A 57671-nucleotide genomic window follows, 5' to 3' on the forward strand; every position below is an offset into this window, starting at 1 on the left:
GCTCACAGCCATCGTTGCAGGCCACAAACAAAGCCAGATCAACGATCTGCTACCGTGGAATTACGTCAAATAGGTGGGATCGACGCACCGCTTACGATCTTCTAGCAGATGCAAATGACTATCAGAGACTCTGATAGATATGCTTCCGCTGGTTTGGGAGGCAGCAAGGGCAACCAGCTGTTCAATGATTTGGGCGCGCATTGATACGTTGACTGTCTGTGGCAGCAAGGTTGTCATCATTTGCCCAAACAACGAATTCAAGCTGCGCGTAATGCGACTTAGCGCCTCTTGATAAGTGAATGAAAGATCACGCAAACTGTGCAAAAATTCACCGTCGATACTTTTTTGTTCAATAGCGTGGTTTTTGTCTGCATCAGCCCACCCTGCTTGATAGCCTTCTTCGAAGGCATGCACTTTTTGATCCTCTGCTTTTTCCAGCGGAATCAGGTCTTCTGGCGCGCCATCTGGACCTAAGGAACTGAAATCAGCGTAGCGGTGAGAAATCGAAATCATGCTTTTTCCTCCTTGTCTTCCAGCCAGCCACGCAAGATTTCGACAGTCTCCTCCTGCCGTTCGCCAATCATGTTGCGCAAACGGTCAACAGGATCTTGAGGGGAGCCATCGAATTGTTCACTTTTCTCCAGCGCGCCGGCCGCTGCGAACCCACTGCGAGGCAAGTTGTCTCCCATATCTTCAGCTTCCAACAACGCCATTCGGCTATTCTCATCTGCATCAGAAAAGCGGGTCATCGTTGCGTCTTGACCATCTTCCGGAGCGGCCAACGCGGGGATAGTGGCAGGCTGGCGGGTCAACACTGGGCGAATAACGAAGAGGCCAAGGATCAAAGTAACGATGGCGAGAACTAGCATTTGCAGTGCTGAAAGCAGGTCAAAGTCAAACTGATCCATTAATGATACACTCGCGGCAGTACCGGCCGGAGCAACACTTTGCAGGGCCATGGACTTCAACGTTATGATATCGCCACGCTCCGCATCGAAACCCACTGCCGACGAAACCAGTTCACGCAAAGCTTCTATCTCAACTGGATCGCGCGGCTGTGAGATAGTCTCCCCAGTCTCATCTAGTGAACTTGTCTCATTTACAAGAACAGCTACAGAAAGACGTTTAATAGCCCCCGGCGCGCGAATGATCTCTCTTTCGGTTTCAGAAACTTCATAGTTAATTCTTTCCCGTGTTTCACTATTCTGAGACGAAGATTTCCCGCCGCCCTCTGCATCCCCCTCGTCGGGCAGATTGCTCGCTACGGTGACGTCACCACCCTCATTTCCTTCTGCCGTATTGGTACGTTCTTCTGTGTCGCTGCTGATAGCAACGCGACCTTCTGGATCAAAACTACGTTCCCGAATCGCCTCACTCTCGGTGATTGTATCCACGCTGACTTCGACAACCGCATTCCCAAAACCAACCCGTGCTTCCAGCAGCCGCTGAACACGGTCGCGAAGGACTTGCGCCTTGTCGTCCCCTCCAGCGGTGGGAATCGTCTCTTCAGCTGGCCCGATTAGAGCCCCATTAGCGTCAATAACAGCCACATCTTCAGGAGAAAGCCCTGCCACCGCCGAAGCCACAAGATAGCGGACAGCTTTAGCTTGCGGCACCGATATTGCGCTTCCGTTCGGTGTTAACGAAACCGACGCTTTAGGCGTTACGCCACGCTGGAAAGGGTTTGAACCCGTGCTCGCGATGTGAACGCGGGCCATTGCAATCGCAGGGTTAGCGACGATTGTCCGCGCCAATTCACCTTCTTTGGCACGCCAGTATGCGGCATCAAACATCTGACTGGTGGTCCCAAACCCCGTCAATTGATCTAATAATTCATACCCGCGGTTCCCGTTGGCAGGCAATCCTTCGCTCGCCAAAGTAAGACGCAATTGATCCCGCTCTTTACTGTCCACAAAAATGGACCCGCCTCTCACTTCAAAAACGACGCCTCGCTGCTCCAACCCCCGAACGACATCGCCTGCTGCGCTGCTTTCCAGGCCCGCGTACAGTAATGTCATACTCGGCGCTGCAGTCATCCTTGCCATCGCAAGAATCGCAAAAAACATCACACCAGTCGCCACGACAACAATGAGTTGTCTCTTGAGCCCCAGTTTCATCCAAACATTCAGATATTGCTGCACAGTCGCCTCCGTCGCGCCAGACGTTCTGCCCAGCCTCAACAACAAAAATGACCGATCCAGCTTAACAACCCGTTAGTGCAATCGAGTCTATATCAATGGAAACAACAAAGGATGGAGACATTATGGCAACCGAAGCAGACATCACGGATGTTTTGCCCACAAAGTCAAAAATCCCCTTAACTGTCGGGTTGGTACTGGCCTTGGTCGGCGCTGGAGGCGGATTTTATGCGACATGGTCGGGCATGATTCTGGGCGACACAGATGCAACACACACCGAAAATACAAATGAAGACGTCAACAATTTCGCTGCGAACTTCGCCTTCGTCGAGGTCGACGCGATGGTCATCTCGATCGATAGTAAGCCTGTACGTCGCCTGCTCCGTTTCCGTGCCCAACTAGAAGTACCGAAGATGTATCAGGATGAGGTAACTACGCTCATGCCGCGTGTTGTTGACGTGCTCAACAGCTATTTACGCGCGTTGGAAGTGTCAGATCTGGAAGATCAGGCGGCCCTGGCAAGGTTGAGGGCACAAATGTTGCGCCGCGTTCAGATTGTGACGGGAACAGGCCGCGTCAACGACTTTTTAATCATGGAATTTGTATTAACATAAGGGGACATGCGATGGATATTATTGCAGATATCTTACTAATCTCAGGAGCGATCGGAGCAGGAGTTTACTGTCTCGTGCTTGGACGAAGGCTTAACAAGTTTAATGACTTAGAGAAGGGCGTCGGCGGGGCAGTGGCCGTTTTGTCAGCTCAAGTTGACGACCTGAATCGGACTTTAGCCGCCGCACAGAACACTGCCGCAGGCGCAGCGCAAACCTTAACTGACCTTTCAAAACGAGGCGAGGAGATTTCCCGCAAGTTGGAATTTCAAATGGCATCATTACACGATCTCCCCGAAGTGCCCAACACCTCGACACCTCAAAGGCCAGTAACCCCAACAACAGAATGCCCAACTACACCGATGTTCGCCCGACGCCTACACTCAGTCAATTCGGAAGAAGTTGTATGATGTTTCGTAGAATCAAAAAAATGGTTTCGCCTTCTGGCCGAGGCTCTGTGCTTACAATTTCCGCTCTACTAGTATGCTCAGCGGCCGCGCGATTGGTAGCGAGTGCCAGCGGTGCTCTTGCTCAGGACGGTTCGCTTCCAACCGAAGCCGTTCAGAACAAACAAGTACAGGTACCGACTGAGGAAGGAAACTCGCTACCAACATCTGAAGTAAAGGTTACGGCCAGAGATAATGTATCAAACCTTATTAAATCTCTACAACAGAGAGAAGCCCATGTTTCAGAACGTGAACAAAAGTTAGAAATGCGTTTACAAGCACTTAATGTAGCGGACGAGGAAATTGAAAAGCGGCTCGTGACTCTCACAGAGACTGAAGAAGCCCTCCGTGCGACATTGTCGCTCGCGGACGAAGCATCAGAAAAAGATCTACTTCAATTGATTTCCGTCTATGAAAGCATGAAGCCCAAGGATGCAGCTCTATTGTTCGAACAAATGGAGCCAAATTTTTCATCTGGCTTTTTAGGTCGGATGCGGCCCGATATTGCAGCTGAAATCATGGCCAATCTTACACCCCAGACAGCTTATTCTATCAGTGTTATTTTAGCGGGTCGCAATGCAAATGTCCCCAAGTCCTGAATTCTAAAGATGTTTCATTAATAACCCTCTGCGACAATAGCACAAACTGAAATTAGGAACTGAAATGATCGGCATAATTGGTATCGTGACCATCTTCGTTATGGTTTTTGGCGGCTACCTGCTCGCCGGGGGCAAAATGGGAATCATCCTGAAAACCCTTCCATTCGAAATCGTCATTATTTGTGGGGCAGCCCTGGGTGCTTTCATGATTAGCAACGATGGCCCCGCAATAAAGCACACACTAAAAGACATAAGCAAAGTGTTTAAAGGCCCAAAATGGAAACATGAAGACTATCGTGACTTACTCTGTCTGTTGTTTGAATTGATACGCTTGGCACGTCAAAACCCTGTAGCCGTAGAAGAGCATATCGAATCCCCAGAGGATTCTGACATATTCAAAAAATACACAAAAATTTTGGCCGATAGTGAAGCCGTTGCGCTGATATGTGACACCATGCGATCCGCATCCATGAACTACGACGACCCGCATCAAGTAGAGGAGGTGTTAGATAAAAGAATGGAGGCAAACCTAGAACATGCTATGCATTCCAGCCATGCACTTCAGGTGGTTGCAGATGGTCTTCCAGCGCTTGGAATCGTAGCGGCGGTGCTGGGTGTCATAAAAACAATGGCATCCATCGACCAACCTCCGGAAGTGTTAGGTAAGTTGATCGGTGGCGCGCTCGTTGGAACATTTTTAGGTGTTTTTCTAGCTTACGGATTAGTCGGGCCTTTTGCCGCGAGGGTAAGCGATACCATTAAAGATGATGCACATTTTTACCAATTAATCAGAGAGGTTCTAGTAGCCAACCTTCATAATCACGCTACGAATATCTGCATCGAAGTTGGCCGGCAAAACACTCCTTCGCATTGCCGCCCCAGCTATGGAGAACTCGAAGAAGCGCTCAAAGCACTGAAGCAGAGTGCAGCATGAAGTTATTTCTAATGGTGATTTCAATTATCCTTGTCACGGCATTTGCGGCTTCTGCGCAGCAGCTTTCCGTTCGGTCGGGTGACCACCCATCATTCAGTCGATTAACTATACCGATAAATGGAACCGAAAACTGGGCAGCTCGCCGAACCCATGAAGGTATAGTTGTTACCTTGCCGGAGCATAAGGGTGGCTTTGACATCAGCGACGTTTTTACTCGCATGCGTCGTGACCGAATTACCGCGCTGGATGTTTCTGAAAATTCGCTTACTATTCGCGTCGATTGCGCTTGCGATGCCGCAACTTTTCGCAGCGGCCAGTTGTTGGTGATCGACGTCGCAGATGCAGGTATTAAACTGCTTGGGCGGCCCTTAAATGTGCCACAGCCAGCACTACATAATCAGTTGAAAACTCAAGCGACAGCTATCCGTGTAGGAGAGGCTGTATTGCCCTGGGTCGGCAGTAATGCTCCAATTTTTAAAGCCCCATCTTTCAAAAGAACACTGGAAAAGAACCGAACTTCACCCAAACAAAAAACATCAGTCCTCGATCAAAACGCCCGCCTAAACGAAGCTCGGAAAAGCATTTTAGGAGAAGTTGCAAACGCAGCAAGTACCGGGCTACTAACGCATAGCACAGCTAGGTCCGCTCCCGCATTGACCCCGAGCGCCAAACAGGCACAGCGCCCATCTCTCGAACCAAGAGAGCTACCTAAATTACCCACCAGCAAATCACCTAATTTACGCATAAGTAATAGTAAGGATCGACCATTTGACACTTTACCCCCCATTTTCAATACAGGTGCAGTAATTGAGGCCTGCCCCAGTTCAACATTATTCGATGTTGCCAGCTGGGGGAATGAAACCTCTTTTTCCTCGCAAATTGGGCCTGCGCGAAACGCCCTTATGAACGCACGCGACCAGCTTGAACTCGACGCAGCTAAAAATTTGGCACAACTATATCTGTACTTTGGCTTTGGGGCAGAGGCTCTCAATACATTGCACCTAGATCCGCAACTTAGCTCAAATTCTCCACACCTTACAGATATGGCCAACATTTTCGAACACGGCACCCTAACACGTCCAAATTCACTCGTCGCGCATACGAACTGCGCTACAGATGTAGCTCTCTGGGCCAGCATCGGACTAAACAATATTACTACCGATGTATTGATAGATGCTAAGGCGGCACTCCGAGCCTTAAACAGACTACCAACACATCTTAGGCTTACACTGGCGCCCGCACTTAGCGAAGTTTTATTACAATACGGCAACAAAGACGCTGCTGCTGCTGCATTGCGCAGCATAGAAAGGCTACCGAACGGTCTCGCTCCAAATGCTCAACTAGCTCAAGCGGCTCTTTCCGAAGAAATAGGAAATCCCACGGACACTTTACTTCAGGATATAGCAAGCACGAATAGTGCTGAATCCCCAGCCGCGCTTATCCAACTGGTACGAAATAAGGTAAAGGCAGATGAGCCACTTTCTTATCAAACTGTCACGCTAGTTGAAGCATATGCTCATGAGTTTCGTGGGACGCAATTGGGCAATCAACTGCGCCAGACACAAATCTTGGCCCTCAATCAATCTGGTCAATTCGAAAGGGCCTTAACTGCGCTTGATGCCCTCACCCCATCGTTATCACCAGCTACTATCACCAGATTGCGCCAATCAGTATACGAATACCTGACAAAGAATGCGCCTGATCAAGTATTTCTCGAGAGAACATTCGAGCTTGATCCAAACTCAATGCACGCGTTCACAAATGAGACCAAACTTCTTTTAGCCTCGCGGTTGATGGATTTAGGGTTTGCAGCCGAGGTTCAAAAGGTTTTAGCGACAATTCCAGACACTCCTCGCCAGAAAAATCGCCAGATCCTAGCGGCTCGAGCTGCAATTACGCTACATCAACCTTTTCAAGCACAAGCCTCCCTTATTGGACTTGATGGAGCTGACGTCGCACTGCTATCGGCCCAAGCAAAAGAAATGTCTGGCGCGCACGGTGACGCTGCAAAAATTTATGCAGACAATGATGCAACTATACAAGCAAGTCGCGCAGCGTGGCTATCTGATGAGTGGCGGGAACTCACTCCTTCAGACGAAGAGGGCTTTGGTGCAGTTTCCAACCTAGTTCAACAACAACCTATAATCGATGACGCAAATATCGGCCCAATAGCCCGTGCAAATAGAATACTTCAGGAAAGCGGCACAGCCCGAGCAACACTACAAGAATTTTTACTAAACCCTCTCGTCAACATTGAATAAAAATAATCAACTCCGATTTAAAAATTGACCGAAAATAAACCTGAAACTTATACGCTGTCTTTCATCCGAAGAACGCGGCGAAGTCGAGGTCCCGAATGCATATTTACATATATATAAATTCAACAAAAAAGATTATGATTAAAAGAGCGTCGATCAAAATACAATATAGGCTTCACTCGTTCACCCGACTTTATAATAAAATTTCTAACCTCTCAGATAAAAATTCTTTGGTCGATCACATTTCGAAAAAACTTAGTTCACTCTCCTTCTCCACTTGCAAAGTAAGCATCACTGAATTGATGCGTATACCTCACATCAAATCGAGAATTGTCACTCTCTATCAAAGCCATTCGACTTCTGCTCTTTCCGAAGGGGCTGACGTATGACGTTTTCCCTTCGCGCCATGTATCAACCAACAGTTCTTTTAGCCGTCGCTTTAATGATGATCATTGTAATGATGATCTTGCCCATGCCTGCATGGATTCTCGATGCAGGCCTAGCCGCATCCTTTGCTCTGGCTATCCTGATTTTCACAGTGACCCTCTTTATAGAACGTCCTCTCGACTTTTCTGCCTTCCCCACCATCTTACTAGCATCCCTCATGCTCCGGCTTTCACTTAACGTATCCTCAACGAAACTGATCATTGGAGAAGGGCATACGGGGACAGATGCGGCCGGAAATGTCATTCAGGGCTTCGCACAATTTGTCATGGGTGGGTCTGTTTTCCTCGGCTTGGTTGTTTTTTGCGTTTTGTTAATTGTAAACTTTATGGTCATCAACAAAGGCGCTACCCGTATGGCCGAGGTCGGTGCGCGCTTCGCTCTTGACGGTATGCCCGGAAAGCAAATGGCAATTGATAGCGATATGTCGGCTGGTGCAATTACCCATGAAGAAGCCAAAGAGCGCCGCTGGCTAGAACAGCAAGAAACTACTTTTTTCGGTTCTCTCGACGGCGCTTCCAAATTTGTGAAGGGTGACGCAATTGCTGGCTTATTAATCACTTTACTTAATCTAGTTGCTGGATTGGTCATGGGCACGCTGGTTCACGGAATGCCACTAAGCAATGCGTTTGAAACCTATGCAATTTTGACCGTGGGCGACGGACTTGTATCCCAGATCCCCGCCGTGATCATCTCGATCGCTTCTGCACTGCTACTCGCTCGAGGGGGCGCACAAGGCTCAACTGACCTAGCCGTTTTTTCTCAACTCAGTAAACATCCTGCGGCACTGGCGACTGTCGCGTGCCTGATGATGCTTTTCGCTCTAGTCCCCGGCATGCCCTTTGTTCCATTTATGGTTGGCGCGGTAGCGCTGGGGTATCTCTCTTTCCACACCTATAGAAAGGCCCAAAACGCCGTCACCGCTCAGCCGGAAGATGTGCAACAATCGGCACCTCGTGAAAAGCCAATGGGAGACATCCTTGAGATTGACGACATCCATGTCGAATTTGCACCAGATCTTGTAAATATGATTCTGGATTCGGGGACCGGATTGGATGCAAGAATAGTAAACATGCGAAATCATGTCGCATCAGTCTTCGGCATAATTTTACCAGAAATCCGTCTGACAGATAACCCCGGCCTTCCCTTGGGAACCTATCTACTCCGCATCCAAGGCGTCGAGCATGCGCGAGCCGTATTAAACCCGCATCAAGTGTTGGCACTCACTCCCCCGAACCCAGAAGTGTTACCCTCGGGCGTCGATACGATTGAACCCGTTTATGGCGCTCCAGCTCGGTGGATCAACCAAAATGATCAAGAAGACGCTGCTGTTAGCGGCATCACACTTGTCACACCGGCAGAAATCCTTGCGACCCATCTTCTTGAAATTGTGAAACGTAACCTTCCTCGTATTTTGACACTCAAATCTCTCAGAAGACTTTTGGAAGAGATGGTCAACATCTCATCACCCGCTCGCGCGGAAGCCAACCGCAAGCTTTTAGACGAGTTGATCCCGGACAAAGTTCCTGTTGATGTTCTCCATTCTGTTTTACGCCTATTGCTTGCCGAACAGGTATCAATCCGCAACCTCCCGCTGATCTTGGAAGCAATTGCAGAAGCTCGTGGGCAAAATGCACAACCAGAGGCGATATGTGAGCTGGTGCGCCAAAAGTTGGGTTTTCAACTGGTCGCTGAATTGCGCCGCGAGGACGGCACCTTGCCCCTAGTGCAACTTGCACCAGAATGGGAAGAAACCTTTAATGCCTATCAGGTTGATGCGGACCGGGGATTGGATATCGCTTTGCCGCCAAATCTATTCAATAAACTTGCGGACGGGGTGTCACACAAACTGAACGAGGCGAACAGCAACGGAATTTTCCCCGCAGTCGTAACCAATACACGCCGTCGTCGTTTTTTACATACTGTAATGCGCGCCAAAGGCATCACCTCGCCCGTCCTCTCTTTCGAAGAAATAGGGTTGGATGCGCGCCCCTCGCTTGTCGGGGTAGTTCCTGCATGATTCAGGAACTCGCTGAGTTAACGGAAGTCACAAATACACTATTGTGGAAGGGATTCGCTGTATTCTTGCGCGTAAGCGCCCTTGTCAGTTTGCTTCCCGCATTTGGTGAACAATCGATCCCCGCCAAAATCAAACTGAGCATCGCACTCGCGTTCACCTTGATCATAGCTCCGGCTGTTGTAGTTCCCGCCTTACCCATTCAACTTGATACAACTCTGTGGCTCACTTTGACTGAGATCACCGCTGGTCTTATTTTGGGGATTGGCCTTCGCATGTTTGTCCTCGTGCTCCAAACAGCAGGCTCAATCGCGGCGCAATCCACGTCACTGTCCCAAGTATTGGGCGGTGCCATAGCAGAACCTGTACCGGCCATGGCGCACACCCTTGTAGTAAGCGGGCTGGCGCTTGCAGTTATGACGGGTTTGCATGTTCGGTTTGCCCAGATGGTTATCTTTTCATATGAAATGTTACCGATGGGCCGCCTCCCAAATGGCGCCGACGTGTCCGAGTGGGGACTGGATCAAGTTCGCCGCGCCTTTACCCTTGGGTTCACGCTGGCAGCGCCCTTTGTGATCTTGTCGATCCTATACAACGTCGCGCTTGGCGTTATAAACAAGGCAATGCCTCAATTGATGGTGGCCTTTGTCGGTGCGCCTGTAATTACCGCAGGTGGCTTGATGTTACTTTGCCTGTCCGCTCCCTCTCTCCTCTCGACATGGCTGGAAGCGCTCAACAGTTTCACAGCAAACCCGTTAGAGGCAGTGCCATGAGTGAAGGTGAAGATCCCGCTGACAAGAGTTACGACGCATCGCCGGAAAAGTTGCTTGAGGCACGCAAGAAAGGTGATGTTGCCAAATCCAACGACTTATTAACAGCCTCCGCCTATTTCGGTCTTTTGATAGCTCTGCTTACAACCGGAGCCAGCAGCTTCAACCATCTGGGTACTGCAATGATGGCCCTCATCGATCAAGCTGACACATTGGCGGGCCTATTTTTTCAAGGCAGCTCTACCGCTCTATCAGCTGGGCTTTTGCAGGCAGTAATTTGGGCAATGGCTCCGATTTTCTTGTTTCCTGCTGTCGGTGTGATCGTCGCCCTCTTTGCGCAAAAAGCATGGGTATTTGCCCCAAGCAAGATCGAACCGAAACTCAGCCGCATATCCATAATTTCCAATGCGAAAAACAAGTTTGGTCAAGACGGGCTATTCGAATTTTTCAAAAGCTTTGTAAAACTGATTATCTACGCCGCTTGCCTCGCCTTTTTCATTCGCACGTGGCTTCCTGAAATGATTGGCGTTTTACAAACCACTCCCCAAATAGCCATCATGCTGTTGGTCAAAATTTGCACGTCGTTTTTAACGGTCGTTGTTGTGGTCTCTGGCCTGATCGGTGGCATTGACGCCTTATGGCAACACGCCTCTCATATGCGCAAAAACAGAATGTCTCGCAAAGAAGTGACTGACGAAGCCAAAAACAGCGAAGGTGATCCGCACCTCAAGCAAGAGCGCCGCCAACGCGCCCTGACAGCGTCACAAAACCAGATGATGAAGGACGTGCCATCAGCAGATGTGATAATTGTAAACCCGACTCACTATGCCGTTGCTTTGAAGTGGAGCCGCTTACCATCTGAAGCCCCAGTTTGCATTGCAAAAGGTGTCGATGAATTGGCAGCAACAATCCGGCGCCTTGCAGCCGAAGCAGGGGTTCCTATCCACTCAGACCCTCCTGCGGCACGTGCGTTATATGCTTCCGTCGAAATTGGGTCACAAATCCGCCAAGAGGACTACGCCCCTGTAGCCGCTGCAATTCGCTTTGCTGAAGATATGCGCCAGCGCGCAAAAGGGGGAATATGAGTGTAATTAGCGACCTAAAAGAAATGCAAAAACTGGTGGACGTTAAATACCGACAGCAACAAGAGAGTTTTGCGCGGTTACTTATCCAAGAAGACAGCTTACGCAAATCCCTCCTCAGAGTGGACGAACATTTGGCAGACAGTCGATGCAACGCAGATGCAGATCAAAAAGAGATTGGTGCCGATATCCTATGGCAGGCATGGCTGGGTCGTAAAAAAAAGGAGCTGAACATGCATTTGGCGAAGGTGCTTGCAACAAAAGAACAGCACATCGAACAAGTCCGGAAGGCATATGGAAAGGTGCGAATTACCAATGCGCTACTGAGTGATGAGAGCAAGAAAGCCAAACAAAAACGAGAGAAAATCCAATTGGATCGTACTCTCGATTCCGCAGCGGCACAGCATTTCAAGGGCGCTTTTCGGCCTTGTTAGGGTGCATCCAGTTTACTGGCCCGCCTTCACATGCAGCCGTCTGGCACCAATCTAATGACACGAGTTATGATCCTCCAGCAGACCACTGTGCCCAAGCAAAACAATGGCTCCAATTTGACCGAATCTGTCAGGCTTTTGTACCTCGTTGAAATTGAAAAGTGACCAGATACACAATGACGCATTCAACGAACTGCGGTTGAATGGGCCAAGTGCCTAGGTGGAGATTTCGTGCCAATGTTTACCCGTAAGCTTTCCAACCTAGCTGATACAAATTTGAATATTTTCCTAATGCGGGAATACTTGCAATCGAAGGGCCCCCGTTGACAACAGCTAGACCTTCGCGGAGAAAGAGTTCGAAATGAGGGCCGTTAGCTCATCTGGATAGAGCGCCAAATTCCTAATTTGGAGGCAGCAGGTTCGAGTCCCGCACGGCCCACCACTTTCAAAATGACATCTAGCGCCACACAACGCTATATCGCGTCACCCTCACACCATAGTCTACTTTTTCATTTAAAATTTCCAAAATCACCAAAGCCCCCACAGGGCCACTTTACCAAACCATCCCTAAACAATCCCCATTTCCCGTTGCGTGGTGCAATTACTAAGGTAAGTTTTTGACAGTTTGCGGATCGCCGATTGCCTGTTCAAGTCTCTACCTCTACGCTACGATTAACGAAATTGCCCAGCAGGATGTACGCTTTGTCACATGCCCCCAAACGCCCGTTAACCTTGCGCGATGTCTCGGAGGCCTGTGGTGTCTCGGAAATGACAGTCAGCCGCGTTTTGCGTAAAAGCGGCGATGTGTCCGCCGCCACCCGTGAGCGGGTTCTGGCGACGGCCAAAGAGTTGGGCTATGTGCCCAACCAGATCGCAGGGTCCTTGGCCTCGCAACGCGTCAACCTTGTGGCGGTCATCATTCCCTCGCTCAGCAACATGGTTTTCCCCGAAGTCCTCAACGGCATCAACGCCGCCTTTGATGACACGCCGTTGCAGCCGGTTGTCGGCGTAACGGATTATCGGCCCGAAAAAGAAGAGCAGGTTCTTTATGAGATGCTTTCTTGGCGGCCCTCTGGTGTGATCATTGCAGGGCTGGAGCATTCAGAGGCAACCCGCGCCATGCTGTTAAACTCCGGCATTCCTGTGGTTGAGATCATGGATGTCGATGGCAATCCCATAGACTCTGTTGTGGGGATTTCCCACCGGCAAGCAGGCCGCGATATGGCCAAAGCTATCTTGCGCGAAGGGTATGAACGCATTGGTTTTGTGGGTACTAAGATGCCTTTGGATCACCGTGCCCGTAAACGGTTTGAGGGCTTCACCGAAGCGCTTGCCAAAGAGGGGATCGAGATCGAAGACCGCGCATTTTACTCTGGCGGCTCAGCCTTATTAAAGGGCCGCGAGATGACAAAAGAGATGCTGGATCGCTCACCTGATCTGGATTTTCTGTACTATTCCAATGATATGATTGGCGCAGGCGGTTTGCTGCATCTGCTGGATCAGGGCATCGATGTGCCGGGCCAGATCGGGCTGGCGGGGTTCAACGGCGTTGAGTTATTGGCAGGTTTGCCACGGCAACTGGCCACAACAGACGCCTGCCGCCGCGAAATCGGCATTGAAGCGGCAAAGATCATTCTGAACGCCTCCAGCACCGAGCCTGACCCAGACATGCCCAAGTCCATCACAATGAAGCCAACGCTGTCGCTGGGAGATACGTTGCGCCGCCGCAAGCGCGGATGACGCTACCCCGACTGAGCAATACCGCTGCAAGGCGCATTTTTCTGGACCGTCACGCGCTGCTGGACACCCCGCAAGGGCCTGCGGATAGCGAGGCGCTGCTGGCGGTGATCAAGCAGTTGGGGTTTGTGCAACTCGACAGTATCAATACCGTCGCACGTGCCCATGATCTGATCCTCTTTGCACGCAAACCGCGTTATCGCACCGAGGATTTGAAGCGTCTGTATGAACGTGAACAAGGGCTATTTGAGCATTGGACCCATGATGCGGCAATGATTCCGCTGGAGTACTACCCGCAATGGCACATGCGCCGCACGCGGGACGCGGCCAAGCTTAAACGCCAATGGCGCAACTGGCGCAGGGACGGGTTTGAAGAACAGCTTCAAGGCGTGCTGGACCATATCCGCGATCACGGGGCGTCTGGGTCCTCAGATGTAGGGCGCGATGAAAAACGCGGATCTGGCGGGTGGTGGGATTGGCACCCGTCCAAAACTGCTTTGGAATACCTGTGGCGCAGCGGCGCCTTGCATGTTGTCGGGCGCGAAGGCTTTCAAAAACGGTATGACCTGACAGAACGGGCATTGGGCGCAATGGCCCACAACGATCCCCCACTGACCGACGCAGAAACCATCGACTGGTGCTGCGCAGGCGCGTTAGACCGTCTCGGCTTTGCGACCTCGGGCGAGATCGCTGCATTTTGGGCACATGTGACCTCTGCCGAGGCAAAAACATGGTGCACCCAAGCGCTATCTGACGGGCGCATCGAAGAGATCGAGATAACCGGAGATGATGGCACGGTTAAACGCGCCTTCGCCCGTGCGGGTCTGGCCGATGATACCGCAGTACAGACCCCCGCCAGCCAACGTCTACGCGTGCTCAGCCCTTTTGATCCAGCATTGCGCGACCGCAAGCGGGCCAAATTCCTGTTCGGTTTTGACTATCGGATCGAAGTATTTGTGCCCGAGGCAAAACGCGTCTTTGGCTATTACGTCTTTCCATTGCTGCAAGGGGAACAGTTGGTCGGGAGGGTGGATATGAAAGCCTTTCGTGCCGAAGACACCCTGCGCGTTAAAGCGCTCTGGCCAGAAACAGGTGTCACATGGGGCAAGGGGCGACAGGCCGCTTTTGATGCGGAACTAGAGCGAATCAAACGCTTGGCGGGAGTCAGCAAAATTGAATTCACGTCAGAGTGGCTCAAACCTCCCAGCGAACACCAGTTTTAGAAGACCTGTTCCTTGCTGAACCGCTTGGCAGCCAACCGCCTACAATGTGGTCATACGTGGTGCCTGCCCTTCCATTTCGGCGCAAACATCCACCTGCACAATCAACTTTGACATCGCGCTCTTTCTTGTCCCTCGGCCAACGGATACGATGGCCGCGAACCTAAACTTTATCCGCTACTGGCACCTCCCTCACTTCTGACGCCGGTATTACCGCCACTTTTATCGCGAAAGGCCCGTGAACATGGCTGATTACCCCCGCATCCGCCGCGTTGGCCTGTCTGGCCTGCTGGTTCAGTTCGGAGACGGGATGAGCGAGCCCGCCAACCGCGCCGCTATCGCGCTGCGTGCTGCCGTTGACGCCCAAGACTGGCCCGAAGTACGTGAGACCTCGACATCGCTTGTCTCCACCTTTGTCAGTGCTGATCTGGTTTCAACAGCGCCCGAGGCATTGACCGAAAAGCTGCAAGAGCTGCTGCACGCCCAAGACTGGTACAACGCCCCCCTCCCCGCGGGCCGCACCTTGTGGGAAATCCCGACGCTTTATGGCACCGATGAAGCCCCGCAACTGGAAGAGGCCGCCGAGGCAGCAGGCGTGTCCACGCAAACCGCGATTGAGGAGTTATCAAGCGCCCGTGTACGTGTGTTGACCATCGGTTTTGCCCCCGGTCAGCCTTATACAGGTGAACTGCCTCCGCATTGGAACATCCCCCGCCAACAGGCGCTGACCAAATCCGTGCCAGCAGGCGCGCTGGTGGTGGCGATCCGACAGTTGATTGTTTTCACCAACGCCTCGCCCACAGGGTGGCGACATGTGGGGCAAACCGCCTTTCGGACCTTCCGACCAAACAACCAAACGCCTATCGCCCTCACGCCAGGGGATGAGATATGCTTTCCTTCCATTACGGCCGCCGAATTCGCGCGGATCAAAACGGCAGATAGCAGCGGTGATGGCGGCGCACAGCGGAGGGTGCTGACATGAGCGCATTGTTAGAGGTCCTCTCTTGCGGTCCTGCCGTAACCGTACAGGACATGGGCCGGGAGGGGTTTTTAGCCCAAGGCCTGACACGTGGCGGCGCAGCGGATATTACCGCGTTGCACGAAGGTGCGGCCCTGTTGGGGCAATCAACGCAACTGGCCGCGCTAGAGATGGTGGGGATGGGCGGCAGTTTTCGCGCCACCGCAGATATCCGCATCGCGCTGACAGGCGCGCCGATGGCCGCAACATTGGACGACGAACCGCTGACATGGAACGCCAGCCACCTGATGCCAGCGGGCGCAACGCTCAAGATCGGCGGGGCGCGAAATGGCACTTATGGCTATCTGCACATCGGTGGCGGCGTTGATATCCCACTGATGATGGGTGCCCGCAGTGCGCACCTGAGCGCCGGATTGGGTGAAGCGCTCAGCGCAGGTAGCAGCCTCCCCCTTGGCAAGGACAAAGGCAACGGCACGGGCATGACCCTGCCCGTCGAAAACCGTTTTGAAGGCGGATGCATCCGCGTCACCACTTCGATGCAAACCGATCTCTTCGACGCCGAAACCCAAGCCCGTTTCAGCAGCACCGCCTTTCGCCGCGATGCACGCGGCAACCGCATGGGTGTGCGTATGGATCACGATGGCGCCCCCTTCACTGCCGCAGGTCAGCTCACCATTTTGTCAGACGTTATTGTGACGGGCGATATCCAGATTACAGGTGACGGCGCACCGTTTGTATTGATGTGCGAAAGCCAGACCACAGGCGGTTATCCCCGCATCGGCACGGTGCTCCCTTCTGATCTGGCCCGTGTAGCACAAGCCCCTACGGGTGCGGCGCTGTCCTTTGCTTTCGTTGATTTGGAAGAGGCCCGCAAGATTGAACAACGTGCCATGACGGCCCGTGCCGCGCTTGGCGGCTCTGTCACACCGCTGGTGCGTGACCCGCATGACATCCGTGATCTTCTATCTTACCAGTTGATCAGCGGTGCGGTATCGGCCACATCCAACCCTATCACATCAGAGGAATAATCATGCGTGTAGACCTGAATGCCGATATGGGCGAAAGCTTTGGCCCGTGGAAAATGGGCGATGATGCGGCGTTGTTGCGCACCGTGACTTCGGCAAACATCGCTTGTGGCGGTCACGCAGGCGATGCCGATGTGATGGCTGCGACAATGACGCTGGCCCATGACAACAACGTCGGCATTGGTACGCACCCGGGCTTCATGGATTTGGCGGGTTTCGGGCGCAATCGCATGTCCGTTCCACGCGGCACGTTGCAAAACCAAATCCGCTATCAGGTCGCTGCCAGCATCGGCATGGCGCGCAGCGTTGGCGCCAAAGTCCGCCACCTCAAGCTGCACGGCGCCTTGGCCAACATGGCATCAGAAGACCCCATTTTGGCACGTGATCTATATGAGGCTGCCCTATCGGTCGACCCTGATCTGATCGTAATGATCCTCGCGGAAACAGCCCAACAACAAGCGGTAAAAGAGCTGGGCTGTGCTTGGGCAGGTGAGATTTTCGCGGACCGTGCCTATAATGACAACGCGACATTGGTAGACCGCAGCCTTGCTGGAGCGGTGATCCACGATCCCGCCATCGCAGGGGCGCGAATGGTTGAAATGGTCAAGGCAGGCGCAATCATTACTGAGAGCGGCAAACACATCCCCGCTGCCATCGACACGATCTGTCTGCATGGCGACACGCCCACGGCTGTGCAAATCGCACAATCCGTACGCGCAGCGTTGGAAGCGGCAGGCATCACCGTGCAAACATTTGAAGGCCGCCGCTAGTCTGCTTTCGACGGCATCGTCTCTAACGTATTGAGAATCGGGCAATCGGGGCGGTGATCGCCCGCGCAGGCATGCACCAGATTAGACAATGTATCGCGGATCGCTTGCAGGTCTGCGATTTTGCTCTCGATCTGGGCCAGATGCTCTTGCGCAATCGCGCGCACATCTGCGCTGGCGCGGTCCTGATCATCCCAAAGCGCCAACAGGTTACGGCAATCCTCAATCGTGAATCCCAAGGCACGTGAACGGGCCAAAAAGGCCAGTTTGTGCATGTCACTGTCGCGAAAGCTTCGGTAACCGTTTGCGTCCCGTAGGGGCGTGATCAGCCCGATGTCCTCGTAATAGCGGATGGTTTTTGGCGGTAGCCCTGCCTGTTTTGCGACTTCTCCGATGTTCATTTACGCCTCCTGTGCCGCTGTCACGGGCTTCACCCACCGCAGACGTAAAGCATTGGAAAGAACAAATACACTCGACAGCGCCATGGCGCCCGCCGCCAGTGCGGGCGATAACATCAGCCCGAACAGCGGATAAAACACACCCGCGGCAACAGGGATCAGCAATGCGTTATAGCCAAAGGCCCAGAACAGGTTCTGCCGGATATTCTGCATCGTGTGACGGCTGATGTGCAGCGCGTTCACAACACCGTTCAAATCGCCCGACATCAACACGACATCTGCCGCCTCGATTGCCACGTCGGTGCCTGTACCAATCGCAATCCCTACATCCGCCGTGGCCAATGCGGGTGCATCGTTGATGCCATCCCCGACAAAGGCCACCTTGCGTCCGCCGATCTCCAGTCTGCCTATTGCCTCAACTTTGCCTTCGGGCAAAACCTCTGCCACCACCGTATCAATACCCAACTGTGTGGCGATGGCATCGGCTGTGCCACGGCTGTCTCCCGTGATCATGGCGACCTCTAGCCCCATGTCATGCAGCTGAGCTATAGCGGCGGCGGTGGTGGATTTAATCGGGTCTGACACCGCGATCACTGCTGCCAGCCTGCCATCAATCGCGGCATAAAGCGGGGTTTTACCCACCTGCCCCAATTCATCGCCAAAGTTTTTTGCGTCTCCCAACTCGACACCGTCGCGCAACATCAGACGCTCTGCCCCGATGAGAATTTTGCGGCCCTCGACCTCGGCACTGACCCCGTATCCTGTGAGGGATGCGAAATCATCCACTGGCGCAAGCGACTGACCCGATTGCGCCGCACGACGCACTATCGCCGCTGCAATTGGATGTTCGGACATGGCTTCTACCGACGCCACAAGGCGCAGCACATCTGACTCCTCGAAACCCTCTGTGATCCGGAGGTCCGTCAACTCTGGCCGCCCTTCGGTCAGCGTGCCTGTCTTATCCAGCGCGATCACTTGCACATCACTCAGCGTTTGCAGCGCCGCCCCTTGCCGGAACAAAACGCCCATCTCTGCCGCACGGCCCGTGCCCACCATGATAGAGGTCGGCGTGGCCAACCCCATCGCACAGGGGCAAGCGATGATCAAAACGGCCACCGTCGCCACCAAGGCAAAGCTAAGCGCAGGATCAGGGCCAAACACCATCCAAAGTACAAACGTGACCAAAGCCACCGCCATAACCGCAGGCACAAACCACAAGGTGATTTTATTCACCAGATCTTGGATTGGCAGCTTGGCCCCTTGCGCTTCTTCGACCATGCGAATGATCTGGGCCAGCATCGTATCGCCCCCCACCGCAGTCGCCTGAAAGGTTAACGCACCCGTACCGTTTACCGTGCCACCGATCACAGTAGCGTCCGCAGCTTTCTCAACAGGGACAGGTTCACCGCTAATCATGCTTTCATCTACGTAAGACGCGCCGGTGATCACCTTGCCGTCCACCGCAATTTTTTCGCCCGGACGCACAAGAATCAGATCGCCGATCACTATGTCCTCCACCGCGATCTCCGAGATTTCGCCATTTCGGTCTACGGAAGCCGTTTTAGGTCTCAGCCCAACCAATTTGCGGATCGCCTGCCCTGTACGGCCTTTGGCACGGGCCTCTAGATAGCGGCCTAGCAGAATCAGCGTCACAATCACCGCTGCCGCCTCAAAGTACACCACGCGCGTGCCTTCAGGCAGCAATGTAGGCGCAAACAATGCAACGGTAGAGAACCCCCAAGCCGCCAGCGACCCCAGCGCGACCAAGGAATTCATGTCAGGCGCTGCTTTGAGCAGTGCGGGAAACCCGATGCGGTAAAACTGCCGACCGGGCCATGCCATGACCAGTGTGGTTAACACAAACTGAACCGACCAACTGACCGACATGCCCAGCGTCCCCATGACCCAGCGATGGATAAACGGAAAGGCATGGCTTCCCATCTCTAAAACAAACACAGGAAGTGTTAGCACGGCGGCCACAATCGTCATCTTTCTAAGATGCGCTGCCTCTTCGGCCTTTTTATCATCCCTCGATGCGCTATCACGTCGATCTACAATCTGCCGTGCAGGATAGCCCGCACTGGTTGCTGCTTGGGCCACCTCCTCTGCGGTAGCGCCCAAAGCTTGCACAACGGCCTCCTCCTGCGCAAGGTTCACCGTAGCCGAGACCACGCCACGGGTCGCAGCCAAGGCACGCTCCACGCGCCCCACACAAGAGGCGCAGGACATCTTCTCGATGGAAAAGCGGTAGGTCTGCAATTCTGCCGGATAGCCAGCCTGTTCCAGCGCGGCGGCCAGTGTGGCAGGCTCAAACCCAGCATCAACTGTAACTGTCGCCGTTTCGGCGGCAAGGTTCACCTGCGCGGCCTGCACCCCGTCTATGCCCGCCAAAACCTTCTCGACACGCCCCACACAGGACCCACAGTTCATTTGGCCAATGCCAAAAGTAAGATTATTCTGATCAGACATTGCGGAACCTTTTACGTTGCTTCCCCCTTTAGATAGGAGTTCCAGTCACTGGAAGGTCAAGCGGTATTCTCGAAATAATTTGATATCAGGAATATGGGCCAAGCCCTTGGAAACACTAAAGGGCCAGCAGTTTCCTGCTGACCCTTTGAATGAGTGGTGAGCCCGTCGGGATCCGAACCCGAGACCTACTGATTAAAAGTCAGTTGCTCTACCAGCTGAGCTACAGGCCCACTGTCGCGCTGTCTAGAAAGGTCTGGGCATCGGGTCAACCCCATAACGTACGATTTTCTCGCTGACTGCTGGAATAAACTGCGCGCTACCGCTATATCCGCCGAATGACCCATAAAAAACGCCCCCTATTACCCTTTATGAAAATGCACGGCCTTGGAAACGATTTTGTCGTGTTCGATGCTCGTGCTGATGAATTAGAGCTGACTGAAAATATTGTCCGTGCCATTGCCCATCGACAGAAGGGAATCGGATTCGATCAACTGACCGTCATCACCAAAGGTGCAGGCGATGCCCATCTGACGTTTTACAACGCCGATGGTTCAACATCTGCCGCCTGTGGCAATGCCACCCGCTGCATTGCGCGCTACCTGATGGACACCACAGGCGCGCAGTCATTGCACCTGACGACGGATCGTGGCGATCTGTTTGCGGTGGATGCTGGCGACGGCATGACCTCAGTTAACATGGGCCACCCGCAGCTTGAGTGGGATCAGGTACCTTTGGCCGAGCCGATCGACACGTTGGCCCTTCCCATCGAAGGTACACCTGTTGCGACGGGCATGGGAAATCCCCATTGCACATTTTTCGTGGATGACGTCGCTACCATTGATCTTGCCGCTTTCGGCGCCATGCATGAACATCACCCCCTCTATCCGCAGCGCACCAACGTGCAAGTCGCCCAAATCATCGGCGAGGATCACATCCGCATGCGCGTCTGGGAGCGCGGTGTGGGCGTGACACTGGCCTCAGGCTCATCCTCATGCGCCACAGCCGTTGCAGCAGCACGGTTGGGCCTCACAGGGCGCGCTGTGCGCATTGATCTGGACGGTGGCACCTTGCACATTGACTGGCGCGAAGATGGCGTCTGGATGACAGGTGAGACAATGCATGTCGCCGATGGTACATTCACTGCTGAATTTATCGCGAGCTGCTCATGACTGCGCCTGTTTTCTCAAACCATGGCTGCCGTTTGAACCAGTACGAACTGGAAGCCATGAAAGAACTGGCTGACGAAGCTGGCCTACGTGATGCGATTGTGGTCAACACCTGCGCCGTCACCGCCGAGGCCGTGCGCAAAGCCCGCCAAGACATTCGCAAACTTCGCAAAGCCAATCCAAACGCCCGCCTGATCGTCACAGGCTGCGCCGCACAGACCGAACCCGCAACCTTCACCGCCATGGACGAAGTGGATGTGGTGATCGGTAATACCGAAAAGATGTTGGGTGAGACGTGGCATGGGCTGGCCGCTGACTTCATCGGCGAAACAGAAGCACTTCAGGTTGATGACATCATGTCTGTCACCGAAACAGCGGGCCATCTGATCGACGGATTCGGCACCCGCAGCCGCGCTTATGTTCAGGTCCAGAATGGCTGCGACCATCGCTGTACTTTCTGCATCATCCCTTATGGCCGTGGCAATTCCCGTTCGGTTCCTGCCGGCGTTGTGGTGGATCAGATCAAACGGCTGGTCGACAAAGGCTATAACGAAGTTGTGCTGACAGGCGTTGACCTGACCTCTTGGGGCGCTGACCTACCTGCGGCACCGCGTTTGGGTGATCTGGTGATGCGAATCTTGCGATTGATTCCCGATTTACCCCGCCTGCGGATCAGTTCAATTGATTCCATTGAGGTGGATGAGAACCTGATGCAGGCCATCGCAACCGAGCCGCGATTGATGCCGCATTTGCACCTGTCCCTACAACACGGCGACGATATGATTCTCAAGCGCATGAAACGCCGCCACCTGCGCGACGATGCCATTGCGTTCTGCACCGAAGCGCGCAAACTGCGCCCAGATATGACCTTTGGTGCAGATATCATTGCGGGTTTCCCCACAGAAACCGACGCGATGTTTGCCAACTCGCTCAAGTTGGTTGAGGACTGTGACCTGACTTGGCTGCATGTCTTTCCCTACTCAGCCCGTATCGGCACCCCTGCTGCCCGCATGCCAGCCGTGAATGGCGCGGCGATCAAAGCGCGCGCCGCACAACTTCGTGCAGCGGGTGATGCGCAGGTTCAGCGCCACCTGGGCGCGCAAGTGGGTCAATTGCATGACGTTCTGATGGAGAACCCGACGATGGGTCGTACGGCCCAATTTGCGGAAGTAGATTTCACATCCCCGCAACAAGAAGGGTCAATTGTGCGGACACAGATCACTGGGCTGCAAGGCACACGGCTCACAGCCTAACCCCAGCCCGTTTAGAAATGAAAACGCCCGCCAAGCAGGACTTGGCGGGCGTTTTGTTTTCGGTATCTGGTCAGATCAGTCTTTGTATTTAACTGGTGCCCAGATGCGTTTGTTTGTCAGATACAGCAGAACCGACAGCAGCGTCAGGAACAGCACACCCGCAAAACCGGCTTGCTTGCGCGCGCCCATTTTAGGTTCAGCCGTCCACATCAGGAACGCAGCAACGTCTTCCGACATGGCTTCGATATTGTTTTCGCTGCCATCCTGAAACTCAACCGCTTCGTCATAAAGCGGCGGTGCCATCGCGATCCAACCACCCGGGAAATACGGGTTTTCATAGAGCGTCGTACCCGCCTGTGTCTTTTCCTCGCCAGTATAGCCATGCAAAAGCGTAGCAATATATTCGGCACCGCCGGTGCCTTTCATCAGCTGGTTAATACCCAGCCCATATGGGCCATGGAAGGCCGCACGTGCCTTTGCCATCAATGACAGGTCAGGCGCATTTGAGATGGATGACTTTGGGAAGTGATCCACCGGAAGCGCAGGACGGAAGTCGTCAAGCTCGGCGTCGAATACTTCAAAATTCTTAGCATATTGGATCACTTGATCTTCTGGCAGGCTTGGGCCACCCGCATCGCCAAGCGTCCGAATTGGGACCTGCTTCAACCCGTGACAAGCAGAACAAACCTCAGTGTAGATTTGCAAGCCGCGTTGAAGTTGGTTCACATCATAGCTGCCAAAAGGACCGTCAAAGGAAAAGTCGATGTCATCGATCTTTTTGCCGCCGCCACCCGCTGCAAATGCAGCAGGTGCGGTCAGAGCCAATACGGCGGAGAGAAGAGTTGCTTTGATCATATTCATATCGATTTACTCCGCAGATTTCACGCTGGTGGTCGTGTTGCCAGCTTTTGGCGCATAATGCGCGTCAAAGTCGGCTTCGATCGTCTCAGGCTGCGCCAACGGTTTTTCGATCACGCCGAGCAGCGGCAGAATCACAAGAAAGTAACCGAACCAATAGGCAGAAGCGATCAGTGAGAAGCTTGCATAAGGTTCTTCTGCAGGCATGGCACCCAGCCACATCAGCGCAAAGAAATCGACAACCAGCAGACCAAACCACCACTTGAACATCGGACGGTAACGGCCCGAGCGCACGCGGCTGGTGTCCAGCCAAGGTACAACAGCCATGACGGCAATCGCACCGAACATCGCAAGTACACCAAAGAACTTGGCGTCAACGATACCACCAGTCACAAAGGAAGCGATTTGAACCACCCAGACTTCGGCTGTGAAGGCACGCAAGATCGCGTAGAAAGGCAGGAAGTACCATTCTGGGACAATATTCGCAGGTGTCGAAAGCGGGTTTGCTTCGATGTAGTTGTCCGGGTGGCCAAGATAGTTTGGCATAAAGCCGACAACAGCAAAGAACACCACAAGGATCACGGCCAGCGCAAACAGGTCTTTGATCACAAAGTAGGGCCAGAATGGCAGCGTGTCTTTTTCGGCTTCTTCTTTAGATGTGCGGCGTACTTCAACACCTGTCGGGTTGTTGTTGCCCGTAGTGTGGAAGGCCCAAATATGCAGGATAACCAGACCGGCAATCACAAACGGCAGCAGATAGTGCAGCGAGAAGAAACGGTTCAGCGTGGCATTATCCACAGCAGGTCCGCCCAGCAGCAGCGTCTGGATCGGTTCACCCACAAGCGGGATCGCACCAAACAGGCCGGTGATCACAGTCGCACCCCAGAAGGACATCTGCCCCCAAGGAAGAACGTAGCCCATAAAGCCGGTTGCCATCATCAGAAGATAAATCAGCATGCCGATGATCCACGTGATTTCACGTGGGGCTTTGTATGAACCATAGTACAGGCCACGGAAGATATGCGCATAAACCGCAATAAAGAACAGCGATGCGCCGTTTGCGTGCATATAACGTATCATATAGCCACCGTTTACGTTGCGCATGATGTGCTCAACGCTGGCGAAAGCCAAATCAACATGTGGCGTATAGTGCATCGCAAGAACGACACCCGTCACAATTTGCAGGGCCAGACAGAAGGTCAGAACGATGCCCCAGATCCACATCCAGTTCAGGTTCTTCGGCGTGGGGATCATCAGCGTGTCATACATCAGGCCAACGATGGGCAGGCGCGTGTGAATCCACTTTTCGCCTTTGGTCTTTGGCTCGTAATGGTCGTGAGGAATTCCAGACATGTGTTGTTTCCTTTAACCGAGTTTCAATGTGGTTTCGTCGATAAATTCTGCCACCGGAACGGGCAGATTTTTCGGCGCGGGACCTTTGCGGATACGGCCAGCCGTATCATAGTGCGAACCGTGGCAAGGGCAGAACCAGCCGCCAAAGTCGCCAGCACCGTCACCGATTGGAACGCAACCAAGGTGCGTACATACACCCATCATCACCAGCCACTCGCCAGCTTCGTCCATTGTGCGGTTCTCATCCGTTGCGGGTGCGTCACCTGCAATGTTTTCGTTTTCCGCGTTCGGGTCAGGAAGCTCGGACATCTCAACGGCGCGGCCTGTCGCAATATCTTCGGCAGTGCGGCGACGGATAAATACAGGTTTGCCCAGCCATTTGACTGTCAATTGTGTACCCGGCTCAATGCCACCCACATCAACGCGAATAGAAGACAGGGCACGCACATCAGCCGATGGGTTCATCTGATTGACCAATGGCCAAACAGCTGCACCCACGGCCACGGCGCCTGTACCTGCGGTGGCGTAATAGAGGAAATCCCTCCGGCTGCCTTCGATATCATCTGCTTGTGACACGTCGGTTTCTCCGTAATTGGGCCCGATATGGGCCAACAGGTATAAAGACGCACTTGTCCCAGAGCGCCCGATATTGAAGCGGTATCTAACTTGCAGTGTCGGTGTCGTCCAGATGGTTTAGACGCGTAAAGCCGCGCACTTGCCGAAAATCCACACTGTTTTGCTACTCCGCCACTTGAATTATGCCGCAGGAGGCACGGTAGATTTCATAAAAGGCCGCGATTCGAAGGCGGCAAACCATGTCGCCAGCCCGTCATTCCCTTTGCGCCAATCACGTGTGTCATGGCGGAAATCAAGGTAAGCCAAGGCGCAAGCGACAGAAATCTGCCCCATATCCAACGGCCCGTTCAGGTGGCTCATCCAGCGGGTGTTCAAGGCGGCGACAGCGCGCGAAACCTTATCCCATTGGCCATCCACCCATTCTGGCATTCTTTTGTCTTCCGGACGGATGCGTGTCTCATAGACCATCAAAATGGCCGCATCGAGGATTCCGTCTGCTGTGGCTTCCAACGTCAAAGTATCCCAGCGCCGCGATCCTTGCGGATACAGCTTGTCGCCACCACGTGCATCCAGATAGGCCGTGATCACGCGGCTATCATAAAGTGTCGGGCCATCTGGCCGCTCCAGCGCAGGAACTTTGGCCAAAGGATTTTTCGCCAAAAGCGCAGCATCAGCCGCCAGAGGGGTTGTCGCGGTATTGATCAGCTCAACAGCATCAAGCTGGCCCGTCTCTTCGAGCAGAATCATCACCTTGCGCACATAGGGAGAGGTGGCGGCGTAAAAAAGTTTCATGCGGGCATTCCTTTGCTGGGCAAGTTTGCCTGCCACTCTTTACCTGAAAACGGAGCAAAGCAACTGCGGATTACATCTGATCCAGATCACGCATCATTGCGGCCATCACCGCCGTTTCGCTACCAATCCCATGCGTTGCCATCTGTTCCGCGGCCGCAAGGCGCACTTCTTCCGGCTTGTTCTGGCCCCGTTTCCACGTGCCATCCACACCTGTCACAGTAAAGCGCAACGGCACAATCATCCGCATCATTTTTTCCAAAGCCTCTGGCATCATTTTGTCTGTTGTCCACGGCGTCTTGGGCAGCAGTTGCGTTTCAAAATCGGCGGATTGACGGTCCAGCACGTCGCGTATCATGTCTTGCGGTAACCGTTGCAATGTACCCGTCAAATGCACAGCGATGTAATTCCATGTGGGCACCTGATCCGCCACACCATACCAATCAGGCGACACATAGCTGTCAGGCCCCGACACGATAATTTTGGCGGCGTGCGGCCCATCACCCATTCGGGCGATAGGGTTAGAGCGTACCAAATGCAGGTCTGCGCTGCTGGCATCTTCATTTAATGAAAATGGGATATGGCTGAGGAAAGGGCCATCATCCGCGTTCACCGCCAGAATACCGAAACCCCGCGCCCGCGCAAAAGCAATGTTACGATCTGGCCCTGCGTCATGAAAAATCTGATTGGGGTGCATCGCGCCCTCCTGAAAATATCCTGTGATCAGCTATTGCAGAGGTCGGGCATAGTTGGCAATCTGTGCTTATTCTCAGGGCGGGGTGAAATTCCCCACCGGCGGTATGGGGGGAACCCCCCGAGCCCGCGAGCGCCTGTGTTTCTCCCGCGAGCGGCACAGGGTCAGCAGATCCGGTGAAATGCCGGAGCCGACGGTTAGAGTCCGGATGGAAGAGAATACAGACCTGTGACGCGCCACGTGGTGCGGCTGTGGGGCTGTAATCGCCTTGGGTGGACGTGTTTGAACCTAAAGGAGATACCCATGACAGACACCCCCGCCCGCTTCGCCTTTGTCAAAGCACAATGGCATGCAGACATTGTAGACCGCGCCTATGACGGCTTTGCCGAACTGACGCAGGACGCACAAACCGATGTGTTTGACGTTCCCGGCGCGTTTGAAATGCCACTAAAAGCACAACAGCTTGCCAAAACAGGTAAATATGATGCCGTAATTTGCGCCGCCTTTGTGGTCGATGGCGGGATTTACCGTCATGATTTTGTGGCCGCTGCTGTGGTTGACGGGCTGATGCGTGTTGGTCTTGATACGGGCGTGCCTGTGCTGTCCGTTTCACTTACGCCGCACCATTATCAAGAAACAGACCACCACAATGAAATCTACCGCGCGCATTTTGTCGAAAAAGGCCGCGAAGCAGCACGTGCCGCTTTGACGATTATCGCATCCTAAAAGCGCAAGTGCTTCACCCAAGATAAGCGCGCAATTCTGGCGGGGGATCATCCATTAATGCCCCCGCCGGACGTGGCGCCAGCGCCTGACCGCCTTCCACAAAAATCACCTCATCCGCAATCCGCCGCACGTCTTCGGGCGCGTGTGTCACCATCACCATGGCTGCACCCGTCTGGGCAATTGTAGCTTTCAAAAGGTCCAGCATTTCATTGCGCAGCGCAGGCCCCAACGCTGCAAACGGTTCATCCAGCAGCACCAATGGCCGCGCCTGCACCAACACCCGCGCCAGCGCAACACGGCTTTGTTGACCACCTGACAGTTTACCCGGTTTAACTTGCGCATAATCGGCCAAAGCCACCTGTGTCAGCGCCGCCATAATTTGTTCTTTATCTTTGGCCACGATCCGAAAATCAGGCCGCAGCCCCAGCGCCACATTTTGCAAAACGCTCAGATGCGGAAACAGGTTATTATCTTGAAACAGCATCGTCATAGGGCGCGCACCCGGTGCAGCATCGGTAATGTCACGCCCTTCCCACAGCAGTTTACCTGCCGCTAGCGGTACAAACCCGCACAGCGCAGCCAGCAGCGTGGATTTACCAGCACCAGACGGACCAATCACCGCATAGTTCCGCCCCGCTTCCAGCGTGAAATCTGCCCGCAGTTGGAAATCACCCTGCGCTATCAAACCCTGATCAAGTTTCAGCACACCCGCGTCCTCCTTTGTCACAAATCCAGAAAACCCCGAGGCTCAGCACCAGCAACACCAAAGCCGCCCCCGCCGCCGCATCCATCTGATAGGCCCCCATCAGGCGCACCATCTGTAAGGGGAGCGTCACACGCTCTGGATCAGCAAACAAGGCGATCACACCCAAATCCCCCATCGACAAGGCCCCTGTCAGACCCGCAGCAAAACCGATCTGACGGCGCAGGCGCGGCAACAACAGCACCTGCCAGAGTTTCCAGCCTGTAACCCCCAACATCACACTCAGCCGTCCATATGCCTGCACCGCATCGCGCATCGGCGGCACCAGAATACGCAACGCAAAGGGCAGCGCCATCATCGCATTGACCAACACCGTCACAGGCAAGGCAAAATCAAACGGGTCCGCATAAGGGTTGATGACAATAAACCACCCCGTCCCAATCATCAGTGGCGAAGCAGACAGGCCCAACAGCCCAATCGCCTCCATACCGCCTCCTTTGCGGCTCACGATCCAGCCCGCCATGGGCAAGGCAAGCGCCAAGAGCACGATAATGCTCCCCAGCGCCACGGCCACAGAAACGCCCGCTGCGTGATAGACCGAAACAGGCATCACAGGCAGACCCAACAGCCCGCGCATAACAACGGCGGCCAAAGGTACCAGCAAGAACAACGCCGCCAGCGTAATAACGCCAGCATCTACAACACGCTGCATACCACCCTGCGCATCCCAACGGGGCATCAAGCGATCCAACCCGCCGCCCACAGAGACCATCGGCACAAACCGCAACGCCAGCAACGCAATCCCGCCCGCCAGCACCAGTTGCACCAGCGACAAAAGCGCCGCACGGCCCAGATCAAAATCAAAACGGAACGCCTGATAAATCGCCAATTCAATCGTGGTCGCACGGGGGCCACCGCCCAACGTTAACGCCACGGCAAAACTGGTCAGGCAAATCACAAACACCAGTGCCAACGCCCCCGGCACCACTTGTCCCAGCATCGGCAATTCCACCGCTCGAAACATTGCACGTGGGGTCAGGCGCAATTGCGCAGACAGGCGGAACCGCTCGGCGGGGATAGTTTGCCACCCTTGCAGCAGCAACCGTGTGGCCAGTGGCATATTAAAGAACACATGCGCCAAAACCACGCCGTGAAATCCATATATAGAGACTGTTGGCAGGCCCAAAGCCTCCAACGCCCCATTGATCCACCCACTGCGTCCAAACACCGTCAGCAGGCCCAGCACAGCAACAATCACAGGCAAAATAAACGGCGCACCCAGCAGCGTCACCAAGGCACCGCGCCCAATAAACCGCCGCCGCGCCAAGGCACGTGCAACAGGCACAGCAAGCAGAACCGACAAGACCGAGGAGCACGCCGCTTGTGCCACGGTGAAACGAATTGCCGCCCAGTCACCTGCGCCCAAACCTGTACTTGCGTCAGCACGGCTCAGCACCGCAACCAGCGCCAAAAGGATCAGCGCCAGCACCAATAGCGCAGCACTGATCCCCGTTTTTGGACTGATCGAAACGCGACTTATTGCGACAGCGCCTTGAGCCATTCGGCCAAAGCCTCTTCGCGGATCGCGGGCACATCTTGCACGGCGATGTCCAGTGCTTTTTCCGGCACAGTGAGTGTCTCAAACCCTGCTGGCAGGCCAGCAGATGGGGTTACCGCAGGGTACATCCAGTTGGTGGTCGGCAAGATCGTCTGCGCTGCATCCGAAACCATGAAGTTCAAAAATTCTTTTGCCAACTCTGGCTGATCTGACCCCGCCAAAGCACCCACAACTTCGATCTGCATAAAGTGGCCTTCATCAAACGCAGCAGCAGCTTTGCTGTCATCTTCCTCGGCAATCAAATGATAGGCGGGCGATGTGGTATAGCTCAGCACCATATCAGCCTCGCCTTCCAAAAACAGGCCATAAGCTTCGGACCAGCCTTTGGTGACTGTGACCACATTATCGGCCAATGCCTCCCAAATCGCAGGAGCTTCATCGCCGTAGGCCGCTTTGACCCACAACAGCAGGCCCAAACCGGGCGTAGACGAACGTGGGTCTTGGATCACAATCTTCAGATCGCTTTCGGCCAGTTCCTTAAAGTTCGCAGGTACAGTGTCCAGACTCTTGTTATGCACAAAGGCGAAATAGCCCCAGTCGTAAGGTGCAAAAACCGGATCGGTCCACTCAACAGGCAAGGTATATTCCGCGCTCACGGAGGTTTCAGTGAACAGGCCCGTTTCTTTGGCCGCAGCGATCAGCGCGGTATCCAGCCCCATCACGACATCCGCATCGGTGCGCGCGCCTTCCAGCTTGAGCCGCGCCAACAGCGCAGCCCCATCGCCCAAGCCGACCATTTTCAGATCGCAGGCGCAGGTTTCTTCAAACGCCTTTTCAATCGCAGGGCCCGGGCCCCATTCACTGACAAAACTGTCATAGGTATAGACGGTTAGTTCAGGTGTGTCAGACATGGCCGCCGTAGCCGCCAGTGTTGCAGTCGCAAACGTGAGATACTTCATAGCATCCTCCAAATTGCGGCGTCAGAAAGTTGTGGAAACCTATCCAGACCTTCCCTCCGCCGGTGTTAACCGGTTCAGGTTCTACGGGTCAGCTTTCGCACTCTCAGCCCAACATTTACGGGAATTCAAAAACAGTCGCTTTCAAAGTCCCGACGCGCAAGGCCCCCCGAGGTATGCACACAGCTAGGAGAGCCACGGCACATTGGCAAGTCAAAACCCCTTGAGACACCGCCCCACCCCAGCTAAGTCAGGGGACAAAGGAGCACCGCCCATGTCGATGAACAGCTTTGGCCATCTTTTCCGCGTCACTACTTGGGGCGAAAGCCACGGTCCTGCATTGGGCGCAACAGTTGATGGGTGCCCTCCGGGCGTGGAAATCACGCCAGAGATGATCCAGCAGTGGCTAGACAAGCGCAAACCGGGACAAAACAAATACACCACCCAGCGCCGTGAGGCGGATGAGGTAAAGATTTTGTCTGGCACGTTTGAGGGTGTCACCACGGGCACGCCCATCCAATTGATGATTGAAAACACCGATCAACGCTCAAAAGATTACGGTGATATCAAAGATAAATTCCGGCCGGGCCATGCGGATATCACCTATTTCCAGAAATACGGCATCCGCGATTACCGTGGCGGCGGGCGATCCTCTGCGCGTGAAACTGCGTCGCGCGTTGCGGCAGGCGGTTTGGCCCGTGAAGCAATCAAAGCGATTGCGCCGAATGTGCAGATCACTGGCTATATGGTGCAGATGGGTCCACATAAAATCAACCGCGATGCGTTTGACTGGGACCAGATTGAACAGAACCCCTTTTGGGTTCCAGATGCACAGGCCGCAACCGATTGGGCCACATATCTGGACGGCTTGCGCAAATCGGGATCGTCTGTCGGGGCGATCATCGAAATCACCGCACGCAATGTGCCCGCAGGCATTGGCGCGCCCGTTTATGGCAAGTTAGACACTGATCTTGCCGCCGCCATGATGAGCATCAATGCCGTCAAAGGAGTCGAGATCGGCGAAGGCATGTCCGCCGCGATGCTCACAGGCGAGTTGAACGCAGACGAGATTTTCATGGGTAACGATGGGCAGCCTGCCTATACCTCCAACCACTCAGGCGGCATCCTTGGCGGGATCAGCACGGGGCAAGACATTGTCGTGCGGTTTGCCGTCAAACCCACCTCGTCCATCCTGACCACCCGCAAGACGATCACCAAGTCAGGTGAAGAAACCGAGATCATCACCAAAGGCCGCCACGACCCATGCGTCGGTATCCGTGCGGTGCCTGTGGGCGAAGCAATGATGGCCTGCGTGATCCTTGACCATCTGTTGCTGCACCGTGGTCAGATCGGCCAAAACCGCGGCGTCATCGGGCCGCAATCATGAACCATAATCCACAATGAAGGTAGAGGATTCATCAGCTAAACCCGCACTAGGGATCGCCCTAAAACTCAGCGCGATTTTCCTGTTCACCTGCATGTCCGCAATCATCAAGGCGACAGCAGATGATGTCCCCGCAGGCGAAGCTGTCTTTTTCCGCTCTCTCTTTGCCATTCCTGTCATTCTCATCTGGTTGGCCCAGCGTGGGCAACTGAGTGTCGGCCTCAAGACAAAGAACCCAATGGGCCATGTCTGGCGCGGCGTTTTTGGGACCAGCGCCATGGCACTGACATTCTCGGGGCTTGGGCTGCTGCCGCTGCCCGAAGTCACCGCCATCGGATTTGCCACCCCGATCTTTACCGTCATTCTTGCCGCAATCATGCTGGGCGAACGTATCCGGCTGTTCCGTGTTAGTGCCGTTCTGGTAGGGCTGATCGGGGTAATCATCATTTTGTGGCCGCGTTTTGGCGGTACAGAAATGGACAAGATGGCGACCTTGGGCGCTATGCTCATCCTTGCGGCCACGATGCTGCGCAGCTTGGTACAAATCCATTTGCGCCAACTGGCCCAGACAGAACATACAGCCGCGATTGTGTTCTATTTCTCTGTCACTGCAACCATGCTCTCGTTGCTGACAGCGCCGTTCGGCTGGACTGTGCCTGATGCAAACACAACAGGTTTGCTCATTTCGGCTGGTGTCATCGGCGGTATTGCGCAGATATTCATCACCTCTTCCTATCGCTTTGGTACGGTATCGATGTTAGCCCCTTTCGAATACACCTCCATGCTCTTTGCGATCATTCTGGGCTATTTCGTCTTCGACGAGCTGCCCACCGCGCTGATGCTGACGGGGTCTAGCCTTGTCATCATAGCAGGCGCGATTGTGATCTGGCGGGAACGCCAGCTTGGCATGGAACGGGCCAAAGTACGTGCCGTAAGCGAACCTAAATCCTAACCCTAACTTAACGGAGCCACCGATGACCGACAGCACCGATCACAAACAAAAGATGCAAGAAGTTCAGGCGGACAAACGCGCGCGCGTGTCTGAATTGGTAGACCCTGAAAAGGGCCTCGTATTAGTGCATACGGGCAAGGGCAAAGGTAAATCTTCCTCCGCTATTGGCGTAGTTGTACGGGCTTTGGGCTGGAAGCAGAAAGTGGGCGTGATCCAATTTATCAAAGGTAAATGGAAAACCGGCGAACGGCTGTTCTTTGACCAGCTGGGGGACGTGACATGGCATACCATGGGCGAAGGATTTACCTGGGACACCCAAGATAAAGACCGCGACATCGCCGCAGCGCAGGCAGCCTTTGCCAAAGGCCGCGAGATGATGACAAGCGGCGATTATGATCTGGTTGTCTTGGATGAAATCAACATCGCAATGCGCTATGAGTATCTGTCGGTTGAGGATGTGATTGCTGGGCTAGATGCCCGCGACAAGCGCACTGGCGTGATCTTGACAGGCCGTGATGCCAAGCCCGAGCTATGTGAATATGCTGATCTGGTTACTGAAATGACCGAAATAAAGCACCCGTTCAAAGCAGGGATCAAAGCCCAACGCGGCGTCGATTTTTAAGCTTCTTTCCTCAAAAATCTAACTACCAGCCGCTTTTGTGTGGGCTGGTAGTTACTGTTTACGGTCTGATCAGCTACGCACCAGCTTTTCATAGCTATCGGCAATCTCACGCGTCAGTGTGCCGACTTCAAATGTATAGTCACCGATCTGACCAACTGGGGTCACTTCAGCAGCCGTGCCTGTCAGCCAACATTGTTCAAAACCCGCCAGTTCTTCGGGCATGATATGGCGCTCATGCACCTTGACGCCGCGATCCTTCAGCATCCCGATCACCGTTTGACGGGTGATACCATTGAGAAAGCAATCAGGCGTCGGCGTGTGAACTTCACCGTCTTTAACAAAGAAGATATTCGCGCCTGTCGCCTCGGCCACATAGCCACGGTGGTCATACATCATTGCGTCAGAACAGCCTTTGGCCTCTGCCGCATGTTTGGACATCGTGCAGATCATATAGAGACCCGCCGCTTTAGCGTGGCTTGGGATGGTTTCTGGTGACGGGCGTTTCCATTTGGAGATGTCCAGTTTGGCCCCCTTGGTCTTGGCGTCGCCATAATAGGCGCCCCACTCCCAAACCGCGATCGCCATACGCACGGGATTGCGCGCCGAGGCAACGCCCATATCTTCGCCTGCACCGCGCCACGCAACTGCGCGCACATATGCATCGCTCAAACCTGATGCCTTCAAAACTTCGGCCTTCGCGGCCTCAATTTCATCCACAGTGTAAGGGATCTCGAAATCAATCAATTGCGCTGACCGCTTAAGCCGCTCTGAATGCTCACGGCTTTTGAAAATCTTGCCGTTATAGGCCCGCTCACCCTCAAACACAGAGGAAGCATAATGCAGTGCGTGGGTCAGCACATGTACATTTGCCTCGCGCCACGGCACCATAACCCCATCCATCCAGATGAACCCGTCCCGATCATCATATCCGCCAGCCATCTCAAATTCCTCACAATTATTCCAAATATTGCGTCAATCATCCGCCATTCGACATAAAATTACGCAAATCCTAATTTTTCGTACTCTTTCAGGGTTGGAGTGTCAACAACACTGACATAAAGTGGCCGCTATATTTACGCGGGGAGACGACCCATGGACAGACGGCCCTCCAGCCCCTCAACCGGCGAAGCATTGCTGTTTCTAACCGATGAGCAGCTTAGACAAGGCATAGAGGCGATGTTCTTTGCCTATCGTGGTTTCACCGCCGATCCTGACAGAATTTTGGGTGACATGGCCTATGGTCGGGCACATCATCGCGCGATCCATTTCATCGGACGCGCGCCGGGAACAACGGTGAATAACCTGCTGAATATCCTTGGCGTTACAAAGCAATCGCTGAACCGTGTATTGCGTACGCTGATTGCGGATGGTCTGGTAGAAAGCAAGGTAGGCCGACAGGATAAACGTGAACGGCACCTTAACCTCACAGAGGCAGGACGCACATTGGAACAAACACTATCAGACGCCCAACGCGCCCGCATGCGCTCGGCCTTCCGCGATGCTGGCCCCGAAGCGGTTGCCGGATTTCGTACCGTACTGGAAGCAATGATGGACGGCGAAATGCGCTCCAGCTATAGCCGCCTAAAGGACAGCGCATCATGAACAGCTCTGACGCCCATATTCTGATCGTTGATGACGATGAGCGTATTCGCACGCTTTTGCAGAAATTCTTGATTCGCAACGGTTTCCTTGTCACCGCCGCCCGCGATGCCGCCCATGCGCGGCGTGTTCTTGCGGGGCTGCAATTCGACATGATCATCCTTGATGTGATGATGCCGGGCGAAGACGGCCTCACCCTCACACGGTCCTTGCGCGAAACAATGACCACCCCGATCCTGTTGCTGACCGCCAAAGGCGATACCGACAACCGGATAGAAGGGCTGGAAGCAGGCGCGGATGATTACCTTGCCAAACCTTTTGAGCCAAAAGAGTTGTTGCTGCGGATCAATGCCGTACTGCGCAGGGTACCCGAAGCAATTCAACCCGACACAGCGCCCAAAGTGATGCACCTAGGCAGCATCCGCTATGACAAAGAACGCGGCGAGATGTGGCAAGGCGAAGAACTGGTGCGCCTGACGGCCACAGAAATCCAACTGATGAAAATTTTCGCGGCCAAACCGGGTGAAGCCTTGAGCCGTGCGAATCTGGTAGAAGAGTTGGGCCGCGACAGAGGGCAAGCACAAGAACGTGCTGTTGATGTGCAAATCACCCGCCTGCGCCGCAAGATCGAAGAAGACCCCAAACAACCGCGCTATCTGCAAACCGTGCGTGGCGCGGGATATATGTTGGCTCCTGACTAAGGTCAGATGAGGGCAAAACCCATGTCTCAAATTACACCCAATAATAGGGTGTACCCCCCTCCCCGCACTGGCCTTGCGGCGACGGTGCCAGTATGGTCATCGCGAAATTGACGAAAGTGAAGATGATGAGCGATACCCCCGTAGAAGAGATGAGCTTTGAAGCCGCGATGGCCGAACTGGAAGCAGTGCTGGGTAAACTGGAGCGCGGCGATGTGGCGCTGGACGAAAGCATCACGCTCTATGAACGTGGTGCACTGTTGAAGGCCCGTTGCGAAGCCAAGCTGAAAGAAGCCGAAGAAAAAGTTGCTGCCATCACGCTGGACGGCGACGGAAACCCCGCCGGATTAAAGCCCGTCGAAGGCCTGTAACCATGACCGGCTTTGCTGAGGCATTAAAAAACGCAGGCGATCTAGCCAGTGCGCAGATCGCGGCATCTCTGGACGGCACGCAGGGGCCGATCCGTGAGGCGATGCTATACGCGACGACAGGCGGCAAAGGTTTGCGTGCCTTTCTGGTGATGGAAAGCGCACGTTTGCACGGCATAGAACCGCAAAACGCCGCACCCTCCGCCGCCGCAATCGAGGCGCTGCATGCCTATTCTTTGGTGCATGATGACCTGCCCTGCATGGACGACGATGACCTGCGTCGCGGCCAACCCACTGTGCACCGCAAATGGGACGACGCCACCGCCGTTCTGGCGGGGGATGCGCTCCAAACGCTGGCGTTTGAATTGGTCACCCAGACAGGTTGTCCCGATGCGGCACGGCTACGGTTGATCACAACGCTGGCGCAGGCCTCTGGCGTGCGCGGCATGGTCGGCGGCCAAGCGCTGGACATCGCGGCGGAGACCGCTGCCGCCCCTTTGACCTTGGCCGAGATTAGCGTGTTACAAGCTGGCAAGACAGGCGCATTGATAGAGTGGGCAGCGACCGCGGGCCCGCATATGGCACAGGCGGACACCTGCGCATTGGGGCAATATGCCCGCGACCTTGGTCTGGCTTTCCAGATCACCGATGATATCCTTGACGTTGAGGGAGACGCAGCGACCGTTGGCAAGGCTGTCGGTAAAGACGCACATGCTGGCAAAGCCACATTCGTGTCACTACTGGGCCTTGAAGGTGCCAAAGCACGCGCGCAAACTCTTGTGACATCGGCCTGTGACGTATTATCAGCCTATGGAACGCAGGCAGACACGCTACGCGAGGCCGCAGAATTTGTGGTTGCGCGCAAAAGCTAGGGAAAAACAGATGACCGACACGCCACAAACGCCGCTGCTGGACCGGATCAAACGCCCTGCCGACATGAAATCCCTATCGGACCGCGAGCTGACCCAGCTGGCTGGCGAAGTGCGTGATGAGACGATCTCGGCTGTCTCTGTGACAGGCGGGCATCTGGGCGCAGGGCTTGGCGTGGTTGAACTGACTGTGGCGCTGCATGCGGTCTTTGACACCCCGCGTGACAAGATCATCTGGGACGTGGGGCATCAATGTTATCCTCATAAAATCCTGACCGAACGGCGTGACCGTATCCGTACCCTGCGTATGGAAAATGGTCTGAGCGGTTTCACAAAACGCAGCGAATCGCCTTACGATCCCTTTGGTGCAGCCCATAGCTCTACTTCCATTTCCGCCGCGCTTGGCTTTGCCGTGGCGCGTGATCTGGGTGGTGTTGTGCCCGAAGGCTTGGGCGATGCAATTGCCGTGATCGGCGATGGCTCCATGTCTGCGGGCATGGCCTATGAGGCGATGAATAACGCGGGCCATTTGAAAAAGCGGATGATTGTAATTCTCAATGACAACGAGATGAGCATCGCCCCCCCCGTTGGCGCCATGTCCGCCTACCTCAGCCGTCTTTATGCCGAAGAGCCCTTTCAGGAACTGAAATCTGCCGCCAAAGGCGCGGTCAGCCTGTTGCCTTATCCCTTCCGTGAAGGCGCCAAACGCGCCAAAGAAATGCTTAAGGGCATGGCCGTTGGTGGCACCTTGTTTGAACAGTTGGGCTTTAGCTATCTTGGCCCGATTGACGGGCATGACATGGACCAGTTGCTGCCCGTGCTGCGCACCGTCAAGGCGCGGGCCACTGGGCCAATCCTGATCCATGTGTTGACCAAAAAGGGCAAAGGCTATGCCCCCGCCGAAGCCGCACGCGACAAAGGCCACGCCACAGGCAAATTTAACGTCATCACAGGCGAGCAGAAAAAAGCGCCCAGCAATGCGCCCAGCTATACCAATGTCTTTGCTGAAAGCCTGCTACAAGAAGCCGCTGATGATGATAAAATTTGCGCCGTAACGGCCGCGATGCCTGACGGCACGGGCCTGAACAAGTTTATGGAACGCTATACCTCGCGTTGCTTTGATGTGGGCATTGCCGAACAACACGGCGTCACCTTCTCCGCTGCCCTTGCCGCTGGCGGGATGAAGCCGTTTTGCGCGATGTACTCAACATTTTTGCAACGCGGCTATGATCAGGTTGTGCATGACGTGGCGATTCAACGCCTGCCGGTTCGTTTCGCAATTGATCGTGCGGGGCTTGTCGGTGCCGATGGGGCAACACATGCAGGATCGTTTGATGTCGCATTCCTAGCAAACCTACCAGGTTTCGTTGTGATGGCCGCCGCAGATGAGGCCGAACTGAAACACATGGTCGCCACCGCTGCTGCCCATGACGACGGACCAATCGCCTTCCGCTTTCCACGTGGCGAAGGGCGCGGCGTAGAAATGCCCGAACGCGGCACGCCGCTGGAAATTGGCAAAGGCCGGATGATCCGTGAAGGTAAGCGCGTGGCAATCCTGTCGTTCGGCACCCGCCTTGAAGAGGTCGAAAAAGCCGCCGAGGCGCTTGCGGCCAAAGGCATCACGCCCACCATCGCCGATGCACGCTTTGCCAAGCCGCTAGACCGCGACATGATCCTATCACTTGCCCGCGATCACGAAGCGCTGATTACGGTCGAAGAAGGCGCTGTGGGCGGTTTTGGTAGCCATGTGGCGCAACTTTTGGCGGATGAAGGTGTGTTCGACCACGGGCTGAAATTCCGTTCTATGGTGCTTCCCGATATCTTTATTGATCAGGCAAACCCAGCCGATATGTACGCTGTTGCAGGCATGAACGCCGAACAGATCGAAGCCAAAGTGCTGCACACATTGGGCATTTCACAGATCGGCGCGCAGAGAGCCTAGTCTTTGCGCGTTGCCATCAACAAATCCAGCTTCGCCTCTAAGGCATCCAGTTTTGCATTCACCTCAAGACGGTAGGCGTCAGTGCTAGCCACCGATTCTTCTTGGTGCGCATCCTGCATGGAGTTGACGATCAAGCCCACCAATAGGTTCACCACGGCAAAGGTGGTGACCATGATAAAGGGCAGGAAGAACATCCAAGCATGCGGATAAACCTCCATCACAGGGCGTACGATCCCCATTGACCAGCTCTCTAACGTCATGATCTGGAACAGCGAATACCCCGAAGCACCCAAAGTGCCGAACCATTCCCCGAATGCATTGCCAAACAATTTTGTAGCCATCACAGCCGCGATGTAAAAGATCAGCGCCATCAGCAAAAACACGGAGGCCATACCCGGCAAGGCGGTCACAAATCCTTCAACAACACGGCGCAGATTGGGCGCTACCGAGATGACACGTAGAACCCGCAGTATCCGCAATGCACGCAACGCGGAAAAGCCCTGCGCAGCAGGCACCAGCGAAATACCTACGATGATAAAGTCAAAGATGTTCCAGCCATTGCGGAAAAACCGAGTACGGTAAGCAATCAGCTTCGCAACCAACTCTGCCACAAAAATTGCGAGGCAAAGCTGATCCAAAAACAGGATCAAACCGCCAACCCGTTCCATCACCTGTTTAGAGGTTTCCAGTCCCAGAATAACTGCATTTAGCAGAATCACCGATAGAATGAAGTTGCGGACACGGTTGGATTCCAAAAATTCGGTTAGCTTTTGCATCGGTGACATTGGGGCTCCGTCGATGTCGATTAGGTTTTATATGGTGTCGCAATGGGCTGAGAGCAAGGCGAAGATGGCACATTAGATCAATGCCACTCAGTCTGCACAAATACTCTACCTGAATAGCCTGAATCTGCTAATTTTTGGTCTGCCCCAGCATTGCAGCAAGACCGCTGCGGTAGTCGAGATACTTCGGTTGCCACCCCAGCGCGGCTTTGGCGTGGTCGTTACGGACACGTTTGCTCTCGGCATAAAAGCTTCGCGCCATTGGCGTCAGGTCCGCTTCCTCAAAAGGAATAGCGGGCGGGACTGGCATGCCTAGCAACGCTGCGGCATGCGCAATCACGTCTTGCGGCGGTGCGGGATCATCATCACACAGATTATAGATGCTACCCGACGATGGCGCATTCAGCGACAACTCCAAGGCTTGGGCGATATCTTCAACGTGGATCCGGCTGAACACCTGATTCTCTTTGATAATACGCCGCGCGGTTCCATTGCGGACCTTGGCAAAGGGACCGCGATCGGGGCCATAGATGCCCGCCAGTCTAAAGATATGTAAAGGCAGGTCAGGGATGTTTGCCCATGCTTTTTCAGCGTTCACGCGTGCAATACCGCGCCGTGTTGCCGGATTTAGGGCCGTTTCTTCATCCACCCAGCCGCCAGCATGATCGCCATAGACGCCCGTCGTCGAGAGATATCCCAACCAGCGAATCTTGGATGCTGCCCGCACAAACGACACATGACAGTCGGCCAATACAGGATCACCATCTACCGTTGGCCCCGCAGAGATCACAACATTCGGAAATTCGTCAATCAGTGCCGAGGGATCACTTCCTGGCCAAAGCAAAGGCTCCACACCCGTGGCAGCGATCTCCGCAAGCTTATCTGCGCTGCGAGTCGTACCCACAATATGCCATCCCTCAGGCACCAGCCGCGCGGCAAGTGCACGGGCGCTGTAACCGTGGCCAAATGAAAGAAGGCGTTTGTCCAACTGTCGGAATTCTCTTTGAAAGAATTGTGGAGCGAAGAGTCCCACTTAAACGAAAATAGCCCCTCCAACAGGAGAGGCTATTCTACTCGCAACTAGTGCTGAGTTTTAGTCTGTCGTTCCTGTCGTTCCAGCTGTCTTGTCGTCGTCGTCATTGCTAATCAAAGCTGCGATTGCAACTGCTGCAACAACACCACCGATGATTGCTGGTGCGCCGATGCCGGAACCAGTTGCTGGTACGAAGACGCCTTTGTCTTCAACAACAGTTTCTTCGTATGGCGCCAAGGAACCAGCGAAAGCTACTGTGGAAGTTGTGGCGAGAAGAGCGGCTACTGAGAGTGTCTTAAGCATTTTTATCATCCTGTTTTAAAACTCGTTGGGGACATGTCCCCGTTCAAATTGTATTTAGCTGAATACGGTCTTCATAACAACTCGTATGTACTTACAGTTATACATAATTGGCTAACTCTCGCCAAGTGTTACATATTGGCCTAATTCTTGAGCAAAATAAATTCAAAATATCCTGTGTTCGGCCCCATCCACTGACGTGATTTACGTACCAATCCTGTCCCCCGCTGCACCCAATAATCATTCTTGACTATGGTATCTCCGCGCGGACCGCCGACACAATCTTCCCTCAGGAAATCCACTGCAATCATTTGATTTACAATGGAAATATTTTCAGCTCCAAGATTCTTCACCTTGCAACGAAGCCTAAATTCCGTTGTAGTCGTGTCGCCATCTGAAATCGTGTAGGTTCGAACTCCTGTCGCGCCAGACCGCGCATTCAGTGCGCGAACAGTCATGCTCGCATCTGCAGCAATTATGTCACCACCAATGCCACGTGTACCAACAACAACGCCATTTCGGAGGAAAACCTGGGCACTATCGGAGGAATTCCAGATTTCCACCGCCCCAATTGACGAATCATTTCTTACTGCGACGCGGCGTAGAAAATCACTGCCGCCCTTTTGCTCAGGATTCGCCTGCAATGCGGCGCCGTTTGTTTGCGCCAACATTTCAGGTGTGACGACTGTCTTGGGTCGTGGCCCTTCGCGGCGTGTTTCGGTGTATTCCTTTACAGCACCCAACAAAGTTTTAGCTGTTGTGCCGGCTTGTTCATTTTTTTCATTGCCGCAAGAAGCAAGTAAACTCAGCACCAAAATAGAAGCTAGTCTACGCGTAAACAAAAGCGTCATTCCCATACTCCAGACCAAGTTTCAACAAGCTGCTCACGATGACCGCTACGTACCTGCTCGTACAATCTGCCGGGGACCGAGAGGCGCGCACCACCATCACGCGTCAAAGGCCTAATCGACGTCCGTCGCAGACGGGTGTCGGGCTTACCTAGCAACCAACTGGTAGGAACAGTGATGTTGATCCCCTTGTCGAATGAACCTTCGCCAAAATCTTCTTTTGAAACATTAGTAAGAGTGAAGAACCCGCCGACTTTCCAGCCATTGTCAAATTCGCGCTCCAGTGTGACCGTTGCACCCACATCACCCGCCAGATAGCGCCCGACATCAAGCTGACCTGTGTAACCGTTTTGAAATTCGTAATATGCAGAGACGTGTCCAGTTGCGACCCCATAATCCTGAAAGCCCAGCATATTATCGAATGCTCTTTGCTTTGCATAATTAAGCTCGGCTCCAAGTGCCAAACGACTTGCGACCGGTTTCCAAAGAACTTCTGCAGAAACGCCGCCGAACATCCTTTCAAGATAGCCAGCCGACATGCGAGCATATAAATCAGGCCCTGCCTTCCATTGTTTGCTGGCGTAAAGTTGTGTAACGGAAGTTGCCCCGCCGGCGTCATATTCGACCGCATCTGTACGAACATGTTCAAGGCGCGACGTGTTGAAGCGGGCTTTATCGCTGTAGCTATCGGCGAGATTGTGGCGTAGTTGACCCGCAATCTTCCAGCCCGGAGCTGGTTGAAAGGAAAGGTTTAGCTGCAAACCTGCTTCGATCTGAACCGGATCATCGGGGTCAAAGTATCGTTGTGAAAGATAGGGGCTGATCGACCAGTTATAAGTCGGGAACAGCGCTTCATTGCGTGCGCTTCCCGGCAAACGCGGGGCAGCGGCTTCAAAGCCGGTCACAGCCAACAGCGCATCAGGCGCGTTAGGGGAAACCTCCAAGGCTTCCAAATCCGAACGCCGCAACACAACTGTAGATTGAGCTAGATTATCTATAACAGGCACAATGCGGAACGTTTCAACCGAAGCAGGCATAATCGCAGCCAACAAACGCGCCACGCGGCCAACCGCAATCGCGCCAGCACCGTAACGCTCGTTTGAATAACGCACCTCAACGGTTGACGCGCTGGTACGCGCCTCAATCAACGTCAGCCCTTCGGCCTCCAGCAATGGAATCAGAGCATCACGCACCTCAACCGAGGCTTCTGCCTGTGATGCGGCCCAATCCCGGCTATATGCCTCTGGGTCCGCACGTCGGCTGGGGCGGATTTTGTAAGGACGCGGTGCAGCAATCCGAACCGGTGCTATCGGGCGGGCCGGATTCAACAAAAACTGGGCATTCAGCCCCAACTCGGACCCATACATGTAGTAGCCACCCAATCGGACAGCATTCGAGACCTGATATTCAACACCAAAATTGAAGCGGGACTTACGGTCAAAGATGTCACTTCGAGTTTCCAGATCATAAGCATCCGAACTATACTCGGCTTTGACACCCCATTTGTCGTTTATCTGCCATTCGAGGCCAGCAAACGGTGCTGCTTCGCCGCGGAACCACTGATCAACCGAAAACTCCCCTCCCGTATCACCAGATTGAAACACCGCACGATCGGACCCGAAAGGTGCGCCAATCGCGCCAGAGCTCCCAAGACGCCCCCACCCCAAACCAACGGTTGCTTTCACGGTGCCCGGCACACGTCCGCCAGAGAAGTTTTTGGTCGCGGTGATGAATTCACCCGCGTAAATGCCCGTGCCTGCGAAATCCTGAAGTCCAACGGTCACTGCGGGTAAAAGACGGCTTTCGCGGTTCAACAGAAAGCGGACATCGAAACTACGGTCACGGTAGGTGTCAAAGGTGCTAAATGTGGCGTCTTTTATACCTGAATAGCGAAAACTTGTTTGAATGCGCGGCGTTGCCTGAAAGGTCAGTGTTGTACGCGTTGTGCCGCCAAAAGTGGAAACACCAACTGCGATCTCGCCGTCGGGCAACATCTCGGCAGAGGGCATATCAATCACGCCTGACGTTCCGTACAAGTTCAGGGTCGTGCGATCAGCAGGTTTGGAATACACCTCTGCATCTTGCGCGACAGTGTTCACAGGAAAGAGCGCACCAATGCCCATCAATGACAAACCCAATGCGGTTTTCGACTTAAATCGCTTCATTATAATTGCTCACCGCCACTATTATATTTTTGTAGATTAAACCACGCACTTCGGTTAAGCGCAACAAAATCGCATCTATTGTTCAAACCACAGCCAATGCCGTGACAATTCTGCGCGTTGTCTAAGAAGCGTCTGCTTTTGCGACACAGGCTTGACCGCCCTCAACCCACTGACGCACAACATCACGCGCCATTTCTTCATCACTGGCTACAAACGCTTCGCGCAAGCGGCGCAATGCGGCGGCAATTTCGATCTGCGACAATCCCTGCTCACGTGTCATAAAAATCTTGGGGTTTGGCGTATTGATCGTTTCTCCAGTGAGCGTAAGCTCTTCTGACATCTTTTCGCCCGGCCGCAGCCCCGTGATTTGAACTTCGATGTCACCATCAGGGTTCTCTTTGTCACGCACCATATAACCTGCGCTCTCGATCACTTGGCGCGCCAGCTTTAGGATCGACACCGGTTCACCCATATCCAACACAAACACTTCTGCACCACGACTAAAAGAGCAGGCCTGCAAAACCAGCTGCACGGCTTCTTGAACCGTCATGAAATATCGCTCAACCCGTTCATCGGTAACGGTCAATGGGCCTCCGCGGCTCAGCTGTTCCTGAAACAATGGCACGACCGAGCCTGATGACCCAAGCACATTGCCAAATCGAACCATAGAAAACACCGTGCCGGTAGGTCCCTGACGGGTCGCCATATCCTGCAACACCAACTCCGCCAGCCGTTTAGAGGCTCCCATCACATTGGTCGGGCGCACAGCTTTGTCGGACGAAATCAACATAAACCGCTCAACCCCAGCCTGCGCTGCCTGTTCCGCCAAAGTCTGTGTCCCAAAGACGTTGTTTACAAGCCCCGTCAACGGGTTGGCCTCCACCAGAGGTACATGTTTATAAGCCGCCGCGTGCAATACAATGTTGACCTTATGTTTGGTCATCACGCTACGTACTTGCCGGCTATCAGTCACGGACCCCAACACCGGCACCAGCTCAACATCCAACCCTTCAAGCTCGATCATGCTGCGCAATTCCATGTCAATATTGTACAGCCCCAGTTCACTGAGTTCGAACAAGATCACCTTAGCCGGTCGACATTCCATCACCTGACGGCACAACTCAGACCCGATAGACCCGCCAGCCCCCGAGATCAGCACAACCTTACCCGTATAGGCGGCACTAGCCCCGCCTGACCGCTGCGCAACTTCTGCGCGCCCCAAAAAGCTATGCGGTGAAACGGGCGTCAGCTTGTTTACCAACGCCTCTTCCCCGATCAACTGTGAAAACGAGGGCAGCATTTGCACGCCCAGCCCCATCTGCTCCAGTTTACGCGCAATCTGTGCCTGCTTCGGGCGGCTCAGAGAGGGCACGGCCAATAGCACCCGGTCGATCTGCTTTTCCTTGACCAAGGCCGCAATGCTGGAAGGAGGGTAAACTGGCAACCTATGCACACGCATGCCATGCAGCGCTTTGTTATCGTCCACAAAGGCCACTGCTTGAATTCTTTCATGCCCTTGCAAGGCCGAAACAAGCTGGGTTCCTGTTGTCCCCGCCCCGTAAATCAACACGCGTGTGTGCTTGCTGCTATAGCGATAAACAGCAAGAACCAGCTGCAATAAAATCGCACGACTGCCTACCGCGAGACAAAAGAAGATGACACCAAACACCGCATGCAACTCTAAGGGCAATTGCAGGCCAGCAACGTCCGAAAAGGTGACGGAGGCAATCGTCAACAAAATGGCATGAAGTGAGGTCAGCCCAACCGAAGCTGAATCATAGGCGCTGACCTGAATATCCTGAATACCCAACCAGATAGAAATGCCCACCGCGATGCCGAGCATATACGGCATCAACAACAGGTAACTACTGATATTCCCCCAAACGCCATCGGGTAGTTCCACCACAGCAAATGCAGAGAACAAGGCCAACACAACCAGCACAGCATCCAACGCCAGCATAATCTGGCGCTTCCGAATTTTGGTGAGAGCTCTAATCCAGCTTAGCACAACCTGACCTTTTCATCCTGCACATACTACAACACATTGACCTAGAAGCACGAGGATACCGTATGGCACTCTGCCCATCACATTCGCCTACAATAGCCTAACTGCGTGGTCTTTCACACAAAATCTTGAATCGATGGGCGCAGTTTAGCTTTTTGAGCCTCGGAACAGATTTCCAATCGTTTGAAAAACCAGATCAAAGTCATAACATACGCTTTGGTTGCGCTGGTAAATCAGGTCCATCTTTGCCTTGCGTGGCACGCAAATACGGCAGTAAACATCATCGGTTTCTGCTGCTGATGTGCACCGCGCAAGTAACCGCTCTTCGTGCTTGTGAAACCTGATGGTCGCCAGCCCTGTCACACCTGGGCGCGACTCTAGGACCTCAGCATAAACTTCGGGGAAGCGCTCCACGTACTCCCGCAGAGGCGGGCGTGGGCCTACAAATGACAAATCGCCCTTCAGGATATTCCAAAGCTGCGGAAACTCGTCCAGCCGCTTGGATCGCAGGCGTGCACCCAGCGGTGTCACACGCGACGCTTTATGTGCCCCAGAAACCCCCTGATCGTCCTCAACCACCGACATCGTGCGGAATTTGACCAAACCAAACGGCTTGTCGACCGTCTTCATCCGCTCGGCAACATAGAACAGCGGTCTGCCTTGCTTCAGGTAAACATACACAATCAAACCCAGAATGATGGGCCCCAAAATGATCACCAGTAGGCTGGCAAAAAACAGGTCAAAAAGACGTTTTCGCAAAGTCATCGTTAGCCTGCTTCCTTAATCCAAGTGAATATCTTCCGTTTTGCGGTGCGCCGCTTTTGACAAGCCTGTACAAAAGCTCGCAAAAATTCAGCAACCCGAAAGCACCAACTAGCACGCACACCTGCTTGTCAGTCAGATGCCAGCCACGGCCTCTCATTTTTTGGCATAACGCGTGTCCATTTTGCATCACAACGTAGTAAAACAATGCAAAATATCATCTTAAACATCCTGCAACTTACCAAAATTCTCTCTGCAGGCCCATTTCCTTCTGGTTTCCTGTCCAGATGATTCGCTCCCGCATGAAACGATTGACCTCACATGGCGATGCAGTATCTTACGCCCTATTAGAAACGACCCCAAACGTGCTACCCACAGGGCGCGGACAGGCGAATTCAAGTTAATATAATATTATTTAGTGAACGGCGGCGCAGATGAGTAGACTACCCAAACATTTCATTTTGATTGCGCTTGCCTTAACCTTGGCAGCCTGTGGAAACTTGCCGCGCGGTGCTGCGATACAATCTGAAATCACCAAAGGCGCTGATACCCCTGAGGCAGATTTTGCAGTTTATCCTGTAACAAAAGCGTTCCTTTCCAGCGTCAAGGAGTGGCCTTCAACCGGAGAACGGAAGTACGGCTGGTTGCAGCATAGCACCGGGTCAAACGCACAAATCATCCGCCCTGGCGATACCCTGAATGTGGTCATCTGGGACAGTGCTGAAAACTCCCTACTGATGGGCCCCGGCGCCCGCAGCACAAACCTTTCAGGCGTTCGGGTTTCCGAAAGCGGTAACATTTTCGTACCCTACGTGGGCAAAGTTCACGTCTCGGGGCGCACCCCCGATAGCGCCCGTGAACTTCTTCAGCGCCAGCTTGAGACAGTTTCCCCCGGTGCGCAGGTTCAATTGAATGCACTGGAAGGCAGAACAAACTCGATTGATGTCGTAAGCGGCGTCCGGTCGCCCGGGAACATCAAGATGCCCGATCAAAACTTCTCTGTTCTCGCCGCAATTTCTGCCGCAGGCGGCGTGAATAACTCGATGGTGAATCCCCAAGTACAGCTGATTCGTGGACAAAAAACCTACCGCACTTCGCTGTCCAAACTATTTGACAACCCCAAGCTGGACACACGTTTGTCCGGCGGTGACCGCATCATTGTCGAGGCAGATCCCCGTTACTTTCTATCTCTGGGCGCAACCGGAAGCGAAAGCCAGTTCACATTCAACCGTGATACAGTCTCGGCATTGGATGCGCTTTCTATCATTGGCGGCGTAAACGATAGCCGCGCCAATCCCCAAGGTGTGCTCATCTTGCGTGAATACCCTGCATCGGCACTTGCATCCGGTCAACGCGGTCCACGCCAACAACGTGTTGTTTTTACAATCGACCTGACCACATCCGATGGCCTTTTCTCAGCGCGGAATTTCAACATCAATCCCGGCGATCTTGTGTTGGCCACCGAAAGCCCCGTTACAAACGTAAGAACCATCTTTGGCTTGATTGGTTCGGCTTTCGGCGTGATCAACAATATCTAAACACAGATGCCTAGTCAGGCATCTGTATCTGCTTATCCTGCGGCAATAGCGCGTTCATCTCGACAATATGCTCGGGCAGGCATTTGGTAAGAAAGTCGTATTCGGCGATCACATGTTTGCGCGCAGCAGGTCCAAGATGCGCAAAATCCTGTGGCCGCTCCAACACCTCAACCACTTGCCGTGCCAAGGCGGATGGATCGTGAAAATCCACCAGCAGGCCGGTTTCTCCATGCGTCACGGCCTCTCTAACGGGCGCAACATTTGACGCGACGATCGTGGCCTCCATCGACATCGCTTCCAGCAGCGACCATGACAGAACAAATGGCATGGTCATGTAAATATGGCAGCGGCTGATCTGAATGATCTTTTGATAGTCCGCATAGGGCACCTGCCCCAAAAAGTGGACGCGTCTCCAATCAACCCGATCTCCGACTTCCGCTTCCATTTCGCCGCGCAAACCAGCCGGATTTTTACTTTTGGCGCCGTAAGAAACATCATTGCCGCCAATGACAAGCACCCGCGCATTTGGGCGCGCTGCCAAAATGTCAGGAAGCGCACGCATGAACTGGTGAAACCCGCGCATCCGCTCCAGATTACGCGCCATATAGGTCACAACCTCATCGCCACCGCTGACCATCTCTTTAATCCGACCCAGCTTTACCTGCGCCTTATGGTCCGGCAGCAGCTTGTCCGTGCGGATACCATCATGACAGACGTAAATCTTGTCATGCATCTCGGGTGGAAAACAATCGCGCTGCCATTTTGTCGGGCTTAACCCGCGATCAACTGTGAAATAGTTGGCATTGGGCACGGCATTGCGGGCCTGTAGCAAATACGGAGTATGCTCGTTCACTGGCTCGTCAGAGTCAAAGTTCACTGGGCCCCCATGCAGACGATAATAATATTCAAAAAAGCCGATGATAGGCACGTCGCTCCATAGTTGCTTGAAGAACGTCAATTCGCCCCAGCCGACATGCCCGACGATGATATCAGGCTTAAAGCCCTCTTCACTTTCAATCTGTTTGGCAGCCAAGGCCGCACCAAAGCCAGCGCCAGTCGCGTCTTCCCACACTTTGCTGAGACCGTAAGCGTCCTTTTTGGGCAGGTGATGGGTTTTATAGATCCGTGTTTCTACCCCTTTAATCTTGGCAGCATTTTTGCGCTGCGTCAGGAAATAGATTCTGTGTCCGCCCTGTTCGGCCAACCACTGTACCAATTCACGGTATTGGCCCGGCATATTTTGATGTACAAAAAGAATATTCATAGGGGGTAATCTAACCTCGTGTTTCGGCTAGACTATGGCGCGAATAGAGCGCCGTCACGTCCTTTTCTAGCGCCTCTTGCCTTGCGACAAGGTTTAACTGGCAAGCGGCACACGACACGCCAATGTCGTGCCGCCGCCCATTCGCCCTAGAGACTATAATTTGAGCCCTCATCATCCAGAATCGCCTTCAACTCCGCTAGATGTCTCGCGTCCTGTTCTGGATATGCCTCCAGCTCACGCGCCGTTTTTTCCGCGATCTCGTCACTGATACGGCGCAGCGGCAGGCCCGTTTGCAACGCACGGATGTATGTTTCGGCGGCGCGTTCGAAATAATAAAGACGGTTGAATGTCTCAGCCACCGTATCGCCGATCACCATCACCCCGTGACTGCCCATCACCATGACCTTTTGCTTGGGGTCTGTCAGCAGCGCGGCACAGCGCGCACCTTCATCCTCAAACGCCAGTCCACCATATTCTTCATCAATGACCACACGGTTAAAGAAGGTACAGCAATTCTGATCAATCGGCGGCAGGCGGCTGTCTTGGAGGCAGGCCAGCACTGTCGCAAAAATCGAATGAACATGCATCACACAGCGCGCATGGCCGCAGGCGGCATGAACCCCACCATGCAACCCCCACGCCGTCGGATCAGGGGCGTTCGGCCCCTCATATGTCTCTGGATCATCCGCATCAATCAGCAGCAGATCACTGGCTTTGATCCGGCTAAAATGCACCTGATTGGGGTTCATCAAGAACTGTGACCCACTGTCATTCACCGCAAGGGAAAAATGGTTGGCCACACTCTCATGCATATCCAGTCGCGCAGTCCAACGAAACGCCGCAGCCAAATCAACCCGTTCTTGCCAGTGATCCATATTCGGTTTCATTTCAATCTATCCTTCTGTTTCCTGCCCACCCCAACACTCGGATCATCATGCGTCAATCCTGCCGACCAAATTAGCGCATCAGGCCGCAGCAGTGCCTGTGTTATCACCCCGCTATTCGTACTCGCGCTTGAACATGATCCGACCCTGTGGAATGTTGCCATATGACACAAGCAAGCTTTCCAACTTGGCCCGATGTGGCCGCCGATTTAGTAAATGTCGCCGCAGGGCGCAGCCCCGCTGATATGATCATCAAGGGCGGCATTTGGGTTAATGTTCACACCCGCGAGGCCCTGCCAGATCACGACATAGCCATTGTACGTGGCCGTATCGCCTTTGTCGGCACCTCGGCGGATCATTGCAAAGGGCCAGACACCCAGATCATAGAGGCACAGGGCCGTTATATGATCCCCGGTCTGTGTGACGGCCACATGCACATCGAGAGCGGCATGTTGACCCCTGCCGAATTTGCCCGTGCCGTAATCCCGCATGGCACAACGACAATGTTCACCGACCCTCATGAGATCGCCAATGTTTTAGGCATTGAGGGCGTGCGTATGATGCATGACGAAGCACTTATGCAACCCGTCAACATCTTTACTCAAATGCCCTCTTGTGCGCCCAGCGCACCGGGCATGGAAACCACAGGGTTTGAGATCACAGCGCAGGATGTGGCTGATGCCATGCACTGGGAAGGCATCATCGGCTTGGGCGAGATGATGAACTTTCCAGGCGTGATCAATGCCGATCCGCAAATGTTGGCTGAAATTGCCGCGACCCAGCGTGCAGGTAAAACGGTCGGCGGGCATTATGCCGCGCCCGATCTGGGGCCTGCGTTTGCGGCTTATGTTGCGGGTGGTCCCGCGGATGATCATGAAGGCACCTGTGAGGCAGACGCGATTGCGCGGATGCGTCAGGGGATGCGCTCGATGATCCGCCTCGGCTCTGCTTGGTATGATATCGAGAGCCAGATCACCGCCATTACCGAACGCGGCCTTGATCCGCGTAACATGATCCTATGCACTGACGATTGCCATTCAGGCACCTTGGTCAACGAAGGCCACATGAACCGCGTTGTACGCCACGCAATTGAATGCGGCTGTGATCCCCTGATCGCCCTGCAAATGGCAACGATCAACACCGCCACACATTTCGGGCTAGAGCGTGAATTAGGCTCTATCACTCCCGGTCGCCGTGCAGATGTGATCTTGTCCTCGGACCTCAAAACCCTCCCAATAGAGACTGTTATTGCCCGTGGTCAGATCGTGGCACAGGATGGCGTGTGCATCGTAGATTGCCCCCATTACAACTGGCCCACAAAAGCCCGCCAGACCGTCAACATGGCGCGTGATCTAAGGGCGGATGATTTCACCATCACCGCCCCCGCAGGCGCCAACGCGGTCACCGCAAATGTCATCGGTGTGGTAGAGAACCAAGCCCCGACCAAAGCCCTGCAATTTGAACTGCCCGTGACCGAAGGCCGCGTGACCTCCCACGGTGATGTCTGCCAAATCGCGCTGGTCGAACGCCACCGCGCGACAGGTGGTGTCGTCAATGCGCTGGTGTCGGGCTTTGGCTATACGGGCAACATGGCTATGGCCTCTACTGTGGCGCATGACAGTCACCATATGATTGTCGTGGGCACCGATACGGACAACATGGCACTGGCCGCAAACCACCTACGCGCGCTTGGCGGCGGCATTACCATCTTCAAAGACAGCGCCCCGCTGGCCACCGTTGATCTGCCCATTGCAGGCCTCATGTCCGACAGCCCTGCGCAAGACGTCGCCGCCAAGGCCGAAGCCATGATGCAAGCGATGCGTGACTGTGGCTGCACGCTCAATAACGCCTATATGCAACACTCGCTTCTGGCGCTTGTTGTAATCCCCGAACTGCGGATTTCAGATCTGGGCCTTGTCGATGTGCGCACGTTCGAATTTATGGATGTCATTGTCACATGAAAACCTTTGCCCAAAACCTGACCTCCCTTATGCCTACAGGCATCACCTTAGCCCCCGAACTGATCGAGGCTTTCGACTGGCTAGAGGATCAAGGCTGGCATCGGGTGAGGGACGGCGGGCAGCCCGAAGATCACTGGCTCTCCATCTACCCCGAGGATCAGCGCAATCAGGCCGGCGCAAGCTATGTGGTTTTTGGCGGCACCACCCTGCCCTTCACCAGCCATTGCTCCGCTCCGAACCCCGACGTTGACAACCGCATCGCGGAAATCGCCACCACGGCTGGCGATGGCGGCCGTGCGGCGATCTGGTTGGACGAGCACGGCAAGCAACAGTTCATCCAACTGGGTCATGACAACGCCAGCATCATCACCGACGATCCACTGGTGTTCTTGCAATACCTCGCCATGGGATACCCCGAACCGGGCGCGTTGGAAGGTACAGATATCACACCCTTGCAATCGGCGCTTGAATACCACGGTTTTGGCAGTGCTTCCGATTTTGCCCCTAACCTAAGCCCGATCCTTCCGATCGCCTTTCAGGGGTTCCTGCAGAACCGTTTCAACCTCGACATCCCCGCAACGGCCCGTGATCTGGGCATCAAGGATTTCGTCGAATACAACGACGAAGGCACCACAGACCCTTTCGCACTCTGGCTGACTTCGGTCACGCCAGAACCCACCGAGGCCGAACTGGCCTATGAGATGGAGCTGATGCGCACAATCGACTCCCTTAATCTACAAGACAGCGACAGTTCCGAAACTATTTTAGAGAAAATCGGAACTCTGTTTAACCCCAAGGATTAGAATAGCATCATGAAGCAGTACCAAATCCGCACACCGAATGCCGCCAAAGCAGAAGCTTTCACCGATGCCACCGCCGCCGTGGACCGCCTGACAGCGCTTTATGCGCAATCCGTGGATTTCCTGCGGACCCAATTCACCGAGGCCATGGCAGATACGCCGCCCGAAACGCGCATCCGCGCCTTTTACCCAGAGGTGCGCCTGACCACGACCTCCTATGCGCAGGTCGATACACGGCTCAGCTTTGGGCATGTGGCAGGACCGGGGACGTATAGCACGACCATCACGCGACCCGATCTGTTTCGCAATTATCTGATCCAGCAGATCGGCCTGCTGATCAAAAACCACGGCCAGCCGGTGTTTATCGGCCCGTCTGACACGCCGATCCCGCTGCACTTTGCCATGAGCAGCGATTCAAATATCACGGTCCCTCAAGAAGGCGCTGCCGATTTCACCCTGCGGGATGTCTTTGACGTGCCGGACCTGTCCACCACCAATGATGATATCGTCAACGGCACCTATACCCCGCCTGATGACGTTTGGCCGCTGGCCCCTTTCACCGCCCAGCGCGTGGATTACTCCCTTGCGCGACTGGCCCATTACACCGCCACCGATCCCGACCATTTTCAATGTCATGTGCTGTTCACCAACTACCAGTTCTATGTGGCCGAATTCGAAGACTTCGCCCGCAAAATGCTACGCGACCCCGACAGTGGCTATACGTCTTTTGTCTCTACCGGAAATCAAGAGATCACAGACGGCGATGCCCCGATCGCAGTCTCTCCCAAGCTGCCACAAATGCCGACCTATCACCTGAAGCGCGCTGATGGCTCTGGCATCACATTGGTCAATATCGGTGTCGGCCCCTCTAACGCCAAAACCGCCACCGATCACATCGCCGTCCTGCGTCCGCACGCGTGGTTGATGGTCGGCCACTGTGCGGGTCTGCGCAATACGCAAGCCTTGGGCGACTTCGTTCTGGCACATGGTTATCTGCGCGAAGATCACGTTCTGGACGACGATCTGCCGGTCTGGGTGCCGATCCCCGCATTGGCCGAAATCCAGATCGCGCTGGAAGACGCGGTTGAACAAGTGACCCAACTTGAAGGCTATGAACTCAAACGCATCATGCGCACAGGAACCGTCGCCACCATCGACAACCGCAACTGGGAGTTGCGCGACCAATCCGGCCCTGTGCAGCGGCTTAGCCAATCCCGCGCCATCGCGCTGGACATGGAAAGCGCCACAATCGCCGCCAACGGCTATCGCTTCCGCGTTCCCTATGGCACGCTGCTGTGTGTCTCGGACAAACCCCTTCACGGCGAACTCAAGCTGCCGGGCATGGCGTCAGATTTCTACAAAACCCAAGTTTCACGCCATTTGATGATCGGAATCCGCGCTATGGAACAATTGCGCTGCATGCCGTTGGAACGGATTCACAGCAGAAAACTGCGGTCTTTCGACGAAACAGCCTTCCTCTAGGCGAGATTAAGCTGAAAAAAGCGCAGAAAACCCTGCTTTTCAACGCAATTCGCGTCGGTATTCATTGTGTTTGCCGACAACTTACAGTTACATTCCGCAGATGAGGCCCAATGTTCGGGCAGCCGAGGAGAATAAAATGGCGATTAAACCAATGACAAAGACCCAACTCGTAGCCGCACTGGCAGAGGAAATGGGCACAGATAAGAAATCCGCAGGCGCAGCACTGGACTCAGTATGCGCACTGATCACAAAAGAAGTATCAGGCGGCGGTGCCGTTACACTTCCTGGCGTTGGCAAAATCTATTGCCGCGAACGCCCCGAGCGTATGGTTCGCAACCCTGCGACTGGCGAACAGTTCAAAAAAGAAGCTGACAAGGTTGTCAAAATGACAATCGCCAAAGCGCTGAAAGACAGCGTTAACGGCTAAGCTGTACCAGCTTCAGTTTTTGAAAGGGGTCGCCATTGGTGGCCCCTTTTTCATATCCGCAACAAGTTCCGCATAGATACCTTGCCAAGCTTCCGATACAGGTTACATTCCCGCACTAGTAGTAACCATTGGAACCCCGATGCGCGCAGCACCACACCCCGATCAACTCGAACGCCTACGCACCCTGCATCAATATGATATCCTCGACACGCCACGTGAACAGGGTTTCGATGATATCGTGGCCTTGGCGTCAGAGATTTGTGAAGCCCCTATTTCAGTGGTCAATATCATCGACGAAGACCGCCAGTGGTTCAAAGCCGAAGTTGGTTTGGGTGCCCGCGAAACACCGTTGGAAACCTCCATCTGTTCGCATGTGATCTTGCAAGAGGACTTTGTTGAAATCCCCGACACGCTTGCTGATCCGCGCATGGCCGACAATCCGCTTTGCCTTGGTGATCCGGGCCTGCGTTTTTATGCAGGCGCACGGCTACTTGCCTCCAACGGCCTGCCGCTGGGCACCCTATGTGTGCTTGATAACAAGCCCCGCACCCTGAACACGTTTCAGCGAAAGGCGCTGCGCGTTTTGTCACAACAGGTCATAAAACAGCTCGAACTCCGCCGCGCCCTGAAAAACGAAGGCGATTTGCGTGCCGAGATGGACCACCGCATCAAGAACTCGCTGCAAGCGACATCTTCCCTGATCAGGATTTACACCCGCGCAGTTGAAGACGACACAGCCAAGCAAGCCCTAGAAGCCGTCAGCCGCAGAATTGACGGCATGTCGGCCCTCCATGAACAGCTGCAAAAGAACAGCGTGTCTGGCCGTGTCGAAATGTGTGAATACCTAAAGGATATCGTCACTAATCTGCGTGAAACACGCCCGATAGCATCGCCATCTCACTTGAGGTTGATGACATCACGCTGCCTTCCAACGCCGCCACCGATGTGGGGATTATCCTATCTGAATTTGTCGCCAACACAGCCAAATACGGGTATCCTGACGGTGCAACAGGGACCGTGTCCATTTCTCTTGTGGCTGAGGACGGCATGCTCAAACTTAACGCCATCGACAATGGTCTTGGCACGGCTGCCCCCACACCCGAACCCACACGCGTCAGTGGCATCGGCAGCAACATCGTCGCCGCAGCCGCCTCTAACCTTGGCGGCACGCTAACAAACGCGATCACGGAAAAAGGCGCGCAGCTGACCATGCTGTTCGAAGCACGCTAACGCAGGTTGCGCTTTGCTTGCTTCTGCCCGATTGTCGCCAAGAAATCAGTCACAAGGCACCTTACAAATGGATTTACGCGCGATCGGGCTGGGGCTGGCCTTTGCCCTCATGTGGTCCTCGGCCTTTACCTCGGCACGGTTCATCGTCGCGGATGCTTCTCCGCTTTTCGCCCTTTCGCTGCGCTACCTTATATCCGGCCTGATCGGCGTCGCCATCGCCCGCGCCTTGGGCCAGAGTTGGCATCTGACACGCGCGCAATGGCGTGCCACCATCGGCTTTGGCGTTTTGCAAAATGCCGTGTATTTGGGTCTATTTTTCATCGCCATGCAAACGATAGAGGCTTCTTTTGCCGCGATCCTCGCCTCTACCATGCCGCTCATGGTCGCTTTGGCCGCGTGGCTGTTTATGGGCGAACGTCTCAGCCCGCTGGGCATCATCGGGCTGATCGCAGGCCTTGCAGGTGTTGCCCTGATCATGGGGACGCGCATCACAGGCGGCGCAGACCTGTTCAGCATCGCCATTTGCATCATCGGTGTCCTTGCCCTCACCATCGCCACTCTCACCGTGCGGGGCGCGTCCTCAGGGGGTAATCTGCTGATGATCGTGGGCCTGCAAATGCTGGTTGGCTGTGTCGCGCTTGTCATCGCCACATTGCTCTTTGAGACCCCACATATGACGCCCAGTTGGCCGCTCGCGCTGGCTTTCACCTATACCTGCCTCGTGCCGGGCCTGCTGGCGACATGGATCTGGTTTCTACTGGTCGGCCAAATCGGCGCCACCCGTGCCGCTACATTTCAC

General features: G+C 54.2%; 54 protein-coding genes, 2 tRNA genes, 1 pseudogene and 2 riboswitches (1 of these 59 running past the window's edge). Of the genes and pseudogenes, 34 read left to right on the forward strand and 23 right to left on the reverse strand.

From position 1 onward, the window contains the following. Positions 1-60: 60 nt before the first annotated feature. Complete coding sequence (locus GGR95_RS08025) at positions 61-513, reverse strand: FliH/SctL family protein (RefSeq protein ID WP_184564629.1); 453 nt, start codon at positions 511-513, stop codon at positions 61-63. After that, the gene (gene fliF / locus GGR95_RS08030; protein WP_184564630.1) at positions 510-2141 is read right to left on the reverse strand and encodes a flagellar basal-body MS-ring/collar protein FliF; all 1632 of its coding nucleotides are present in this window, start codon (positions 2139-2141) and stop codon (positions 510-512) included. The genes GGR95_RS08025 and fliF overlap by 4 nt, the downstream gene beginning before the upstream one ends. 95 nt (positions 2142-2236) lie before the next feature. Between fliF and GGR95_RS08035 the strand changes: the two genes are divergently transcribed. The 15 genes from GGR95_RS08035 to GGR95_RS08105 all read left to right on the forward strand — a co-directional run bounded on the left by GGR95_RS08035 (position 2237) and on the right by GGR95_RS08105 (position 17461). Then, entirely contained in the window at positions 2237-2752 is a 516-nt protein-coding gene (locus tag GGR95_RS08035; RefSeq protein WP_425506384.1) for a flagellar basal body-associated FliL family protein, read from the forward strand. A gap of 11 nt (positions 2753-2763) precedes the next feature. Further along, positions 2764-3159, forward strand: a complete 396-nt coding sequence (locus GGR95_RS08040) for a hypothetical protein (protein WP_184564632.1) — start codon at positions 2764-2766, stop codon at positions 3157-3159. Next, the gene (locus GGR95_RS08045) at positions 3156-3794 is read left to right on the forward strand and encodes a MotE family protein (RefSeq protein WP_246423331.1); all 639 of its coding nucleotides are present in this window, start codon (positions 3156-3158) and stop codon (positions 3792-3794) included. Before GGR95_RS08040 ends, GGR95_RS08045 begins: the two co-directional genes overlap by 4 nt. A gap of 64 nt (positions 3795-3858) precedes the next feature. After that, positions 3859-4728, forward strand: coding sequence for a flagellar motor stator protein MotA (gene motA / locus GGR95_RS08050; protein WP_184564634.1), 870 nt, complete (start codon positions 3859-3861; stop codon positions 4726-4728). Next, positions 4725-6989 (forward strand): hypothetical protein, encoded by a 2265-nt coding sequence (locus tag GGR95_RS08055; RefSeq protein ID WP_184564636.1) that lies wholly within the window; start codon positions 4725-4727, stop codon positions 6987-6989. Before motA ends, GGR95_RS08055 begins: the two co-directional genes overlap by 4 nt. A gap of 382 nt (positions 6990-7371) precedes the next feature. Further along, on the forward strand, positions 7372-9450 hold the full coding sequence (gene flhA / locus GGR95_RS08060) for a flagellar biosynthesis protein FlhA (protein WP_184564638.1): 2079 nt from the start codon (positions 7372-7374) through the stop codon (positions 9448-9450). Next, positions 9447-10220: a flagellar biosynthetic protein FliR gene (locus GGR95_RS08065; RefSeq protein ID WP_184564640.1), complete on the forward strand. Its 774-nt coding sequence runs from the start codon at positions 9447-9449 to the stop codon at positions 10218-10220. Before flhA ends, GGR95_RS08065 begins: the two co-directional genes overlap by 4 nt. Beyond that, a complete protein-coding gene (gene flhB, locus GGR95_RS08070) occupies positions 10217-11302 on the forward strand; it encodes a flagellar type III secretion system protein FlhB (RefSeq protein WP_184564642.1) in 1086 nt (361 codons plus the stop codon). The genes GGR95_RS08065 and flhB overlap by 4 nt, the downstream gene beginning before the upstream one ends. Next, complete coding sequence (locus GGR95_RS08075) at positions 11299-11733, forward strand: hypothetical protein (RefSeq protein WP_184564644.1); 435 nt, start codon at positions 11299-11301, stop codon at positions 11731-11733. The genes flhB and GGR95_RS08075 overlap by 4 nt, the downstream gene beginning before the upstream one ends. A 362-nt stretch (positions 11734-12095) precedes the next feature. Beyond that, positions 12096-12172 (forward strand) — tRNA-Arg (locus tag GGR95_RS08080). Between the two features lie 251 nt (positions 12173-12423). Next, a complete protein-coding gene (locus GGR95_RS08085) occupies positions 12424-13470 on the forward strand; it encodes a LacI family DNA-binding transcriptional regulator (RefSeq protein ID WP_221384783.1) in 1047 nt (348 codons plus the stop codon). Next, positions 13467-14690: a winged helix-turn-helix domain-containing protein gene (locus GGR95_RS08090; protein WP_184564646.1), complete on the forward strand. Its 1224-nt coding sequence runs from the start codon at positions 13467-13469 to the stop codon at positions 14688-14690. The genes GGR95_RS08085 and GGR95_RS08090 overlap by 4 nt, the downstream gene beginning before the upstream one ends. Positions 14691-14931: 241 nt before the next feature. Continuing rightward, positions 14932-15669: a 5-oxoprolinase subunit B family protein gene (locus GGR95_RS08095; protein WP_184564648.1), complete on the forward strand. Its 738-nt coding sequence runs from the start codon at positions 14932-14934 to the stop codon at positions 15667-15669. After that, entirely contained in the window at positions 15666-16694 is a 1029-nt protein-coding gene (locus GGR95_RS08100; RefSeq protein WP_184564650.1) for a 5-oxoprolinase subunit C family protein, read from the forward strand. Before GGR95_RS08095 ends, GGR95_RS08100 begins: the two co-directional genes overlap by 4 nt. After that, positions 16694-17461 (forward strand): 5-oxoprolinase subunit PxpA, encoded by a 768-nt coding sequence (locus tag GGR95_RS08105; RefSeq protein ID WP_184565045.1) that lies wholly within the window; start codon positions 16694-16696, stop codon positions 17459-17461. The genes GGR95_RS08100 and GGR95_RS08105 overlap by 1 nt, the downstream gene beginning before the upstream one ends. Here GGR95_RS08105 and cueR read toward each other — a convergent pair. From cueR to GGR95_RS08120, 3 genes are all read right to left on the reverse strand, one after another. Continuing rightward, the gene (cueR, locus tag GGR95_RS08110) at positions 17458-17859 is read right to left on the reverse strand and encodes a Cu(I)-responsive transcriptional regulator (RefSeq protein ID WP_184564652.1); all 402 of its coding nucleotides are present in this window, start codon (positions 17857-17859) and stop codon (positions 17458-17460) included. The genes GGR95_RS08105 and cueR overlap by 4 nt on opposite strands. Then, positions 17860-20325, reverse strand: coding sequence for a heavy metal translocating P-type ATPase (locus GGR95_RS08115; protein ID WP_184564654.1), 2466 nt, complete (start codon positions 20323-20325; stop codon positions 17860-17862). It abuts the gene before it with no gap. Between the two features lie 154 nt (positions 20326-20479). Further along, a tRNA-Lys gene (locus GGR95_RS08120) sits at positions 20480-20555 on the reverse strand. Between the two features lie 105 nt (positions 20556-20660). On the opposite strand from GGR95_RS08120, the gene dapF reads away from it, so the two are divergent. Together dapF and mtaB are read left to right on the forward strand one after the other, a co-directional pair. Continuing rightward, on the forward strand, positions 20661-21494 hold the full coding sequence (gene dapF, locus GGR95_RS08125; RefSeq protein ID WP_184564656.1) for a diaminopimelate epimerase: 834 nt from the start codon (positions 20661-20663) through the stop codon (positions 21492-21494). Further along, positions 21491-22744, forward strand: a complete 1254-nt coding sequence (mtaB, locus tag GGR95_RS08130; protein ID WP_184564658.1) for a tRNA (N(6)-L-threonylcarbamoyladenosine(37)-C(2))-methylthiotransferase MtaB — start codon at positions 21491-21493, stop codon at positions 22742-22744. Before dapF ends, mtaB begins: the two co-directional genes overlap by 4 nt. A gap of 75 nt (positions 22745-22819) precedes the next feature. Here mtaB and GGR95_RS08135 read toward each other — a convergent pair whose 3' ends face one another. From GGR95_RS08135 to GGR95_RS08155, 5 genes are all read right to left on the reverse strand, one after another. Continuing rightward, the gene (locus GGR95_RS08135; protein ID WP_184565047.1) at positions 22820-23599 is read right to left on the reverse strand and encodes a cytochrome c1; all 780 of its coding nucleotides are present in this window, start codon (positions 23597-23599) and stop codon (positions 22820-22822) included. 12 nt (positions 23600-23611) lie between these two features. Continuing rightward, positions 23612-24955: a cytochrome b gene (gene petB, locus GGR95_RS08140; RefSeq protein ID WP_184564660.1), complete on the reverse strand. Its 1344-nt coding sequence runs from the start codon at positions 24953-24955 to the stop codon at positions 23612-23614. Between the two features lie 12 nt (positions 24956-24967). Continuing rightward, positions 24968-25531 carry a ubiquinol-cytochrome c reductase iron-sulfur subunit gene (gene petA / locus GGR95_RS08145; protein WP_184564662.1) on the reverse strand — a complete coding sequence of 188 codons (564 nt, stop codon included), beginning with the start codon at positions 25529-25531 and terminating at the stop codon, positions 24968-24970. Positions 25532-25711: 180 nt separating this feature from the next. Next, positions 25712-26323: a glutathione S-transferase gene (locus GGR95_RS08150; protein ID WP_184564664.1), complete on the reverse strand. Its 612-nt coding sequence runs from the start codon at positions 26321-26323 to the stop codon at positions 25712-25714. Between the two features lie 70 nt (positions 26324-26393). Next, positions 26394-27017, reverse strand: coding sequence for an FMN-binding negative transcriptional regulator (locus GGR95_RS08155; protein WP_184564666.1), 624 nt, complete (start codon positions 27015-27017; stop codon positions 26394-26396). A gap of 64 nt (positions 27018-27081) precedes the next feature. Further along, positions 27082-27238, forward strand: a riboswitch (FMN riboswitch). A gap of 79 nt (positions 27239-27317) precedes the next feature. On the opposite strand from GGR95_RS08155, the gene GGR95_RS08160 reads away from it, so the two are divergent. After that, positions 27318-27740 (forward strand): 6,7-dimethyl-8-ribityllumazine synthase, encoded by a 423-nt coding sequence (locus tag GGR95_RS08160; protein ID WP_184564668.1) that lies wholly within the window; start codon positions 27318-27320, stop codon positions 27738-27740. A 13-nt stretch (positions 27741-27753) separates the two neighbouring features. Here GGR95_RS08160 and GGR95_RS08165 read toward each other — a convergent pair whose 3' ends face one another. Genes GGR95_RS08165 through thiB form a run of 3 tightly spaced genes read right to left on the reverse strand, consistent with a single transcriptional unit; the run spans position 27754 to position 30960 of the window. Then, positions 27754-28446 carry an ATP-binding cassette domain-containing protein gene (locus GGR95_RS08165; RefSeq protein ID WP_184564670.1) on the reverse strand — a complete coding sequence of 231 codons (693 nt, stop codon included), beginning with the start codon at positions 28444-28446 and terminating at the stop codon, positions 27754-27756. After that, positions 28433-30004, reverse strand: coding sequence for a thiamine/thiamine pyrophosphate ABC transporter permease ThiP (locus GGR95_RS08170; RefSeq protein WP_184564672.1), 1572 nt, complete (start codon positions 30002-30004; stop codon positions 28433-28435). Before GGR95_RS08170 ends, GGR95_RS08165 begins: the two co-directional genes overlap by 14 nt. Beyond that, positions 29980-30960 (reverse strand): thiamine ABC transporter substrate binding subunit, encoded by a 981-nt coding sequence (gene thiB, locus GGR95_RS08175; protein WP_184564674.1) that lies wholly within the window; start codon positions 30958-30960, stop codon positions 29980-29982. Before thiB ends, GGR95_RS08170 begins: the two co-directional genes overlap by 25 nt. 34 nt (positions 30961-30994) lie before the next feature. After that, positions 30995-31139: riboswitch (TPP riboswitch) on the reverse strand. A gap of 92 nt (positions 31140-31231) precedes the next feature. On the opposite strand from thiB, the gene aroC reads away from it, so the two are divergent. Genes aroC through cobO form a run of 3 tightly spaced genes read left to right on the forward strand, consistent with a single transcriptional unit; the run spans position 31232 to position 33915 of the window. After that, a complete protein-coding gene (gene aroC, locus GGR95_RS08180; protein WP_184564676.1) occupies positions 31232-32344 on the forward strand; it encodes a chorismate synthase in 1113 nt (370 codons plus the stop codon). 13 nt (positions 32345-32357) lie between these two features. Further along, positions 32358-33293, forward strand: a complete 936-nt coding sequence (locus GGR95_RS08185; RefSeq protein ID WP_184564678.1) for a DMT family transporter — start codon at positions 32358-32360, stop codon at positions 33291-33293. A 22-nt stretch (positions 33294-33315) separates the two neighbouring features. After that, complete coding sequence (gene cobO / locus GGR95_RS08190; RefSeq protein ID WP_184564680.1) at positions 33316-33915, forward strand: cob(I)yrinic acid a,c-diamide adenosyltransferase; 600 nt, start codon at positions 33316-33318, stop codon at positions 33913-33915. A gap of 69 nt (positions 33916-33984) precedes the next feature. On the opposite strand, the gene GGR95_RS08195 is transcribed toward cobO, so the two are convergent. After that, entirely contained in the window at positions 33985-34854 is an 870-nt protein-coding gene (locus GGR95_RS08195; RefSeq protein WP_184564682.1) for a branched-chain amino acid aminotransferase, read from the reverse strand. A gap of 153 nt (positions 34855-35007) precedes the next feature. On the opposite strand from GGR95_RS08195, the gene GGR95_RS08200 reads away from it, so the two are divergent. The 5 genes from GGR95_RS08200 (at position 35008) to dxs (ending at position 39391) form a co-directional block, all read left to right on the forward strand. After that, the gene (locus tag GGR95_RS08200; RefSeq protein ID WP_184564684.1) at positions 35008-35517 is read left to right on the forward strand and encodes a MarR family winged helix-turn-helix transcriptional regulator; all 510 of its coding nucleotides are present in this window, start codon (positions 35008-35010) and stop codon (positions 35515-35517) included. Then, a complete protein-coding gene (locus GGR95_RS08205; protein ID WP_184564686.1) occupies positions 35514-36215 on the forward strand; it encodes a response regulator in 702 nt (233 codons plus the stop codon). The genes GGR95_RS08200 and GGR95_RS08205 overlap by 4 nt, the downstream gene beginning before the upstream one ends. A 125-nt stretch (positions 36216-36340) precedes the next feature. Further along, positions 36341-36583 carry an exodeoxyribonuclease VII small subunit gene (locus GGR95_RS08210; RefSeq protein ID WP_184564689.1) on the forward strand — a complete coding sequence of 81 codons (243 nt, stop codon included), beginning with the start codon at positions 36341-36343 and terminating at the stop codon, positions 36581-36583. Between the two features lie 2 nt (positions 36584-36585). Further along, entirely contained in the window at positions 36586-37452 is an 867-nt protein-coding gene (locus GGR95_RS08215) for a polyprenyl synthetase family protein (RefSeq protein ID WP_184564691.1), read from the forward strand. A 10-nt stretch (positions 37453-37462) separates the two neighbouring features. Further along, on the forward strand, positions 37463-39391 hold the full coding sequence (gene dxs, locus GGR95_RS08220) for a 1-deoxy-D-xylulose-5-phosphate synthase (RefSeq protein WP_184564693.1): 1929 nt from the start codon (positions 37463-37465) through the stop codon (positions 39389-39391). Here dxs and GGR95_RS08225 read toward each other — a convergent pair. The 7 genes from GGR95_RS08225 to GGR95_RS08255 all read right to left on the reverse strand — a co-directional run bounded on the left by GGR95_RS08225 (position 39388) and on the right by GGR95_RS08255 (position 47289). Further along, positions 39388-40167, reverse strand: coding sequence for an ion transporter (locus GGR95_RS08225; RefSeq protein WP_425506389.1), 780 nt, complete (start codon positions 40165-40167; stop codon positions 39388-39390). The genes dxs and GGR95_RS08225 overlap by 4 nt on opposite strands. A 136-nt stretch (positions 40168-40303) precedes the next feature. Beyond that, positions 40304-41161, reverse strand: coding sequence for an SDR family oxidoreductase (locus GGR95_RS08230; RefSeq protein ID WP_184564697.1), 858 nt, complete (start codon positions 41159-41161; stop codon positions 40304-40306). A 105-nt stretch (positions 41162-41266) separates the two neighbouring features. After that, a complete protein-coding gene (locus tag GGR95_RS08235) occupies positions 41267-41509 on the reverse strand; it encodes a hypothetical protein (protein ID WP_184564699.1) in 243 nt (80 codons plus the stop codon). A gap of 140 nt (positions 41510-41649) precedes the next feature. Next, positions 41650-42357, reverse strand: coding sequence for a YjbF family lipoprotein (locus GGR95_RS08240; protein WP_184564701.1), 708 nt, complete (start codon positions 42355-42357; stop codon positions 41650-41652). Next, positions 42354-44519, reverse strand: a complete 2166-nt coding sequence (locus GGR95_RS08245; RefSeq protein WP_184564704.1) for a YjbH domain-containing protein — start codon at positions 44517-44519, stop codon at positions 42354-42356. Before GGR95_RS08245 ends, GGR95_RS08240 begins: the two co-directional genes overlap by 4 nt. Positions 44520-44640: 121 nt before the next feature. Next, positions 44641-46479 carry a polysaccharide biosynthesis protein gene (locus tag GGR95_RS08250; protein WP_184564706.1) on the reverse strand — a complete coding sequence of 613 codons (1839 nt, stop codon included), beginning with the start codon at positions 46477-46479 and terminating at the stop codon, positions 44641-44643. Between the two features lie 192 nt (positions 46480-46671). Beyond that, positions 46672-47289 (reverse strand): sugar transferase, encoded by a 618-nt coding sequence (locus GGR95_RS08255; protein ID WP_184564708.1) that lies wholly within the window; start codon positions 47287-47289, stop codon positions 46672-46674. A 431-nt stretch (positions 47290-47720) separates the two neighbouring features. Between GGR95_RS08255 and GGR95_RS08260 the strand changes: the two genes are divergently transcribed. Next, positions 47721-48824 carry a polysaccharide biosynthesis/export family protein gene (locus GGR95_RS08260; RefSeq protein ID WP_184564710.1) on the forward strand — a complete coding sequence of 368 codons (1104 nt, stop codon included), beginning with the start codon at positions 47721-47723 and terminating at the stop codon, positions 48822-48824. A 10-nt stretch (positions 48825-48834) separates the two neighbouring features. On the opposite strand, the gene GGR95_RS08265 is transcribed toward GGR95_RS08260, so the two are convergent. Both GGR95_RS08265 and GGR95_RS08270 read right to left on the reverse strand, forming a co-directional pair. After that, complete coding sequence (locus GGR95_RS08265; RefSeq protein WP_184564712.1) at positions 48835-50088, reverse strand: glycosyltransferase family 4 protein; 1254 nt, start codon at positions 50086-50088, stop codon at positions 48835-48837. A 146-nt stretch (positions 50089-50234) separates the two neighbouring features. Continuing rightward, complete coding sequence (locus tag GGR95_RS08270) at positions 50235-50975, reverse strand: class II aldolase and adducin N-terminal domain-containing protein (RefSeq protein ID WP_246423332.1); 741 nt, start codon at positions 50973-50975, stop codon at positions 50235-50237. Between the two features lie 161 nt (positions 50976-51136). On the opposite strand from GGR95_RS08270, the gene ade reads away from it, so the two are divergent. The 7 genes and pseudogenes from ade to GGR95_RS08300 form a co-directional block, all read left to right on the forward strand. Further along, entirely contained in the window at positions 51137-52933 is a 1797-nt protein-coding gene (gene ade / locus GGR95_RS08275; RefSeq protein ID WP_184564714.1) for an adenine deaminase, read from the forward strand. Then, the gene (locus GGR95_RS08280; RefSeq protein ID WP_184564716.1) at positions 52930-53736 is read left to right on the forward strand and encodes a hypothetical protein; all 807 of its coding nucleotides are present in this window, start codon (positions 52930-52932) and stop codon (positions 53734-53736) included. The genes ade and GGR95_RS08280 overlap by 4 nt, the downstream gene beginning before the upstream one ends. Positions 53737-53745: 9 nt before the next feature. After that, positions 53746-55215 (forward strand): AMP nucleosidase, encoded by a 1470-nt coding sequence (locus GGR95_RS08285; protein WP_184564718.1) that lies wholly within the window; start codon positions 53746-53748, stop codon positions 55213-55215. Between the two features lie 136 nt (positions 55216-55351). Next, on the forward strand, positions 55352-55642 hold the full coding sequence (locus GGR95_RS08290; protein ID WP_246423333.1) for an HU family DNA-binding protein: 291 nt from the start codon (positions 55352-55354) through the stop codon (positions 55640-55642). 139 nt (positions 55643-55781) lie between these two features. Beyond that, positions 55782-56504 (forward strand): annotated as a pseudogene (locus GGR95_RS08295) (GAF domain-containing protein); the annotation flags it as partial. 83 nt (positions 56505-56587) lie between these two features. Continuing rightward, positions 56588-56872, forward strand: coding sequence for a hypothetical protein (locus tag GGR95_RS19155; protein WP_425506385.1), 285 nt, complete (start codon positions 56588-56590; stop codon positions 56870-56872). Positions 56873-56939: 67 nt separating this feature from the next. Further along, positions 56940-57671 carry the 5' portion of a DMT family transporter gene (locus tag GGR95_RS08300; protein WP_184564721.1) on the forward strand. It continues 138 nt past the right edge of the window, so 732 of the gene's 870 nt are visible here — the first part of the coding sequence; the start codon lies at positions 56940-56942; the stop codon falls past the right edge of the window.

The sequence above is a fragment of the Sulfitobacter undariae genome (assembly GCF_014196805.1).
Lineage (GTDB): Bacteria > Pseudomonadota > Alphaproteobacteria > Rhodobacterales > Rhodobacteraceae > Sulfitobacter > Sulfitobacter undariae.

Excerpts from the sequence above, each read along its gene's own strand:
- GGR95_RS08025 (WP_184564629.1), bottom strand. The coding sequence starts at position 513 with ATGATTTCGATTTCTCACCGCTACGCTGATTTCAGTTCCTTAGGTCCA.
- GGR95_RS08035 (WP_425506384.1), top strand. The coding sequence starts at position 2,237 with ATGGAAACAACAAAGGATGGAGACATTATGGCAACCGAAGCAGACATC.
- GGR95_RS08040 (WP_184564632.1), top strand. The coding sequence starts at position 2,764 with ATGGATATTATTGCAGATATCTTACTAATCTCAGGAGCGATCGGAGCA.
- GGR95_RS08045 (WP_246423331.1), top strand. The coding sequence starts at position 3,156 with ATGATGTTTCGTAGAATCAAAAAAATGGTTTCGCCTTCTGGCCGAGGC.
- motA (WP_184564634.1), top strand. The coding sequence starts at position 3,859 with ATGATCGGCATAATTGGTATCGTGACCATCTTCGTTATGGTTTTTGGC.
- GGR95_RS08055 (WP_184564636.1), top strand. The coding sequence starts at position 4,725 with ATGAAGTTATTTCTAATGGTGATTTCAATTATCCTTGTCACGGCATTT.
- flhA (WP_184564638.1), top strand. The coding sequence starts at position 7,372 with ATGACGTTTTCCCTTCGCGCCATGTATCAACCAACAGTTCTTTTAGCC.
- GGR95_RS08065 (WP_184564640.1), top strand. The coding sequence starts at position 9,447 with ATGATTCAGGAACTCGCTGAGTTAACGGAAGTCACAAATACACTATTG.
- flhB (WP_184564642.1), top strand. The coding sequence starts at position 10,217 with ATGAGTGAAGGTGAAGATCCCGCTGACAAGAGTTACGACGCATCGCCG.
- GGR95_RS08075 (WP_184564644.1), top strand. The coding sequence starts at position 11,299 with ATGAGTGTAATTAGCGACCTAAAAGAAATGCAAAAACTGGTGGACGTT.
- GGR95_RS08085 (WP_221384783.1), top strand. The coding sequence starts at position 12,424 with ATGTACGCTTTGTCACATGCCCCCAAACGCCCGTTAACCTTGCGCGAT.
- GGR95_RS08090 (WP_184564646.1), top strand. The coding sequence starts at position 13,467 with ATGACGCTACCCCGACTGAGCAATACCGCTGCAAGGCGCATTTTTCTG.
- GGR95_RS08095 (WP_184564648.1), top strand. The coding sequence starts at position 14,932 with ATGGCTGATTACCCCCGCATCCGCCGCGTTGGCCTGTCTGGCCTGCTG.
- GGR95_RS08100 (WP_184564650.1), top strand. The coding sequence starts at position 15,666 with ATGAGCGCATTGTTAGAGGTCCTCTCTTGCGGTCCTGCCGTAACCGTA.
- cueR (WP_184564652.1), bottom strand. The coding sequence starts at position 17,859 with ATGAACATCGGAGAAGTCGCAAAACAGGCAGGGCTACCGCCAAAAACC.
- GGR95_RS08115 (WP_184564654.1), bottom strand. The coding sequence starts at position 20,325 with ATGTCTGATCAGAATAATCTTACTTTTGGCATTGGCCAAATGAACTGT.
- dapF (WP_184564656.1), top strand. The coding sequence starts at position 20,661 with ATGACCCATAAAAAACGCCCCCTATTACCCTTTATGAAAATGCACGGC.
- mtaB (WP_184564658.1), top strand. The coding sequence starts at position 21,491 with ATGACTGCGCCTGTTTTCTCAAACCATGGCTGCCGTTTGAACCAGTAC.
- GGR95_RS08135 (WP_184565047.1), bottom strand. The coding sequence starts at position 23,599 with ATGATCAAAGCAACTCTTCTCTCCGCCGTATTGGCTCTGACCGCACCT.
- petB (WP_184564660.1), bottom strand. The coding sequence starts at position 24,955 with ATGTCTGGAATTCCTCACGACCATTACGAGCCAAAGACCAAAGGCGAA.
- GGR95_RS08150 (WP_184564664.1), bottom strand. The coding sequence starts at position 26,323 with ATGAAACTTTTTTACGCCGCCACCTCTCCCTATGTGCGCAAGGTGATG.
- GGR95_RS08155 (WP_184564666.1), bottom strand. The coding sequence starts at position 27,017 with ATGCACCCCAATCAGATTTTTCATGACGCAGGGCCAGATCGTAACATT.
- GGR95_RS08160 (WP_184564668.1), top strand. The coding sequence starts at position 27,318 with ATGACAGACACCCCCGCCCGCTTCGCCTTTGTCAAAGCACAATGGCAT.
- GGR95_RS08170 (WP_184564672.1), bottom strand. The coding sequence starts at position 30,004 with ATGGCTCAAGGCGCTGTCGCAATAAGTCGCGTTTCGATCAGTCCAAAA.
- thiB (WP_184564674.1), bottom strand. The coding sequence starts at position 30,960 with ATGAAGTATCTCACGTTTGCGACTGCAACACTGGCGGCTACGGCGGCC.
- aroC (WP_184564676.1), top strand. The coding sequence starts at position 31,232 with ATGTCGATGAACAGCTTTGGCCATCTTTTCCGCGTCACTACTTGGGGC.
- GGR95_RS08185 (WP_184564678.1), top strand. The coding sequence starts at position 32,358 with ATGAAGGTAGAGGATTCATCAGCTAAACCCGCACTAGGGATCGCCCTA.
- cobO (WP_184564680.1), top strand. The coding sequence starts at position 33,316 with ATGACCGACAGCACCGATCACAAACAAAAGATGCAAGAAGTTCAGGCG.
- GGR95_RS08195 (WP_184564682.1), bottom strand. The coding sequence starts at position 34,854 with ATGGCTGGCGGATATGATGATCGGGACGGGTTCATCTGGATGGATGGG.
- GGR95_RS08200 (WP_184564684.1), top strand. The coding sequence starts at position 35,008 with ATGGACAGACGGCCCTCCAGCCCCTCAACCGGCGAAGCATTGCTGTTT.
- GGR95_RS08205 (WP_184564686.1), top strand. The coding sequence starts at position 35,514 with ATGAACAGCTCTGACGCCCATATTCTGATCGTTGATGACGATGAGCGT.
- GGR95_RS08210 (WP_184564689.1), top strand. The coding sequence starts at position 36,341 with ATGAGCGATACCCCCGTAGAAGAGATGAGCTTTGAAGCCGCGATGGCC.
- GGR95_RS08215 (WP_184564691.1), top strand. The coding sequence starts at position 36,586 with ATGACCGGCTTTGCTGAGGCATTAAAAAACGCAGGCGATCTAGCCAGT.
- dxs (WP_184564693.1), top strand. The coding sequence starts at position 37,463 with ATGACCGACACGCCACAAACGCCGCTGCTGGACCGGATCAAACGCCCT.
- GGR95_RS08225 (WP_425506389.1), bottom strand. The coding sequence starts at position 40,167 with ATGCAAAAGCTAACCGAATTTTTGGAATCCAACCGTGTCCGCAACTTC.
- GGR95_RS08235 (WP_184564699.1), bottom strand. The coding sequence starts at position 41,509 with ATGCTTAAGACACTCTCAGTAGCCGCTCTTCTCGCCACAACTTCCACA.
- GGR95_RS08240 (WP_184564701.1), bottom strand. The coding sequence starts at position 42,357 with ATGACGCTTTTGTTTACGCGTAGACTAGCTTCTATTTTGGTGCTGAGT.
- GGR95_RS08245 (WP_184564704.1), bottom strand. The coding sequence starts at position 44,519 with ATGAAGCGATTTAAGTCGAAAACCGCATTGGGTTTGTCATTGATGGGC.
- GGR95_RS08250 (WP_184564706.1), bottom strand. The coding sequence starts at position 46,479 with ATGCTGGCGTTGGATGCTGTGCTGGTTGTGTTGGCCTTGTTCTCTGCA.
- GGR95_RS08255 (WP_184564708.1), bottom strand. The coding sequence starts at position 47,289 with ATGACTTTGCGAAAACGTCTTTTTGACCTGTTTTTTGCCAGCCTACTG.
- GGR95_RS08260 (WP_184564710.1), top strand. The coding sequence starts at position 47,721 with ATGAGTAGACTACCCAAACATTTCATTTTGATTGCGCTTGCCTTAACC.
- GGR95_RS08265 (WP_184564712.1), bottom strand. The coding sequence starts at position 50,088 with ATGAATATTCTTTTTGTACATCAAAATATGCCGGGCCAATACCGTGAA.
- GGR95_RS08270 (WP_246423332.1), bottom strand. The coding sequence starts at position 50,975 with ATGAAACCGAATATGGATCACTGGCAAGAACGGGTTGATTTGGCTGCG.
- ade (WP_184564714.1), top strand. The coding sequence starts at position 51,137 with ATGACACAAGCAAGCTTTCCAACTTGGCCCGATGTGGCCGCCGATTTA.
- GGR95_RS08280 (WP_184564716.1), top strand. The coding sequence starts at position 52,930 with ATGAAAACCTTTGCCCAAAACCTGACCTCCCTTATGCCTACAGGCATC.
- GGR95_RS08285 (WP_184564718.1), top strand. The coding sequence starts at position 53,746 with ATGAAGCAGTACCAAATCCGCACACCGAATGCCGCCAAAGCAGAAGCT.
- GGR95_RS08290 (WP_246423333.1), top strand. The coding sequence starts at position 55,352 with ATGGCGATTAAACCAATGACAAAGACCCAACTCGTAGCCGCACTGGCA.